The 56,050-nt window shown below is 66.5% G+C and carries 55 protein-coding genes and 1 tRNA gene (2 of these 56 only partly in view); 15 read left to right on the plus strand and 41 right to left on the minus strand.

The window, feature by feature from the left end; genetic code table 11:
• The 3 genes in view from ACEN9G_RS30220 to ACEN9G_RS30230 are tightly spaced (at most 49 nt apart) and all read right to left on the minus strand, a layout consistent with a single transcriptional unit that may run on beyond the window.
• Window positions 1–940 carry the 5' portion of an aminotransferase class V-fold PLP-dependent enzyme gene (locus ACEN9G_RS30220; RefSeq protein WP_413343030.1) on the minus strand. The gene continues 227 nt to the left of window position 1, outside the view, so only the first 940 of its 1,167 coding nucleotides appear in the window; the start codon lies at window positions 938–940; its stop codon lies off the left edge, out of view.
• Window positions 941–989: 49 nt separating this feature from the next.
• Window positions 990–2,129, minus strand: a complete 1,140-nt coding sequence (locus tag ACEN9G_RS30225; RefSeq protein ID WP_413388373.1) for a glycerate kinase — start codon at window positions 2,127–2,129, stop codon at window positions 990–992.
• 9 nt (window positions 2,130–2,138) lie between these two features.
• On the minus strand, window positions 2,139–3,476 hold the full coding sequence (locus ACEN9G_RS30230; RefSeq protein WP_413345289.1) for an MFS transporter: 1,338 nt from the start codon (window positions 3,474–3,476) through the stop codon (window positions 2,139–2,141).
• Window positions 3,477–3,685: 209 nt separating this feature from the next.
• On the opposite strand from ACEN9G_RS30230, the gene ACEN9G_RS30235 reads away from it, so the two are divergent.
• From ACEN9G_RS30235 to ACEN9G_RS30260, 6 genes are all read left to right on the plus strand, one after another.
• A complete protein-coding gene (locus ACEN9G_RS30235) occupies window positions 3,686–4,834 on the plus strand; it encodes a sugar diacid recognition domain-containing protein (RefSeq protein WP_483127452.1) in 1,149 nt (382 codons plus the stop codon).
• A gap of 151 nt (window positions 4,835–4,985) precedes the next feature.
• On the plus strand, window positions 4,986–5,342 hold the full coding sequence (locus tag ACEN9G_RS30240; protein WP_483127453.1) for a hypothetical protein: 357 nt from the start codon (window positions 4,986–4,988) through the stop codon (window positions 5,340–5,342).
• Between the two features lie 7 nt (window positions 5,343–5,349).
• Complete coding sequence (locus ACEN9G_RS30245; RefSeq protein ID WP_413344984.1) at window positions 5,350–6,153, plus strand: lipid II flippase Amj family protein; 804 nt, start codon at window positions 5,350–5,352, stop codon at window positions 6,151–6,153.
• Between the two features lie 4 nt (window positions 6,154–6,157).
• Window positions 6,158–6,733 (plus strand): hypothetical protein, encoded by a 576-nt coding sequence (locus ACEN9G_RS30250; RefSeq protein ID WP_413344986.1) that lies wholly within the window; start codon window positions 6,158–6,160, stop codon window positions 6,731–6,733.
• Between the two features lie 108 nt (window positions 6,734–6,841).
• Window positions 6,842–7,189, plus strand: a complete 348-nt coding sequence (locus ACEN9G_RS30255) for a hypothetical protein (protein ID WP_413344987.1) — start codon at window positions 6,842–6,844, stop codon at window positions 7,187–7,189.
• Window positions 7,189–7,944, plus strand: coding sequence for a hypothetical protein (locus ACEN9G_RS30260; protein WP_483127454.1), 756 nt, complete (start codon window positions 7,189–7,191; stop codon window positions 7,942–7,944). Before ACEN9G_RS30255 ends, ACEN9G_RS30260 begins: the two co-directional genes overlap by 1 nt.
• 1 nt (window position 7,945) lies before the next feature.
• Here ACEN9G_RS30260 and ACEN9G_RS30265 read toward each other — a convergent pair whose 3' ends face one another.
• Genes ACEN9G_RS30265 through ACEN9G_RS30275 form a run of 3 tightly spaced genes read right to left on the minus strand, consistent with a single transcriptional unit; the run spans window position 7,946 to window position 9,873 of the window.
• Window positions 7,946–8,353, minus strand: a complete 408-nt coding sequence (locus ACEN9G_RS30265; RefSeq protein WP_413345765.1) for a hypothetical protein — start codon at window positions 8,351–8,353, stop codon at window positions 7,946–7,948.
• A gap of 12 nt (window positions 8,354–8,365) precedes the next feature.
• Window positions 8,366–9,124, minus strand: coding sequence for a Mut7-C RNAse domain-containing protein (locus ACEN9G_RS30270; RefSeq protein ID WP_413345763.1), 759 nt, complete (start codon window positions 9,122–9,124; stop codon window positions 8,366–8,368).
• Window positions 9,088–9,873 carry a DUF72 domain-containing protein gene (locus ACEN9G_RS30275; RefSeq protein WP_483127455.1) on the minus strand — a complete coding sequence of 262 codons (786 nt, stop codon included), beginning with the start codon at window positions 9,871–9,873 and terminating at the stop codon, window positions 9,088–9,090. The genes ACEN9G_RS30270 and ACEN9G_RS30275 overlap by 37 nt, the downstream gene beginning before the upstream one ends.
• Before the next feature lie 117 nt (window positions 9,874–9,990).
• Between ACEN9G_RS30275 and trxC the strand changes: the two genes are divergently transcribed.
• Together trxC and ACEN9G_RS30285 are read left to right on the plus strand one after the other, a co-directional pair.
• Complete coding sequence (trxC, locus tag ACEN9G_RS30280) at window positions 9,991–10,434, plus strand: thioredoxin TrxC (RefSeq protein WP_413342690.1); 444 nt, start codon at window positions 9,991–9,993, stop codon at window positions 10,432–10,434.
• 46 nt (window positions 10,435–10,480) lie between these two features.
• Window positions 10,481–10,834, plus strand: coding sequence for a DUF4870 family protein (locus ACEN9G_RS30285; protein ID WP_413342687.1), 354 nt, complete (start codon window positions 10,481–10,483; stop codon window positions 10,832–10,834).
• Here ACEN9G_RS30285 and ACEN9G_RS30290 read toward each other — a convergent pair whose 3' ends face one another.
• The 4 genes from ACEN9G_RS30290 to phaC form a co-directional block, all read right to left on the minus strand.
• The gene (locus ACEN9G_RS30290; RefSeq protein ID WP_413342684.1) at window positions 10,835–11,998 is read right to left on the minus strand and encodes a cystathionine beta-lyase; all 1,164 of its coding nucleotides are present in this window, start codon (window positions 11,996–11,998) and stop codon (window positions 10,835–10,837) included. It lies immediately after the preceding gene.
• 25 nt (window positions 11,999–12,023) lie between these two features.
• Window positions 12,024–13,427 (minus strand): 30S ribosomal protein S12 methylthiotransferase RimO, encoded by a 1,404-nt coding sequence (gene rimO, locus ACEN9G_RS30295; RefSeq protein ID WP_413342681.1) that lies wholly within the window; start codon window positions 13,425–13,427, stop codon window positions 12,024–12,026.
• Window positions 13,428–13,638: 211 nt separating this feature from the next.
• On the minus strand, window positions 13,639–14,193 hold the full coding sequence (phaR, locus tag ACEN9G_RS30300; RefSeq protein ID WP_413342679.1) for a polyhydroxyalkanoate synthesis repressor PhaR: 555 nt from the start codon (window positions 14,191–14,193) through the stop codon (window positions 13,639–13,641).
• A gap of 175 nt (window positions 14,194–14,368) precedes the next feature.
• Window positions 14,369–16,123, minus strand: a complete 1,755-nt coding sequence (gene phaC / locus ACEN9G_RS30305; protein WP_413342677.1) for a class I poly(R)-hydroxyalkanoic acid synthase — start codon at window positions 16,121–16,123, stop codon at window positions 14,369–14,371.
• 50 nt (window positions 16,124–16,173) lie between these two features.
• Between phaC and ACEN9G_RS30310 the strand changes: the two genes are divergently transcribed.
• The gene (locus ACEN9G_RS30310) at window positions 16,174–16,443 is read left to right on the plus strand and encodes a hypothetical protein (protein WP_413388359.1); all 270 of its coding nucleotides are present in this window, start codon (window positions 16,174–16,176) and stop codon (window positions 16,441–16,443) included.
• Window positions 16,444–16,454: 11 nt separating this feature from the next.
• On the opposite strand, the gene pgeF is transcribed toward ACEN9G_RS30310, so the two are convergent.
• Together pgeF and ACEN9G_RS30320 are read right to left on the minus strand one after the other, a co-directional pair.
• Window positions 16,455–17,249, minus strand: coding sequence for a peptidoglycan editing factor PgeF (pgeF, locus tag ACEN9G_RS30315; RefSeq protein WP_483127456.1), 795 nt, complete (start codon window positions 17,247–17,249; stop codon window positions 16,455–16,457).
• Entirely contained in the window at window positions 17,249–18,286 is a 1,038-nt protein-coding gene (locus ACEN9G_RS30320; protein WP_413343492.1) for an RluA family pseudouridine synthase, read from the minus strand. Before ACEN9G_RS30320 ends, pgeF begins: the two co-directional genes overlap by 1 nt.
• 67 nt (window positions 18,287–18,353) lie before the next feature.
• On the opposite strand from ACEN9G_RS30320, the gene ACEN9G_RS30325 reads away from it, so the two are divergent.
• Window positions 18,354–19,193, plus strand: a complete 840-nt coding sequence (locus ACEN9G_RS30325; RefSeq protein WP_413343494.1) for an outer membrane protein assembly factor BamD — start codon at window positions 18,354–18,356, stop codon at window positions 19,191–19,193.
• A 215-nt stretch (window positions 19,194–19,408) separates the two neighbouring features.
• On the opposite strand, the gene yaaA is transcribed toward ACEN9G_RS30325, so the two are convergent.
• Window positions 19,409–20,179, minus strand: coding sequence for a peroxide stress protein YaaA (yaaA, locus tag ACEN9G_RS30330; protein WP_413343495.1), 771 nt, complete (start codon window positions 20,177–20,179; stop codon window positions 19,409–19,411).
• 38 nt (window positions 20,180–20,217) lie between these two features.
• Between yaaA and ACEN9G_RS30335 the strand changes: the two genes are divergently transcribed.
• Complete coding sequence (locus ACEN9G_RS30335; protein WP_413343497.1) at window positions 20,218–20,688, plus strand: putative toxin-antitoxin system toxin component, PIN family; 471 nt, start codon at window positions 20,218–20,220, stop codon at window positions 20,686–20,688.
• On the plus strand, window positions 20,685–21,842 hold the full coding sequence (locus tag ACEN9G_RS30340; RefSeq protein WP_413343499.1) for a pyridoxal phosphate-dependent aminotransferase: 1,158 nt from the start codon (window positions 20,685–20,687) through the stop codon (window positions 21,840–21,842). The genes ACEN9G_RS30335 and ACEN9G_RS30340 overlap by 4 nt, the downstream gene beginning before the upstream one ends.
• 7 nt (window positions 21,843–21,849) lie before the next feature.
• On the opposite strand, the gene ACEN9G_RS30345 is transcribed toward ACEN9G_RS30340, so the two are convergent.
• The 11 genes from ACEN9G_RS30345 to ACEN9G_RS30395 form a co-directional block, all read right to left on the minus strand.
• Window positions 21,850–23,073, minus strand: coding sequence for a tetratricopeptide repeat protein (locus tag ACEN9G_RS30345; RefSeq protein WP_483127457.1), 1,224 nt, complete (start codon window positions 23,071–23,073; stop codon window positions 21,850–21,852).
• A gap of 12 nt (window positions 23,074–23,085) precedes the next feature.
• Window positions 23,086–23,979 carry an ExeA family protein gene (locus ACEN9G_RS30350; RefSeq protein ID WP_483127458.1) on the minus strand — a complete coding sequence of 298 codons (894 nt, stop codon included), beginning with the start codon at window positions 23,977–23,979 and terminating at the stop codon, window positions 23,086–23,088.
• Window positions 23,980–25,806 carry a pilus (MSHA type) biogenesis protein MshL gene (gene mshL, locus ACEN9G_RS30355; protein WP_483127459.1) on the minus strand — a complete coding sequence of 609 codons (1,827 nt, stop codon included), beginning with the start codon at window positions 25,804–25,806 and terminating at the stop codon, window positions 23,980–23,982. It abuts the gene before it with no gap.
• Window positions 25,807–25,818: 12 nt separating this feature from the next.
• Complete coding sequence (locus ACEN9G_RS30360; RefSeq protein WP_483127460.1) at window positions 25,819–26,217, minus strand: hypothetical protein; 399 nt, start codon at window positions 26,215–26,217, stop codon at window positions 25,819–25,821.
• Window positions 26,202–26,909: a hypothetical protein gene (locus ACEN9G_RS30365; RefSeq protein ID WP_483127461.1), complete on the minus strand. Its 708-nt coding sequence runs from the start codon at window positions 26,907–26,909 to the stop codon at window positions 26,202–26,204. Before ACEN9G_RS30365 ends, ACEN9G_RS30360 begins: the two co-directional genes overlap by 16 nt.
• On the minus strand, window positions 26,906–27,577 hold the full coding sequence (locus ACEN9G_RS30370; protein WP_483127462.1) for a PilN domain-containing protein: 672 nt from the start codon (window positions 27,575–27,577) through the stop codon (window positions 26,906–26,908). Before ACEN9G_RS30370 ends, ACEN9G_RS30365 begins: the two co-directional genes overlap by 4 nt.
• Window positions 27,574–28,521, minus strand: coding sequence for an agglutinin biogenesis protein MshI (locus ACEN9G_RS30375; protein ID WP_413345420.1), 948 nt, complete (start codon window positions 28,519–28,521; stop codon window positions 27,574–27,576). The genes ACEN9G_RS30370 and ACEN9G_RS30375 overlap by 4 nt, the downstream gene beginning before the upstream one ends.
• A 221-nt stretch (window positions 28,522–28,742) precedes the next feature.
• On the minus strand, window positions 28,743–29,336 hold the full coding sequence (locus ACEN9G_RS30380) for a type II secretion system protein (protein ID WP_413345418.1): 594 nt from the start codon (window positions 29,334–29,336) through the stop codon (window positions 28,743–28,745).
• On the minus strand, window positions 29,308–29,793 hold the full coding sequence (locus ACEN9G_RS30385; protein WP_483127463.1) for a hypothetical protein: 486 nt from the start codon (window positions 29,791–29,793) through the stop codon (window positions 29,308–29,310). Before ACEN9G_RS30385 ends, ACEN9G_RS30380 begins: the two co-directional genes overlap by 29 nt.
• A 10-nt stretch (window positions 29,794–29,803) precedes the next feature.
• Entirely contained in the window at window positions 29,804–31,051 is a 1,248-nt protein-coding gene (locus ACEN9G_RS30390; protein ID WP_413344219.1) for a type II secretion system F family protein, read from the minus strand.
• 9 nt (window positions 31,052–31,060) lie between these two features.
• Window positions 31,061–32,767 (minus strand): GspE/PulE family protein, encoded by a 1,707-nt coding sequence (locus ACEN9G_RS30395; protein WP_160409818.1) that lies wholly within the window; start codon window positions 32,765–32,767, stop codon window positions 31,061–31,063.
• A 329-nt stretch (window positions 32,768–33,096) separates the two neighbouring features.
• Between ACEN9G_RS30395 and ACEN9G_RS30400 the strand changes: the two genes are divergently transcribed.
• Window positions 33,097–37,572 carry a PAS domain-containing protein gene (locus ACEN9G_RS30400; protein ID WP_483127464.1) on the plus strand — a complete coding sequence of 1,492 codons (4,476 nt, stop codon included), beginning with the start codon at window positions 33,097–33,099 and terminating at the stop codon, window positions 37,570–37,572.
• On the plus strand, window positions 37,569–38,501 hold the full coding sequence (locus ACEN9G_RS30405) for a diguanylate cyclase domain-containing protein (protein WP_483127465.1): 933 nt from the start codon (window positions 37,569–37,571) through the stop codon (window positions 38,499–38,501). Before ACEN9G_RS30400 ends, ACEN9G_RS30405 begins: the two co-directional genes overlap by 4 nt.
• Before the next feature lie 4 nt (window positions 38,502–38,505).
• Here ACEN9G_RS30405 and ACEN9G_RS30410 read toward each other — a convergent pair whose 3' ends face one another.
• The 10 genes from ACEN9G_RS30410 to ACEN9G_RS30455 form a co-directional block, all read right to left on the minus strand.
• Window positions 38,506–38,973 carry a MaoC family dehydratase gene (locus tag ACEN9G_RS30410; protein ID WP_413344260.1) on the minus strand — a complete coding sequence of 156 codons (468 nt, stop codon included), beginning with the start codon at window positions 38,971–38,973 and terminating at the stop codon, window positions 38,506–38,508.
• A complete protein-coding gene (locus tag ACEN9G_RS30415; RefSeq protein ID WP_413344262.1) occupies window positions 38,966–39,436 on the minus strand; it encodes a MaoC family dehydratase in 471 nt (156 codons plus the stop codon). The genes ACEN9G_RS30410 and ACEN9G_RS30415 overlap by 8 nt, the downstream gene beginning before the upstream one ends.
• A complete protein-coding gene (locus tag ACEN9G_RS30420) occupies window positions 39,433–40,593 on the minus strand; it encodes an acyl-CoA dehydrogenase family protein (RefSeq protein WP_413344263.1) in 1,161 nt (386 codons plus the stop codon). Before ACEN9G_RS30420 ends, ACEN9G_RS30415 begins: the two co-directional genes overlap by 4 nt.
• An 8-nt stretch (window positions 40,594–40,601) precedes the next feature.
• Complete coding sequence (locus ACEN9G_RS30425; protein ID WP_413344264.1) at window positions 40,602–41,792, minus strand: acyl-CoA dehydrogenase family protein; 1,191 nt, start codon at window positions 41,790–41,792, stop codon at window positions 40,602–40,604.
• Between the two features lie 141 nt (window positions 41,793–41,933).
• The gene (locus ACEN9G_RS30430; protein ID WP_483127466.1) at window positions 41,934–42,821 is read right to left on the minus strand and encodes a PEP-CTERM sorting domain-containing protein; all 888 of its coding nucleotides are present in this window, start codon (window positions 42,819–42,821) and stop codon (window positions 41,934–41,936) included.
• A gap of 189 nt (window positions 42,822–43,010) precedes the next feature.
• Window positions 43,011–45,275, minus strand: a complete 2,265-nt coding sequence (locus tag ACEN9G_RS30435; RefSeq protein WP_413343100.1) for a carboxy terminal-processing peptidase — start codon at window positions 45,273–45,275, stop codon at window positions 43,011–43,013.
• A gap of 165 nt (window positions 45,276–45,440) precedes the next feature.
• The gene (locus ACEN9G_RS30440) at window positions 45,441–46,001 is read right to left on the minus strand and encodes a hypothetical protein (protein WP_413343098.1); all 561 of its coding nucleotides are present in this window, start codon (window positions 45,999–46,001) and stop codon (window positions 45,441–45,443) included.
• Window positions 46,002–46,013: 12 nt separating this feature from the next.
• Complete coding sequence (locus tag ACEN9G_RS30445) at window positions 46,014–46,565, minus strand: thymidine kinase (protein ID WP_413343096.1); 552 nt, start codon at window positions 46,563–46,565, stop codon at window positions 46,014–46,016.
• Between the two features lie 98 nt (window positions 46,566–46,663).
• Window positions 46,664–48,880, minus strand: coding sequence for a penicillin acylase family protein (locus ACEN9G_RS30450; protein ID WP_483127467.1), 2,217 nt, complete (start codon window positions 48,878–48,880; stop codon window positions 46,664–46,666).
• 13 nt (window positions 48,881–48,893) lie between these two features.
• On the minus strand, window positions 48,894–49,688 hold the full coding sequence (locus ACEN9G_RS30455) for a hypothetical protein (protein WP_483127468.1): 795 nt from the start codon (window positions 49,686–49,688) through the stop codon (window positions 48,894–48,896).
• Between the two features lie 163 nt (window positions 49,689–49,851).
• Between ACEN9G_RS30455 and ACEN9G_RS30460 the strand changes: the two genes are divergently transcribed.
• Window positions 49,852–50,118: a hypothetical protein gene (locus tag ACEN9G_RS30460; protein ID WP_483127469.1), complete on the plus strand. Its 267-nt coding sequence runs from the start codon at window positions 49,852–49,854 to the stop codon at window positions 50,116–50,118.
• Window positions 50,119–50,429: 311 nt separating this feature from the next.
• Here ACEN9G_RS30460 and ACEN9G_RS30465 read toward each other — a convergent pair whose 3' ends face one another.
• The 7 genes from ACEN9G_RS30465 to ACEN9G_RS30495 all read right to left on the minus strand — a co-directional run.
• Window positions 50,430–51,443 carry a group II intron reverse transcriptase/maturase gene (locus tag ACEN9G_RS30465; protein WP_413346062.1) on the minus strand — a complete coding sequence of 338 codons (1,014 nt, stop codon included), beginning with the start codon at window positions 51,441–51,443 and terminating at the stop codon, window positions 50,430–50,432.
• Window positions 51,436–51,972 (minus strand): IS630 family transposase, encoded by a 537-nt coding sequence (locus ACEN9G_RS30470; protein ID WP_483127432.1) that lies wholly within the window; start codon window positions 51,970–51,972, stop codon window positions 51,436–51,438. Before ACEN9G_RS30470 ends, ACEN9G_RS30465 begins: the two co-directional genes overlap by 8 nt.
• Window positions 51,969–52,436, minus strand: a complete 468-nt coding sequence (locus ACEN9G_RS30475; RefSeq protein ID WP_413346384.1) for a helix-turn-helix domain-containing protein — start codon at window positions 52,434–52,436, stop codon at window positions 51,969–51,971. Before ACEN9G_RS30475 ends, ACEN9G_RS30470 begins: the two co-directional genes overlap by 4 nt.
• A complete protein-coding gene (locus ACEN9G_RS30480) occupies window positions 52,390–53,328 on the minus strand; it encodes a reverse transcriptase domain-containing protein (protein WP_483127470.1) in 939 nt (312 codons plus the stop codon). The genes ACEN9G_RS30475 and ACEN9G_RS30480 overlap by 47 nt, the downstream gene beginning before the upstream one ends.
• A gap of 102 nt (window positions 53,329–53,430) precedes the next feature.
• Window positions 53,431–53,515 (minus strand) — tRNA-Leu (locus tag ACEN9G_RS30485).
• A gap of 562 nt (window positions 53,516–54,077) precedes the next feature.
• Window positions 54,078–55,046 carry a glycosyltransferase family 2 protein gene (locus ACEN9G_RS30490; protein WP_413342508.1) on the minus strand — a complete coding sequence of 323 codons (969 nt, stop codon included), beginning with the start codon at window positions 55,044–55,046 and terminating at the stop codon, window positions 54,078–54,080.
• 70 nt (window positions 55,047–55,116) lie between these two features.
• Window positions 55,117–56,050 carry the 3' portion of a GGDEF domain-containing protein gene (locus ACEN9G_RS30495; protein ID WP_483127471.1) on the minus strand. Its footprint extends 206 nt past the window's final position, so only the last 934 of its 1,140 coding nucleotides appear in the window; its start codon lies beyond the right edge, outside the window — the gene reads right to left on this strand; its stop codon occupies window positions 55,117–55,119.

Below are 56,050 nucleotides of genomic sequence, written 5' to 3' on the forward strand. Positions count from 1 at the left end.
ACACGCGCACGCCCGGCAGGTCGCGCACCTGGTCCATCCAGCGCCGCGCGAGCCAGCGCAGGCGCGCTTCCTTGTTGCCGGACCCGATCGAGGCGTGGAACGCCAGCGCATCCTCGATCGCCATGACCGGCGCCGGCGGCACGGTGCCGAACGCGCCCAGCTTGTCGATGTCGGTGCGGCCGGACGTCACGTCGCCGTACAGCGGGGCGATGTCCGCGATGCGTTCGCGTGCGATGTACAGCAGGCCCGTGCCCAGCGGCGCGCCGACCCATTTGTGCAGGTTGAACGCGGCGATCTGCGTCCCCAGTTGCGGGATCGTATAGTCCAGTTGCGCGAGCGCGTGCGCGCCGTCGACGATGGGGTCGATGCCACGCTCCCGGGCCAGCGCGCCCAGGCGCGCCACCGGCATGATGCGGCCGGTACGGTGCACGATGTGCGTGATCAGCAGCACGCGGGTGCGTGGCGTGATCGCGTCCGCGTACAGTGCCGCGATCGCGTCTTCGTCTTCCACGTCGTGGGGCACGTCCACCTCGATGACGGTCAGGCCCTTGCGCGCCGCGACCATGCGGACGATGTCGTGGCTGAAGTCGTAGTCGTGGCGCGCCATCAGGATCGCGTCGCCCGGTTCGAACGGATAACCCTGGAACACGATGTTCAAGGACTCGACGGCGCTGCGGGTGATCAAGAGCTCATCGGCCGCGACGCCGGTGAAGCCGGCGAGCAGCGCCTTCACGTGCGCGAGGCGCGCGGGCCAGCGCTCGCGCAGGAAGAACGCGTTCTCGGCATCGACCTCGTCCTGGTAACGCTTGAGCGCCGCGCGCACGGGATCGGCCGGCATGCCGAAGTAGCCGTTCTCCAGGTTGAGGAAGTCGGGCGAGCGCGTGTACTGCGCGCGGATGGTGGACCAGAACGATTCGTCGTCGGGAAGGATGGCGGTCAAGACGGGCTCCTGGCGGGCGTTGTGCAACCGCCATCATAGCCCGCTCCGGTCAATGCTGCAGGCGTCCCCCCAGCGCCAGCGCCGCCGCGAGATTGCGCGCCGCGCGGCGCAGGTTGTCCGCGCCCGCGGCCAGCGCCTCGGCGACGGAACACGGCCGCGCCACCGCGGCGACCACGACCTCGATGCCGTGCGCGTGCACGGCGCCCGCATCGACGGCGAGGCTGCCGCCGATGGCGACGACGGGCTTGCCGTGGCGGCGCGCGACGTTGGCCACGCCCATCGGCGTCTTGCCGTGCACGGTCTGGCCGTCGATGCGGCCCTCTCCCGTCACCACGAGGTCCGCGTCGCGCACGGCCGCATCGAGCCCGACGGCATCGAGCACGATCTCGATTCCGGGTTTCAGCTGCCCTTCGAGGAACACGACCATCGCCGCCGCGATGCCGCCGCCGGCGCCCGCGCCCGGGCTTTGCGCGATATCCTGGCCGAGGTCGCGCCGGATCACGTCGGCGTAATGCGCAAGCGCGGCGTCGAGCTGCGCGACCATTGCCGGCGTTGCGCCCTTCTGCGGGCCGAACACGGCGGACGCGCCGCGCGGGCCGGTGAGCGGGTTGTCGACGTCGCACGCGATCCGGAATTCAGTCGCGCGCACTCGGGGATCGAGCCCGGACGCGTCGATGCGGTCGAGGCGCGCCAGTTCCGCGCCGCCCGGGCCGATGTCCTTGCCGTCGGCATCGAGCAGGCGCACGCCCAGCGCCTGCAGCATGCCGGCGCCACCGTCGTTCGTCGCGCTGCCGCCGACGCCCAGCACGATCCTGCGCGCGCCGGCATCGAGCGCCGCGCAAATGAGTTCACCCGTGCCGCGGCTCGTGGCCGTGCGCGGATCGCGCAGGTCGGGCGGCACCCCTTCCAGGCCGCTGGCCGCCGCCATCTCGATCACGGCGACGCCGCCGGCCTCGCCGTAGAACGCGTCCACCGCCTGGCCCAGCGGTCCGGTCACGCGCACGTCCACGCGCCGGCCGCCCGTCGCGTCGATCATGGCCTGCACGGTGCCTTCGCCGCCGTCGGCCACGGGCACTTTCACGTATGTCGCGTCGGGCCAGACCTCGCGCATGCCGGCCTCGATGGCGTCGGCCACCTGCAGCGCCGTCAGGCTTTCCTTGAACGAATCGGGGGCAATGACGATCTTCATGGGCTCTCCTCAGCGGTTGACCAGGCGCGCCGGCACGGTCATGACCAGCACCGCGCCGACCAGCAGCACGGTCGACAGGATATACAGGGCGACGTCCGTGCTGCCGGTGGCGTCCTTGATCCAGCCGACCAGGAACGGGCTGACGAAGCCGGCCACCTGGCCCAGCGAATTGATCAGGGCGAGGCCGCCGGCCGCGGCGGCGCTGCCCAGGAAGGCGGCGGGCAGCGGCCAGAACATCGGCAGTCCGGTCAGCGCCCCCATCGTGGCGAGCGTGAGCCCGATCATCACGAGCACGACGTTGTGCGAGAAATTCGCGGCCAGCAGCAGGCCGGCGAGCGCCATCGCCATCGGCACGGACAAATGCCAGCGGCGCTCGCGGCGGGCATCGGCCGAGCGGCCCACGATCACCATGAAGATACCCGCGAACAGATACGGCAGGGCGCTCAGCCAGCCGACCGTCGTCGGGTTGTCGAAGCCCAGTGCCTTGATGATCGACGGCAGCCAGAAGTTGATCGCGTACACGCCCATCTGGATGCTGAAATAGATCAGGCCCAGCATCCACACGTGGCCGTTGCGCAGCACGCTGGAGAACGAGTGCACCGCATGGCTGCTGGCGCGGCGGCCCTGCTCGTCGGCGTCGAGCGCCTGCTTCATCGCGGACTTTTCTTCCGGCGTCAGCCAACGGGCATGCTGCAGGCCGTCGGACAGGAAGAACAGCACGGCCACGCCGAGGATCATCGTCGGCAGCCCCTGGAGCAGGAACAGCCACTGCCAGCCGGCCAGGCCGCCCTGGCCCGTCGCGAAATGGCTCAGCATCCAGCCCGACAGCGGACCGCCGACCAGGCCGGAGACGGGAATCGCCGACATGAACAGCGCCATCACCTGGCCGCGCTTCTGCGCCGGGAACCAGTTCGTGAAGTAGAACACCATGCCCGGGAAGAACCCGGCCTCGGCGACGCCGGTGAGGAAGCGCAGCGCGTAGAACGAGACCGGGCTCGTGACGAACATCATCGCCGCCGACAGGCCGCCCCACATGATCATCATGGCGGCGATCCAGCGGCGCGCGCCGAGTTTATGCAGGACCAGGTTGCTCGGCACGCCGCTGGTGACGTAGCCGATGAAGAAGATGCCGGCGCCGAGTCCGTACACGGTCTCGCTGAGCTTCAGGGCGTCGAGCATCTCCAGCTTGGCGAAGCCGACGTTGACCCGGTCCAGGTAGTTGAACAGGTAGCAGATGAAGATGAAGGGGATCAGGCGCCAGGTCGCCTTGCGGTAACCGCGCTCGAGGATGGCGGGATCGGCAACGCCCGCCGGCTGGGCCGCGCCCGTGCTCATGCTGTTTCTCATGGTGTCTCCGTGATGTCCGCCATCGGTCGGGGCGGCAGACCGCATTATGACCAAATCGTCACTGCAAGTCCTCGGCACGCGGCACGAGACGCGCGGCTTCTTGCGCGTGCCGATTGTGCATCTTCACAAAATCGTTCACATAAACACAAGATCGGCACGCCCGGCATTGGTACTTGGCACAGTGACCGCGATCGGCTAGAGTGGCTGGCATGCTCGAACTCAGCACCCGCCTCGCCCAGGACATCGTCAGCCGCACCATGCGCATCATCCCGTTCAACGTCAACGTGATGGATGCGCGCGGCGTGATCCTGGCCAGCGGCGACGCCGCCCGGGTCGGGGAGCTGCACGATGGCGCCCTGCTCGCCTTGGCGCGGCGTGCGACGGTCGAGGTGGACGCGGCGTCGGCGCCGCACATGCACGGCGCGCGGCCAGGCATCAACCTGCCGCTCGTCGTGGATGGCCAGATGTGCGGCGCGGTCGGCCTGAGCGGCGCACCCGACGCCGTCCGGCAATTCGGCGAACTGGTGCGCCTGACGGCCGAGATGATCCTGGAACAGGCCAGCCTGGCCGGCGAACTGCAGCGCGACAGCCGCTATCGCGAGACCTTCGTGCTGAACCTGATCCGCGGAGATGCCGGCGGCCGGCCGGAACTGGAGACCTGGGCGCGGCGCCTGGGCCTGGATTTCGGGCGCGTGCAGGCGGTGTTCGTGCTCGAGCTGCGTGCCGGTGCCGTCGACGCCGAACGGACGATCAGCGAGCTCCAGCGCCTGCAACTGGCCCTGCTGGCGCGCCAGCCGGCGCTGCTGTCCGCCACGACCGGCCCATACGACATGGTGATCCTGGATGCGTTCGACCCCGCCGCCGCCCCGGTCGACACGGCGGCGCGGCGGCGCCACGCGGCCCTGGTTGCGCTGGTGCGGGAATTGTGCGCCCTGCCCTTCACGCTGACGATGGGACTGGCCGCGCGCGGCGCCGAGGCGGCGGCCGTGTCCTGGCAGAGCGCACGCACCGCCGCGCGCATCGGACGCCGGCGCGACCCGGCGCGCACGGCATGGAGCCATTACGACCTCGCGCTGCCGGTGCTGCTGTCCGGCCTGGACGCCGGCTGGCAGGCGGCGCAGCTGCGCCAGCCGGTCGCGTGCCTGGCCCGCGACCGCAGCGGCGCCACGCTGCGGCGCACGCTGGACGCCTGGTTCGCCCACAACGAAAGCGCGGCCGCCACCGCCGCCGCGCTGCACATCCACCGGAACACCCTGGATTACCGGCTGCGCCGCGTCGAGGAACTGACCGGCCTGCTTCTCGCGCGTGCGGAAGACCGTTTGCTGCTGTACGTGTCGGCCCTGCTAAGCCAGGATTAAGCCAGGAAGTCTTGCTTTATCGACAAAAAGGCGTTCATAATCCTGCGACCCCACCCAGGAGAACGCCATCCGCTCACCGCTCGTCCGCCTGCGCCTGCGCTGGTACGCCATCAGCACCGCACGCCTGTTGCTGCGCCGCTGGCAGGCCATCATGCTCGCCACCGGCGTGCTGGCGTCGGCCAACGCGTCCGCCTTCGGCAACCTCGACACCTACACCCGCCCCCTGCTGTCCCTGCTCGCCCCCGACCACGGCGCGATCTGGCGTACGGGCTATCTGCTCGCCCTGCTGCTGCCCGTGGCCGCCTGGGTCACCATGCAGCGCGACCAGGTCGCGGGTGGACCGTTCGTGGCATTCGCCGGATCCCGGACAAGGTCGCCCGCATCGTCGAACGCTTCGGCCTCGTGCGCCATCTCGACACGCGCTGCGGCGCCATGTCGCTTGCGGTGGAGACCGTGGTGCCGATGCGCGAGCGCGACGGCAGTTGTGAGGTCTCCGGATATTTCGTGAAATAGATGTGGATACCCAACTTCTCTTCATCTGCTTCCTGACGTTCGTGATCCACCTGATCGGGACCCTGGCGTACTCGGTACGGATCGCCGGCGTACGGACCAGGCGGATCGCCGTGTCGCTGGCCCTGTTCGGCATTCTCATGCTCGTGTCGCGGACGTCGAATTCGTTCCTGGGCCCGTTCCTGGCGAAGCGTGTCGAGACCCACCTGGACCCGCTCGCGGGCGGTGCGCTGCTCGCCGATTTTCGCTGGCTGCTCGTGTCCGCAAGTCTTGCGACGGTGGCTGGCGCCCTGCTGATTCCGACGTTCCAGCGTGTATTCTGCCGCGCGGTCCTGCATTTCCAGGCACATCGCTCGATCCCGAAGCTGATCCTCCACGGCTTCTTCAAGGGTGGCCTGTCGTACGTCCGCGACGTCGCCCGCATGCCCGCCGCGCGCAACATGACCGGATTCCGGTCGGGACACGGCGTGTCGGGCCGGATCACGCTGCTGAACGTCGGCGCCACCGCGCTCTGGACCGTCGGCGTGTTCGCGGCCCTGTACGCCGGCGTGCTGGACCCGTCGGTGCGCGTCACGTCCAGCACGCTCTCCTCGATCATCAACGGCGGCGCGACCATCATGATGGCCGTGTTCATCGACGCGCACATGTCGGGGATGACGGACGATGTCGTCGAAGGCAACGTCACGGAAAGCCAGTTCAGGAAAGCCATCGTCTGGCTGGTCGGCAGCCGGCTGGCGGGCACCGTTGCCGCGCAAGCGTTGCTGGTACCGGCGTCGCTGCTGATCGCGTCCGTGGCCCGCGTCATATGATGCCATGCTGACCCCTCCTCGCCAGGCCAGGCCCGACGAATCGCTTGGATTCCCATCCGCGCTGCGCGCTTCCGTACGCGCGGCCGTTGCCGTCGTCGCGCAGGACGAACTCGCGCCCCCGCACGGTGCCTTCGACGTCGACGTGGATGGCGAAACCTTGCACATTCCATATCGGCTGTACTACGACCCAGCCCGCCTGCGCCGCGCGTTGGAGGATGCGCGGGGCGTCGACCGGCGCATCGTCGCCTGCCTGGGGACGCGGCATTACGACGGTCACGTGCGCCAGGCATGCCTCGCGCAGATTCTCGACCGCGACGAACCTTGGCTCCTGCCCTATATCGTTCAGCTGGCCGGCGAGTACGTAATCGAGATCGTCGAGGACGTCGCGCGCTGGATCGGGACGCGCGACGCGTCGTCCCTCGCGTCTTTCGCACGCGCCAACCCGGCCTGGCTCGCAACCCTGGCGCGACGTGCGACGAGCTACTGGAACTGCTATCATCGGCCGGCGTTTCCGGATCGGGCCGACTATCCGGGCACCCGAGTCCTTTCACGCTTCAGATCCGATGCCACACGCCGATAATTTGCAGTTGCGACGCGCAACCCGCGCCGCCCAGGGCTGGCGCCGCGCGCCCGTCGGCGCCACCGAGATCGCGTACACGCTGGCACGCCCGGTGGTATCCTTGGCGCCATGACTACCGATTCCGATATTGAACTGTCCGGCCCGTTCCAGGCCAAGGACGCCAATGGCCGTACCCTCGACGTCAAGTCGATCCGCATTTTCGACGAGGGCTACGGGATCATCGATGTGTACGTGAAATTCAAGGACCGTCTCGAGCCCGGCGCCTACAAGGACGCCGTCCTCGTACGCGCCATCATCGACCGGCTGCGTGCCGTCGGCTACAAGGGGCCGGACTTCGGCCACAGCGATCCGGGCCTGCAGGAGAGCCGTCTCATCGTGCTCGAGGCACCCGAGGAATTCGCGCCGTTCGCGAAAAGCAAGGGGTGGAAGAACCTGGCCGAAGACTTCGACAGCTGATGGCACGGCGCCCCGGACTGCTCGCGGGGGCGCTTGCCGTCGGCCTCTCATGCGCGGCGTCCGCGTACGCCGACCCGGCGTACGAAGGCTGGCTGCTGCGCATGGGCGACTACGAAACGCTCGCCAACGTCTGGCGGGCGGATACGGACAGCGGCGACGGCGCGCAACAGGAACGCCTGGCCGAACTGTTCCTCGGTCCGCATGCGCGGGCCGCGAAGGCGCGGCCGTTCGAGGGCATCCACAATCTCTATTGGGCGGCCCTGCGTGGGCGCCGCGGCGCCGTGCTGCGGCTCGCGGATGCGCTGGACAAGGGCGCCTTCGGTCTGCGCAAGCGGCCCGACGCCGCCCGCTGCTGGGCGCAGCTGCCCGCTACGTTCGACGCCCGCCTCGCGTGCGTCCGCCTTACCGAATTCCGCGACCCGAAAGCACGGCTCGGATGCGGCGACCTCCCCATCGCCAGGGCAGATGGCCGCCCGCTCGACGGCGCGGACGCGGCACGGATCTGCGTCGCCACCGGCACACCCACCCTGCTCGAACCGGGTCCTCCGCCCGGCCCGGAGACCGTCAGGCGCATCCGCGCCTACGCGCGCCACGGCATCACGCTATCGGTCACGGGCGACGTGTACGACCCGGCGTTCGAAGCGTACCGCGACCGGTTCAACCGCACCACGGTCGCCGCGCTCGAGGCCAGGCATGGGCGCGGCTATCTCGAGCGGCTGGGGCACGAGGTCGACGCCCGCGCGTCGTCACAATAAGTCAGGGCGCCCCGAACAAATCGTGCGCATCGAGGATCGCGTACGTGATCTCGGGATGGCGTTCCAGCACCCTGCGCACGGCCGCCGGCACGGACTGGCGCACCTTTTTGCACAGGCCCGGCCGGTCTTCCAGCACGATGAGGATGCCGCGCAACGTGCGCACCTCGTTCGGGCCGGGCGCGATCTTCAGTTCGACGCCGAGGTTGGCGCGGATGCGCTCCTGCAGCCGTTTGAGTTCGTCGTAGCTGGCGACGGCGCCGATGCGCTCGAGCAGTTTTTGCTCTTCCGTGCGCGTGAGGCGCAACGGGCGCAGGTCCGCCTCCGGATCGGCGAGCAGGATCTCGCGCTCGCAGACGCAGGCGCCAGGGGGGCATTCGGTGCGGATGGGTATCGGTACTTGTTGCAACATGGGGTCACGCTGTCAACGGATGGCTCGTCCGGGAAAGTAGTGTATCTCATTTAATACGCCCGCCATGCGCTGCCAGTGCGAGCCCTTCCAGAACACGCCGTGGCAGCAGTCGCATGTGCTGAACTCGTCCTGCGTGGCCGCCACGCGCGGCGGCAGCCGGTCCCTCACCTCCGCCTTCGCGATGGGCCGCAACGGCGCATTGCACGACAGGCACAGCGTGAACGGGCGCATACGCTCGGCCAGGCCGAAGCGCTCGACCACTTCACGCAACTGCGCTTCCCCCTTCAACGCCCGCACGTAGCAGCCGTACGCGATGCCGCGGCGCTTCAGCAGTTCGCGGTCGCGCGTCAGCACGGCGCGTCCGTCATCGAGCGCGATCGCTTCGACTTCGGCGTCGTTCAACGTATTGCGGTAGACGGTGTCGAACCCCGCCATTCTCAACAGCCGCGCGAGACCGCCGAGATGCGCATCCGCGACGAAGCGCACGCGGCCCGGCGGACGCTGGTCCAGCCGCGCCACGTCGGCCACATCGAAGGCAGTGAAGCGCGGATAGACGGCGATGCGGTCGCCCTCTTCCAGGATGTCGTCGAGTCCCCGCGGCTCGCCGTTCAGGAGCACCAGCTCCACCTCCGTGTGCGGCACGCCGAGCGCCTCGATCATGTGCTTGGCCGTGGCGGCACGCGCGCACGGCGCCGCGAAGGAGTGTCCGCGCCGCGCGCGCGCGAGGAAGTCGTTCAGTTCGCCGTAGAAGCGGAACGTCGCGCTGACCATGATTCGTCCACGCCGCGCAGCACCTCCAGTGCGTTCGGCACCGAATGGCCCTCGGCCGTGTTATCGAAGATGCACCAGAGGTCCGCGCCGGGCTGCGCCATCGCGACGATGCGCTGCTCGACCTCGCGCAGGAATTCGGGCGGATAGGACGAGTAGTAGATGCGCGGCGTGCCGTGCAGGCGGATGTAGGTCGACGCCGTCGTCGGCGCGTGCGGGCCGGGCTGGCCGGCGGGCGGATCGGCCATCACGCGCGTGACGCCGTGCTCGCGCAGCAGCGCGGTCGCCATGTCGCCGAACCACGTCGGATGGCGTCCCTCGATCGCCAGCATGCAGGGGAAGCGAGCGCGCAGGCGCGGCAGGAAGCCGGCGACGGTCTCCGGATCGAACACGCCGCTGGGCGGCAGCTGGACGAGGACGCAGCCCAGTTTCGGCCCCAGTTCGCCGGCTTCGCGGACGAAACGGTCGAGCAGCTCGTCCGCGTCGCGCAGCTTCGCCTCGTGCGTGATCGCCTTCGGCAGCTTGACGGAGAAACGAAAGACGTCGGGCACGCTGGCGGCCCAGCGGGCGTACGTCCGCGGCTGGTGCGGCCGGTAGAACGACGAGTTGATCTCGACCGCGGGGAACACGGCCGCGTAGCGCTCGAGGTGGCTTCCTTCGACCGGGAAGTCGGCCGCCACGTCCTTGTTGAGGCCCCAGCCGGCGCAGCCGATCAGGGGCCGATTGACTGCCGTGGATTGCAATTCGCTCATCTGGACCCATGTTGGAGGGCATCCGCCCGGCATCCGATTCTATGTCGAACGGCATGGTCGACGGCGCACGCGCCACCGGGCATACAATATCAATCGCAATCAGGAGGAAACACCACCATGGCCGAGTCCCTGCACATCGTCTGTCCGCACTGCGACGCCGTCAACCGCGTCGCCGGCGCGCGCCTGGCCGACCAGCCCGTCTGCGGCAAATGCGCGAAGGCGCTGTTCACCGGCCAGCCCACGGACGTGTCGTCCGCCCGCTTCGACAAGCACGTCGGGCGCAACGACATTCCGGTGCTCGTCGATTTCTGGGCCGCGTGGTGCGGCCCGTGCCGCATGATGGCGCCCGCGTATGCGCAGGCCGCCGGCCGGCTGGAGCCGCACGTGCGGCTGCTGAAGGTCGATACGGAAGCGTCGCAGGATCTCGCGGCGCGCTACAACATCCGCAGCATCCCGACGATCGCCTTGTTCCAGGGCGGGCGCGAGATCGCGCGCCAGGCCGGGGCGATGGATGCGAACCGCCTCGTCGCGTGGGTGCAGCAGACCGCGCGCGCCGCCTGAGCGGCCGATCGGTTATCGTAATGGCAATCTAGAACCAGGAGAAGTCATGGCCCAGGAACTCGTCTACGAACGCGGCCTCGAGGATGCCAAGCAGTTCGCCCGCATCCTGTACGTCGCCCATGCGCTCACGTTTTTCTTTTCGCTCGGCACGCTGTCGATCCTGGTGCTGATCGTCAACTACATCCGGCGGCCGGACACGGCCGGGACGATGGTCTACAGCCACCACACGTGGATGATCCGGTCGTTCTGGTTTTACGCGCTGTGGATGGTCCTGGGCGCGTTGTTGTGGTTTACCGTCGTCTTCCCCTTCGTTATCTGGGGGATTGCGTGGGTGTGGATGGCGTACCGGATCATCCGCGGGTTCCTCGACCTGAACAACAACCGCGCGATGCCAGTGTGATCAGAGCCGGCCGAGGGCCTGCTCGATGTCTGCGATGAGGTCGTCGGTGCCTTCGAGGCCGATGTTGAAGCGCACGAGCGTGCCCGTGTCGGGCCAGTCGCGCCGCATGCCCTGCATCCGGTACGGCACGGCGAGACTGTGCGTTCCGCCCCAGCTGTACCCGATGCCGAACAATGCCAGCGCGTCGACGAAGCGGTCCACCTGCTCGCCCGCATAGCGTGCATCGAAGACGACGGAGAACAGGCCGCCCGCGCCCGTGAAATCGCGCTTCCACACGTCGTGGCCGGGGCAATCCTCGAATGCCGGGTGCAGCACCTTCGCGATTTCGGGACGGCCTTTCAACCACGCCGCCACCTTGCGCGCGGACGCATCGTGCGCGTCGAAGCGCAGCTTCATCGTTTCCAGGCCGCGCAGCACCAGGTAGGCATCGTCGCCGCCCACGCCCATGCCGAGGCGCATATGCGACGTCGAGATACGGTCGTTGATGGCCGTGTCGCGCGTGATCACGGCGCCCATCAGCACGTCCGAGCCGCCCGACTGGTATTTGGTGAGCGCCTGCATGACGATATCGGCGCCGACGTCGAAGCCGCGCAGCGCGAGGCCCGCGGCCCATGTGTTGTCCAGCGCGACCAGGATGCCCTTGTCGTGCGCCGCCGCGCAGATCGCGGGCAGGTCCGGCACTTCCATCGACACGGAGCCCGGCGCCTCGGTCCAGATCAGCTTCGTGTTCGGCTGGATCAGGTCCGCGATGCCCGCGCCCACGAGCGGATCGTAGAAGCGCGCGGAGACACCGAAGTCGTTCGCGAGCCAGCGTCCCAGCTCGCGCGTTGGGTTGTAGACGTTATCGGGCAGCAGGACGTCGTCGCCCGACTTCAGCAGCGCCAGCAGGATCATCGAGATCGCGGCGAGACCGGACGGCGCCAGCAGGGCGTAGCCGCCGCCTTCGATGGCGGCCAGGCGCGCTTCCAGCGTGAACGTCGTCGGCGTGCCGTGCAGGCCGTAGGTATAGGCCTGCTTGCTGCGCCAGTCGCCCGAGCGCAGGCTGGCCACGTCCTTGAACAGGACCGTGGACGCGTGATGGATCGGCGTCGGGTACGCGGCGAAGCCGGCCGGCGGGCGGTAGTCGCTGTGCGTGAGCGTGGTCTGGATGGACTTCTTCGTCACGTCGCCGCCTCCCTGTCAGCGGCTGTCAGGCCACGGTCGCCCACAGGTCGTGCGCATCCGCCTTCGTCACGACCACCTCGATGAACTCGCCCACGGCCGGCTTGGCCTTGCCCGGCGTGAGGGCGCGCTTGATGTGGACGACGCCGTCGATTTCCGGCGCATCCGCTGCCGAGCGGCCGACCGCTTCGCGCGGGCCCACTTCGTCGACGAGGACGCGGATCGTCTTGCCGACCTTCGCCTGCAGGCGCTGCGCCGAGATCTCTTCCTGCAGCAGCATCACGCGGGCGCGGCGCTCTTCCTTGACTTCGTCCGGCACCGGGTTCGCGATCTCGTTCGCCGTCGCGCCTTCGACCGGCGAGTACGCAAAGCAGCCCAGGCGGTCGATCTGCGCTTCCTTCAGGAAGTCCAGCAGGTATTCGAATTCCGCGTCCGTCTCGCCCGGGAAGCCGGCGATGAACGTCGAGCGGATCGTGAGGTCGGGGTTCATCTTGCGCCATGCCTGGATACGGTCGAGGTTCTTCTCGCCGCTGGCCGGGCGCTTCATGCGCTTCAGGACGTCCGGATGCGCGTGCTGCAGCGGGATGTCGAGGTAAGGCACGACGTTCTCGCCCATGAACGGGATCACCTGGTCCACGTGCGGGTACGGGTACACGTAGTGCAGGCGCACCCACGCGCCGTACTGCTGCGCCATCTGGCCCAGGGCTTCCGTCAGCTGCGTCATGTGCGTCTTGACCGGGCGGCCGTTCCAGAAGCCGGTGCGGAACTTGACGTCCACGCCGTATGCGCTCGTGTCCTGCGAGATCACCAGCAGTTCCTTGACGCCCGCCTTGAACAGGTTCTCCGCTTCCTGCAGCACATCGTGGATCGGACGCGACACGAGGTCGCCGCGCATCGACGGGATGATGCAGAAGCTGCAGCGGTGGTTGCAGCCTTCGGAAATCTTCAGGTAAGCGTAGTGCTTGGGCGTGAGCTTGACGCCGTGGTCCGGCACGAGGTCGATGAACGGGTCGTGCGGCTTGGGCAGGTGCATGTGCACGGACTCCATCACTTCGGCGACCGCGTGCGGACCGGTCACCGCGAGCACCTTCGGGTGCACCTTGGTGATGATGTCGCTGCCCGATGCATCCTTCTTGGCGCCGAGGCAGCCCGTGACGATCACTTTACCGTTTTCGGCCAGCGCCTCGCCGATCGCATCGAGCGATTCCTGCACGGCCGCGTCGATGAAGCCGCAGGTGTTGACGATCACGAGATCGGCGCCGGCATACGACTTGGCGGTCTCGTAACCCTCCGCGCGCAGCTGCGTGAGGATCTGTTCGGAGTCGACGAGCGCCTTCGGGCAGCCGAGCGAGACGAAACCGACCTTCGGCGGCACGGCGGTGCCGGCAGCGTCGGAGGTGGCGGGAAGAGGGTTACGGCGGAGTTCTTGCATTGTCGGATTGCGGCAAAAATTCAGGGCAATCCGCGATTGTACAGGAAGCGGGGGCGGAGGGAAATCGACGAGCATGTCGTATACAGAGAATGTCTTTGCAGCCCGCGCCCTCTGTACGCCGCCCCTGCGAAGGCAGGAGCCTAATTTTTCATGCGTTGCCGCAATGCGGGCAACATTGGATCCCCGCCTCCGCGGGGACGACGTGCAAACGTTACTTCTTCTCCGGCGGCACCCCGAACGGGAACGCGCCGAACATCGCCTTGCTCTGGCTCTGCATCTGCTCCTGCATCTGCAGGAACAGGTTCTTGCTCTGGTCGATGTAGTTGTTCATCATGCCCTGCATCATCGGACCCTGGATGTTCATGAACTGGGTCCACATCTCGGTGCTGAACGGCTTGCCTTCCATCGCGCCCGCGGCCGAGCCGACGAATTTGTTCTGGATGTCGGTGAACGCCTGCACGTTCTTTTCCAGATACGAGCCCATCATGCCCTGCATCGCGTGGCCATAGTAGCGGATGATCTGGGACAGCACGCCGCTGGAGAACATCGGCACGCCGTGCGCTTCCTCTTCGAGAATGATCTGCAGGAGGATGCTGCGGGTCAGGTCTTCGTTCGTCTTGGCATCCACGACCGTGAACTCGTCGGAATCGAGGACGAGTTGCTTCACGTCGGACAAGGTGATGTAAGAACTGGTCTGGGTGTCGTACAGCCGGCGGTTCGGATACTTCTTGATCAGGCGTTCAGTGCTTTTTTTGACACTACTCATCTCATTTCCATGTACAGCGCCGAAGCGCATTTATTATGCAGCGACCGCGGGGATCTGCCGCGGCGTCTCCGATTCCAAGAGGATATCCGCTAAAAATACCACGTTGCGAACGCAGGTGCAGCAATTATTCGCTGAGCAACTGAATGATTTCTTTCGCAATGTGTTAGCGGTCCCTTCAATCGGCCCTGGCCTTGACGTACCGGCCCGGCGCCGGCTCGATCGCCGGATACTGCGCATTGCCCGGCTGTGCGGGCGGCGCGACCTCCTTGCCGCCGTGTTCGACGAGGAACTTCGCCCATTCCGGCCACCAGCTGCCCTTCTTCTCGACGGCGCCGGCCATCCAGTCGGCCGCCGTCTTCGGCCGCGTCTTGCCGCCCTCGTTGACCCAGTAGCTGCGCTTGTTCTTCGACGCGGGATTGATCACACCTGCAATGTGGCCCGACGCGCCCAGCACGTAACGGTTGTTCTTCGGCTTTTTCGGGTTCAGCAGCCCCATCGACGCGAACGCCGCCTCCCAGGGCACGATGTGGTCTTCCTTCGACCCGTACAGGAAGGTCGGGCAATCGATGGTGCCCAGGTCGACCTTGACGCCCGCCACCGTCAGCGCACCCGGCACCTTCAGCTTGTCCTCGAGGTAGGTATTGCGCAGGTACCAGCAATACATCGGACCCGGCAGGTTCGTGCTGTCCGCATTCCAGTACAGCAGGTCGAACGCGGGCGGCGTCTTGCCTTTCAGGTAGTTTTGCTGGACATAGTTCCACACGAGATCGTTCGGACGCAGCGCGGAGAACGTCGTCGCCAGGTCGCGTCCCGGCATCAGGCCGCCGCGGGAAAGCTGCTGTTCGCGCAGCTTGACCTGGGTTTCGTCGACGAACACGTCGAGCACGCCCGTGTCCGAGAAATCGAGCAGCGTCGTGAACAGCGACAGGCTGGCGGCCGGCTTCCTGCCGCGGGCGGCCAGCACGGCCAGCGCCGTCGCGGCGATCGTGCCGCCCACGCAGAAGCCGAACACGTTCACCTTGTCCTGGCCCGTGATGGCGCGGGTGGCGTCCAGCGCGCGGATCGCGCCCTGCTCCACGTAATCGTCCCACGTCGTGCCGGCCAGGCTCTGGTCCGGATTACGCCAGGACAGCATGAACACCGTATTGCCCTGCTCCACCAGGTAGCGGACGAGGGAATTCTCCGGCTGCAGGTCGAGGATGTAGTATTTGTTGATGCACGGCGGCACCATCAGCAGCGGCACCTCGTGCACGGTCGGCGTCGTCGGCGTGTACTGGATCAGCTGGAACAAGTGATTCTCGAACACGACCGTGCCCGGCGTGATGCCGACGTTGCGGCCCACCTCGAATGCGGACTCGTCCGATTGGGAGATACGGCCCTTCTGCAGGTCGGCCAGCATGTTCTGCAGACCCTTCGTGAGACTCTCGCCCTTGGTCTCGATGATTTTCTGCTGGGCTTCCGGATTCGTCGCGAGGAAGTTCGCGGGCGACATCGCATCGACGATCTGCTGCACGGCGAAGCGGATCTTCTGCTTGTCGCGCGGCGGCGCTTCGACGGCCTCGGCCAGGGCCATGATGAATTCGGAATTCAGCAGGTAGGACGCGACGCTGTACGCGGACATCGCGTTCGCCGTCCACTCGGGCGCGGAAAAGCGGCGGTCGCTGAACGACGGCAGCTTGCCGGTGACAAACTCCTGCCACAGCTTCATCGCCTTTTGCAGGTAATCGTCGCGCAGCGCTTCCAGCTTGCCCTGCGACAGCCCGGCGCCGATATCGCCCAGCATCTTGGCCACCGGTGCGAACGCTGCCGAGCCGTCGGCACCGTCGGGGAGTTTCATCCAGGACTGCCAGGCGGAGGGATCGGTGAATTGCGCGAACGGCGCCATCCAGGGTGCGGCAAGCATCTGCGGGGTAGCATCAGGCGTATTCATAAGGCGTCCATTGTGTAGAATCGTTTTATCGACAGCAACCGGAGCATCGCATGTGGATCGTAGCCATAGGATGGATGTACGTCGTAACCCTGATGGCGGCGACGGAGCCGACTGTGGTTGGCGGCATTATGACTTTTTTCGGCTATGGCGTGTTGCCATTCTCAATCGTTTTTTACCTTGCGGGATCAAGACGGCGGCGCGCCCGCGCGGCACAGGCGGCGTTGCGGACGGCTGACGGGACACCGGTCGTGCCCGCGGCAGGCCATGCGGCCGGCGCCGATGGCGCTGCGGCCGGGCACGGCCACGATGGAGGCCGCTGAACGGCCCGCCCTTATTTCAACCAGATGAGGCTGGCCTGCCGGCCAGTCACGCCGTCGCGGCGATACGAATAAAACCAGTCGGTCTCGGTCGCCGTGCAGCGGTCGCCGCCATGGACGCGCGTGATCCCGTCGCGGGCCAGCATGCGACGCGCCAACAAATACATGTCCGCCAGATACTTGCCCGGACGCCCCGCATACGGCCGGAAAGCATCGTCCACCTGCCCCGGCAACGCGGCCTCGAAGGCGGCCAGCACGTCGGCGCCCACTTCGAACGCATCCCGGCCGATCGCCGGCCCGAGCCAGGCCGTGATCTCGCCCGCGCCGGCCGCGCGCATGGCCGCGACCGTCTGACCAAGCACGCCACCGGCCAGCCCACGCCAGCCCGCATGCGCGGCGCCCGCGACCTTGCCGCCCAGGTCCGCGAACAGCACGGGCAGGCAGTCGGCCGTGAGGATGGCGCAGACGACGCCCGGCACCGTCGCGATGCTCGCGTCGCCCGTCAGCACGGGACCGCCCGGCTGGACGGTCGCCGCATCGACGACGTCGGGGCCGTGCACCTGCGCGATCCACGCGGGCGGGCCCGGCAGGCGCGCGCGCAGACGCATCCGGTTGGCCTGCACGGCCTCCGGATCGTCGTTCACGTGCCGGCCCAGGTTCAGGCCGCCACCGTCCCGCCCATCGCCGTACGGGCCCATGCTGACGCCACCGCGCCGCGTCGTGGCCAAGGCACCGAACGCGTCAGGCAGATCGGGCCACTCGGTCGCGGGGTGGATCAGATCGGCGTCCTTCAGATCGGATTCCACCATCAGATCGCTTCCGGTTCTTCGATCCCGGCCTGTTCCAGAAGTTCCGCGAAATCGTCGGCCAGCGGCACGACCCATTCCATGTGCTCGCCGGTGGCCGGGTGCGTGAGACCCAGGCGGCGCGCCTGCAGCGCCTGGCGGTGGAAGAACGAACGCAGGTGCTGCTTGCCGTACACGGTGTCGCCGACAAGGCTGTAGCCCAGCGACTGCATGTGCACGCGGATCTGGTGCGTGCGGCCCGTCTCCAGGCGGCATTGCACGAGGCTGACCGGGCGGCGGTCGAGCTCGCCCGTCTCCAGCAGTTCGTAGTGCGTGATGGCCGGCTTCGCCGACGGGCTGTTCGACACGGCCATCTTGACCCGGTCCTTCGCGTCGCGGCTGATGGGGGAGTCGATGGTGCCGTAGGCGCGCGGCGTGCCCCACACGAGCGCGAAATATTCGCGTTTCACCGTGCGCGCCTGCAGCTGGCGCACGAGGTCCGTCTGCGCCTCCAGCGTCTTGCCGACGACCATCAGGCCGCTCGTGTCCTTGTCGAGGCGGTGCACGATACCGGCACGCGGCACGGACACCAGTTGCGGGCAGTGATGCAGCAGCCCGTTCAGCAGGGTGCCCGACCAGTTGCCCGAGCCCGGATGCACGACGAGGCCGGCAGGCTTGTTGATGACGATGATGGCGTCGTCCTCGTGGACGATGTTCAGCGCCATCGGTTCCGGCGTGTAGGCCGTGTCCTCGGGCGCCGGCTGCGGCACGACGGTGACCGTCTCGTCGCCATAGGCCGTGCTCTTGCCCTTCGCCGGCTTGCCGTCGACGGTGATGTGGCCTTCGTCGAACCATTGCTGCAGGCGGCTGCGCGAGAACTGGGGCACCAACCCGGCCACGACCTTGTCCAACCGCTGGCCGCAGTGTTCGGGGACCAGCTCCAGGGTGATCGGGGCGTAATCAGGGCCACCGGTGCCGGCATCGAGCTCGGCGTCGAGGTCCTCATCCAGGTCGGGGTCGAAAAGGTTTTCCGCCGAATTCGGCGCAGCAGTTAATATCACGTCAGTCCCATCGGCTATAATCAGCCGTTCGTTGAATCTCGGTAAAACTTTCTTGCACTAAGAGCTTATGCAAAAAAAATTGTCTGTAATAGTCGTGACTAGCGTTCTGCTAAGTTTGTCAGCTTGCGGTTTGTTACCGGAAAGATCCGACGAAAACAAGAACGTGTCAGCATCGAAATTATACGCTGACGCGCAGGAGGAAATGGCGGGCGGCCACTACGAAGCCGCGATCAAGCTGTTCGAACGCCTCGAATCCAACTATCCGTTCGGCACCTACGCCGCCCAGGCGCAGATGGAAATCGCCTATGCGCACTACAAGGCGCAGGACCAGGCCGAGGCGCTGGCCGCCGTCGAACGCTTCATCAAGCTGCACCCGAACCACCCGCAGGTCGACTACATGTACTACCTGCGCGGCCTGATCAATTTCAACGACCAGATCGGCTTCCTCAGCTTCATCTACGCCCAGGACCCGACCGAGCGCGACCCGAAGGCGACGCGCGAAGCGTTTGCCGCGTTCAAGGAACTCGTCGACAAGTTCCCGAACAGCAAATACGCGCCGGATTCGGTCGCCCGCATGAACTACCTGATCAATGCGATGGCGCAGTACGAAGTGCACGTGGCGAACTACTACTACCGCCGCGGCGCCTACCTGGCCGCGCTGAACCGCGCCCAGGGCGCCGTGACCCAGTTCAGCGAAGCCCCGGCGCGCGAGGAAGCACTGTTCATCATGATTCGCGCCTACGACAAGCTGGGCATGTTCGACCTGCGCGACGACACGCAGCGCATCTTCACCATGAACTACCCGAACAGCCGCTTCATGGGCGGCAAGGGTTCGGGCGACGCGCCGTGGTGGAAGTTCTGGGCCAAGGCCGGCCCGAAACCGGCGCCGAAAGACGCCGTGCAGTAACAACAGTGCCCGCGGAAGCGGGCTTTTTTTCGCGCCCCCGGCCCAAAATTCGGGGTCAGAGCACATTTCCGATCAATGTCCGGCGACCAGTTGCTCTGGCAACGCTCTGCGCGCGTGCACGCCCTCCATGGACGTTCGCGCGCGGCGCCACGCGCAGAACTTGCTTCGCGGACCTTGCGCAATAAAGTGCTCTGACCCCGAATTTTTCGAAGTCGTCAGCCTTCGATGCGCCGGCGGAACACCCAGGATTTGTCCGTCGACACGGCCTCGTCGTACGCATACCCGTCCACGTCGAAGTCCTTCAGGCGCTCGACGTCCGTGATGCCCTGCTCGGCCGCATGGCGCGCCATCATCCCGCGCGCCCGCTTGGCGAAGAACGAGATGATCTTGTACTTGCCGTTCTTCCAGTCTTCGAACACGGGCGTGACCACGGGCACGTCCAGCAGCTTCGGCTTGACGGACTTGAAGTATTCTTCGGACGCGAGGTTCACGAGGACCGGCGCGCCCGCCTCCTTCAGGTCCGCGTTCAGCGCGGCCGTCACCCGGTCGCCCCAGAAGGCATACAAATCCTTGCCGCGCGGGTTCGCGAGGCGCGTGCCCATCTCCAGGCGGTACGGATGCATGGCGTCCAGCGGTCGCAGCACGCCGTACAGGCCCGACAGGATGCGCACGCGGTCGCGCACATAACCGAGCGCCTGCTTGCCGAGCGTGCGCGCAGCCAGGCCCGTATAGACGTCGCCGTCGAACGACATGATGGCCTGGCGCGCGGCGGCGTGGTCCGGGTGCCAGTCGGCGTAACGGGTCACGTTCAGCACCGACAGCTGGTCCGAGATCGCCATCAGCGCGCCGATCTCGGCCGGCGATTTCGGCTTGAGAACGCGGATCAATTCGGCGGCATCGTCGATGAAGCGGGGCGTCGAGCGCTCCTGCGTGGTGGGTGGCGATTCGAGGTCGAGGGACTTGGCGGGCGAGAGAACGATCAGCATTTAGTTATGAAACACGTACAGCGGGTAAAATTGCTGACATGATACCTGCTTCAGCGAAACCCATCGTCATCGACACCAACGTCTGCCTCGACCTGTTCGTTTTCCGCGACCCGCGCTGGGCGCCCCTGCTTGCCGCGCTCGAATCCGGCAAGGTGCGCGCCGTCACCCGCGCCGATTGCCGCGACGAATACCGGATCGTGCTGCATTATTCGCACCTGCCGCTCGACGACAGCACCCGGCCGCAGGCGGAGGCCGCCTTCGACGCCCTGATCGAGGTCGTGGCGCCGACATCGCGCGCGCTGCGCCTGCCCGTCTGCACGGACCGCGACGACCAGAAATTCCTCGAGATCGCGCGCGACGCCGATGCCGCCGTCCTCGTCACGAAGGACAAGGCGTTGTTGAAACTGGCCCGCCGCGCCGCGCGCGAGAACCTCTTCCGCATCATGACGCCCGACGCCTGGATCAAGACCGAGGCCCCGGCAGCCCCATCCAACCTGTACGCACCATGACCACACCCGTCCTGCAATCGCGCCTGCCGGCCGTCGGCACCACCGTGTTCACCCTGATGTCCGCGCTCGCGGGCGAGCACGGCGCCGTCAACCTGGGCCAGGGCTTCCCCGACTTCGACTGCGATCCGCGCCTGCTGGACGCGGTCGATGCCGCCATGCGCGCGGGTCACAACCAGTACGCGCCGATGACCGGCCTGCCCGTGCTGCGCGACGCCGTCGCCGCCAAGCTGGCCGCACTGTACGGCCACGCCTACGATGCCAGCGCCGAGATCACGGTCACGGCCGGCGCCACGCAAGGCATCATCACGGCGATCCTGTGCGCCGTGCATCCGGGCGACGAAGTCATCGTCATCGAGCCCTGCTACGACAGCTACCAGCCGTCGATCACCCTGGCCGGCGGCGTGCCGGTGCCCGTCGCGATGCGCGTGGACGCGGGCGGCTACAGCGTGCCGTGGGACGCCGTCGCGGCGGCCGTCACGCCCAGGACCCGGATGATCGTCGTGAACACGCCGCACAACCCCACGGGCACGATCCTGCGCCGGGCCGACCTCGATTCGCTGGCTGCCATTGTCGAAGGGACCGATATCCTGATCCTGTCGGACGAGGTGTACGAGCATATGGTCTACGACGGCCAGCCGCACGCGTCGGTGAGCCGCCATCCCATGCTGGCGGAGCGCGCGTTCGTCGTGTCGAGCTTCGGCAAGACATACCACGTGACGGGCTGGAAGGTGGGCTACGTGGCCGCGCCGGCGCCGTTGATGGCGGAATTCCGCAAGGTCCACCAGTACAACGTCTTCAGCGTGAACACGCCGATGCAGGCCGGCCTGGCCGCCTTCATGCGCGACCCGGCGCCGTGGCGCGACCTGCCCGCGTTCTACCAGCGCAAGCGCGACCTGTTCCGCGCGGGGCTGGCGCACACGCGGTTCACGCTGCTGCCGGCGGACGGCACGTATTTCCAGTGCGTGCGCTACGACGGGATTTCGGACCTGGGCGAATCGGAATTCGCGCAGTGGCTCACGCGCGAGATCAAGGTGGCCGCGATTCCGGTGTCGGCCTTTTACAGCAAGCCGACGGAGTCCGGCATCGTGCGGTTCTGCTTTGCGAAAAAGGACGAGACGCTGAACGGCGCCCTGGAGCGGTTGGCGACAGTGTGACGCGGGCTCAGTGCGAGAGCTGCTGGATGCGGCGCTCCACGAACCCCTGCAATTCCTGCGACAACCCGCCGCCGGCGCGCGCCCGCTGGAACGCGTCGAGCGCCTCGCCGTTGCGTTTCTCGGCCTGCAGCGAGATGCCGAGGCCCATCCACCACACACCGTTCGACGGCACCGCGCGCACGGCCTGGTGATACTGCTCGGCCGCCTCGCGGTGACGCTGCTGGCGGGCCAGCGCGGCCGCCAGGAAGGCGTGGTAGTCGGCGTCGTTGCCCGCGTACGGCAAGGTGCGCATCAGGGTGTCGATGCCGTTGCCGCCACGCTCGATCTGCAAGCGCGCCAGCAGCATCGCCATCGCGGGCTGGCGCGGGTCCAGGGTGAGGCCCAGCTGCAGCTGGCGCATCGCCTCGTCGTTGCGGTTCGCCTCGATCAGCAGGCCGACCAGGGTCTGGCGCGCCGCTTCGTGCGTCGGTTCGTATTTCAGCGCCTGCTCGAGCGCCGCGACGGTCTCGATCATGCGGCCTTCCTGCAGGCTCGCCAGTGCGCGCCGGTATTCGCCTTCCGCGCGCTGGGCGCCCGTCTCCTGGCGGCCCTGGGCGTTGCGTTTGCCCTTCGGCGGCGCGTCGTCGTGCGCGGCCGCGCGCGCGGCGGCCACCATCGCGGCGGACGTCTTCTTCGGGGATTTGCCCCGTGCGGCCAGCGCCTGCGCCATGGCGCGGCGCGCCGCGCGCGCTTCCGCGCTGTCCGGTTCCATCGGCGCCACGTCCTGCGCGCGCACGAACGGCGTCTGCGCCGCCCTCTCCGCCTTGCGCGCCGCAGCGTTTTCTTCCGCGAGGCGCTTGCGTTCCGCACGGCGCTCCGCCCGCGTCATGTGCTTCGTTGCCGGCGCGTCTACGGTCTTTTCCACGGCGGGCGGCGTCGCCGCCGGCGCGGCGGGCGCCTGCACCGGCACGGCCACGACCGGAGAAGCCTGCACGGGACCCGTGACCACCGGCGCCACGCGGACGGCAGCGACGGGCGCCGGCGCGGCCGGTGCCCCCGTGCGGTGCAGTTGGGACAAGGCCAGCCAGCCGAGTGCGCTCGCGGCGAGCGCACCGCCGACGGCAGCCGCGATCGCGCGCCGGTTCGGCCGGTACGGCTCGCGCGCCACCGGCTTCACCTGGCCCGGCAGTTCGCCGTCCTTGGGCGTGCCGCGCGCATCCAGGTCTTGCAGCATCTTGTTAATCAGGCTCATTCCGGCTCCCCGTCAATGGCTCAGCGCCCAGGCCAGGCCCGCGCCCGCGGCGGCCAGCGCGGCGGCGGATGCGGCCCAGGGCCACATGCGGCGCCTGCGCGTCGCGAGCGTGTCGCGTGCGGCCAGGTTCACGTGCGCGCGCGCGACCTGCTGGCGTCCCTGGCCGTAGCACAGCATCATGGCCTTGTGCGCGAGGATGTTGACGAGGCGCGGCACGCCGCCGCTGGCGGCGTACAGGCGGGCCACCGCACCGCGCGAGAACAGGCGCGCCCCATCATACCCGGCGACGCGCAGGCGGTGCGCCACATAGTAATCGAGGTCGTCGCGGCTCAAGGGACCGAGATGATAGTGGAACGTGATGCGCTGGGCGAGCTGGCGGATCGATTGCAGCTCCAGCTTGCGGTTCAGCTCCGGCTGGCCGAACAGGACGATCTGCAGCAGCTTGCGCTTTTCCGTCTCCAGGTTCGTCAGCAGGCGTAGCGCCTCCAGCGTCTCGACGGGCATCGCCTGCGCCTCGTCGAGGCACAGCAGCACGCGCTTGTCCCCGCCCGCCAGCTGCAGCAGCCGGTGCGTGATGGCTTTCAGGACTTGGTGCTGGTCGGCGTCCTTGTCGTAGCCGACTTCCAGCTCGTCCGCGAGCGCCAGCATCAGCGTACGCGGTTCGAGGTACGGATTCGGGATGTACGCCGTGACGAATTCCGGGCCCAGCGTCGCCATGAACTTGCGGCACAACAGGGTCTTGCCGGTGCCGACTTCGCCCGTGATCTTGATGAAGCCCTCGCCGCCGCGCGCCGCGACGAGCAGCGTGTTCAGGGCTTCCTGCGAATGCGGGGCGCCAAAGAAGAAGCTGGTGTCCGGCGTGATCCCGAACGGCAGTTCGCGCAGGCCGAAGTGGGCCGTGTACATTCAGCGGCTCCCCCGGGTGCGCGGGTCGAGCTGCTCGATGCGGCGGTTCGTGTCGAGCAGGTCGTCGTTCCAGTTGTTGATGCCTTCGACGATGGTCGGCTTGATCAGCACGACCAGTTCGCGCTTCTGGTTCACGCGCTTCTTCGCGCCGAACAGCGCCGACAGCACCGGCACCCTGCCGGTCCCCGGCAGCTGCGAATCGTCCGCGGTCGACGACTGGCGCATCAAGCCGCCGATGGCGACGACCTGGCCGTTCTGGCCGCGCACGATGCTGTCCAGTTCCGACGTCGCCGATGCCGCGAGCGGCAGGTTCAGGCTGCCGGCCGTGCCCAGGTTGACGGACTTGTTGATCGTCGAGACCTGGCTCACGGACGGGTGCACGTGCAGCAGGATGTTGCCCTTCTCGTCGATCTGCGGCGTGACGTCGAGGACGACGCCGGAGAAGAACGGCTGCAGCGTGACGCTCGGGGACACCGTGTTGCCGGTCGTCGTGGAGTTCGTGGTCGTCTGCACGCCGGTGACGTAGAACTCGTCGGTACCGATCTTCAGCACGGCCTTCTGGTTGTTGACGGCCGCCACGCGGGGGCTCGACAGCACGTGCACGGTGCCCTGCGTTTCGAGGAACGAGATCAGCGCCGCGAAGTTCGCGGTCTGCACGGCCAGGCCGAACATCGAGCCGGCCGCACCCGCCGCATTCGACAGCGAGAAGCCGCTGCTGGCCGACAGGCCGGTGCTCGGATCCGTGATCACGGCCGGCTGGCCGCCGCCGAACGGCAGCGGTGTGAGCGTGGCGCCCGGCGCGATCGTGCCGCCCGAGACGCGGTTGTCGTGGCCGCTCTTGATCGACGCGAACGACGCCCAGTTGACGCCGCTCTGGTAGCTGTCGTTCAGCTCCACTTCGAGGATCTTCGCTTCCAGGATCACCTGGCGGTCGACGGCGAGCTGCGTGGCCTTCAAATAAGCGTCGACGTTACGCAGCTCGTCCGGCATCGCGCGGATCACGAGCACGCCCGACTGCGGGCTGACGACGACGCTGCGGCCGCCCTCCTTCGATCCCACGATGGCCTCGATGGCCAGTTTCAGGTCGCCCCAGAAATCGTTGGCGGACGTCGTGGCGACGTCCGTGCTGTCCATCTGCCCGCCGTTCTGGCCGTTCGGGTTGTTGCCGTTGTTGTTCTGGTTGTTGCCGTTGTTGCCGTTCTGGTTCTGGCCCTGGTTACTGCCGTTGTTGCCGTAGCCGTTGCCGTTCTGGTTGTTGACCGCGTTCGAAACCGACGTCGACGTCACGCGCGTGCTCGACATGCCTGAGCGCTTGCCGACCAGGTAATTCACGTGGAACATCTTGGTCTGCATCGTCAGCGGCTTGATCGAGATGCGCGTGCCGTCGATCCGGTAGTCGTAGCCGTACATCTCGCGGATCGCGTCGAGCGTCTCCGGCAAGGTCACGTCCTTCAGGTTCGCCGTGATGGTGCCGGCGACATCCGGATGCACGAGGATGTTGTAGCGCGTGCCCGCGACGATCGAGCGGAAGAACTGCTGCGCCGGCACGTTGTTGAAGGAGACGTTGAAACGCTCTTCCAGCGCGGGCCGCGCCTTCGGCAGTTGCGTCGCCAGCGCGGCGGCCGGCGGCAGCAGCGCGTCGGCGACGGCCGCGTCGACCGTCGGCGCGGCGGCCGGGCGCTTGCTCGCGCCGCTCGCCACCTCGCCCTTGATGTTGTCGTAGGTCGTCACGCTGGGCGTCGTCTGGCAGCCGCCCAGCGCGATGAGTGCCAACAGCGCGGCGGCGGCCGCCGCCATGGAACGCATCGGAATACGCTTGTCGTTCATCCTCATCCTCTGTCAGCGCCGCACGGTGACCGTGGCGGCGTGGTCGCCCTTGATGCCGCCTTCGGCTTCGGCGTACAGGCGCAGCACCTGGCGTTCGCCGCCGCGCACCAGTTCCACCTCGTTCTCGCGGATGCGCACGACCTTCGCGCCGCGGAAGCTCTCGCCCTGGCGCACCGTCTCGCCATCGATGACGGCCACGTGGCGCCCGCCCGCCGCGCGCCCGATCAGGATCGATTGCAGCTGCGGGCCGCTGCTCATGGCCTGCGGACCCAGCGCGACCGGCGTCGCCGCCGCGGGCGGTTTCGTCGGGTCCTGCAGCGGCTGCGCGTGGGCGCCGCCCGCCAGCAGCAGCGCAAGGAATGCGGCGCGCAGGGCCGGCTTCATCGTCGTCGGAATCACAGCTTCATCCATTTCGGGTCCAGGCTCAGGGTGTACAGCGTCAGGGTCAGGCGCACGTTCGGGTACGCTTCCGCATCCAGCTGCGCCTTGCCCCAGAACAGCTGGGTGGGCAGCGTCTCCAGCGCCTGCATGTAGTCGACCATGTCGAGATAGCTGCCGCGCACCGTCAGTTCGACGCCGTGCCGGTACAGCAGGTCGGGCGATTTGACGACAGGCGGCGGCGCGGGGGCGGCCGACGCCGCTGCCGGCACGGCCGCCGGTGCCGGCGCCGCGCCGTCGGTCAGCGTCGACACGGGCAGCGTCTTCAGCGACACGAGCTTCAGGCGCCCGTTCGCGCGCAGGATCGCCTCCAGCAGCGGCGCGATGCGTTCCGGCGGCACGAGGCCTTTCTGCATCGTGCGCAGCTCGTCGCTCGTGCGCGCCGTCTCGGCCCGCAATTCGCCCAGATGCTTGCGCAGCGCCTCGTTCGGATCGTTGCCGTACGCGCGCGCCTTGCCCTCGATGTCGGCCGCGATGCCGCCGATGGTGATGGTCTGCTGCTGCAGCGTCGAGCGCAGCGCCGCTTCCTTGCGCGACATCGGCGCGAACACGAACGTATTCGCGAGGAACACGAGCACGACGACGGCGGCGCCGAATGCCATGATGCGTTCGCGCGGCTGCAGCGCTTCCACGCGCGCCGCGAACTGGAGCCAGCGGCGCTTCATGGCTGGCCTCCGGGGACCGGCGTCGAGGCCGCACCGGCGGCCGCCGACTGCAGGCTGAATTCGACGTACGGCGCGGGCGCATCGGACTCCTTGCCGTCGGCATCGCGCACCTTGACGGTGGCGGCCTGGCCGATCTGCATGCTGCCCACCGGCTTGCCCTGCAGGACGCGTTCATTGCGCAGTCGCGCGAGGTAGCCCGGCACGAGGGCGGGGTCGAGCGCGCGCCCGCGCACGCCGATCTCCGTGCCGGCGCCGGTGATGGTCACGCCCGTCAGCCACAGGCCGTCGACGCTTTGCCGCGCCAGCGCGCGGAAGTATTCGGCATAGCCTTCGGTATTGCCCAGGTCACCGCGCTGGATGACGTCGGCCACGCGCCGCAGCGCATCGTGCTCGGCCTGGGCCGCGGCCACCTCCGCTTCGAGGCGGCCGTCCTTCGTGCGCGGTGCGAATTCGGCGGTGGCGGCTTCCAGGCGCTTCTGCGCGGCCTGCACCTGCTCCTCGCCGCGCGCGACCCTCGCTTCCAACTGCGCGACGCGCACCTTGGCGTACACGCCCGTGCCGACGACGAGCAGCACCAGCACGCCGAGCGCACCGGCCATCGCGTTGACGGAGAAGATCTTCTTCTGCGGCTGGAACGCGGGATTGAACAGGTTGATCTGCTGGCTCATGCCGCGCCCTCCTCCACGCGCAGCGCGGCGCCGATAGGCACGAAGAAGCGCTGCTGGCGCCCCGGGTCGGCCAGGTCCGGCACGCGTTCGAGGTCGAGCACGTCGGCCAGGTCGAGCGTCTCGACCCGCGTGTAAAGGTTGCCCGACAGGTATTCGTCGAGGCCCGTGGCGCCGATCGGCGCGAGCACGAGCTTGGCCACGCTGATGAACGAGAACTGGCGCTCGAAGTTGTCGAGGGAGCGCTGCAGTTCGAGCGTGATCTTGTCGAAGGCCTGGTGCTTGCGGTCGTGGTCGTCGTCGAGCAGCAGGGCCAGCGTGACATCGATACGGCGCGACAGATACAGCTCGCCGCGCCACGACACGGTCAGCAGGCCGCCGTCCTCGCCGAACGACAGCAGCGCGATGCCGCGGCCGTCCTGCTCCAGCAGCGCGGACACGTTACGCTGTGCCATTTCGGGAATGTCGATCGCGCGCAGTTTCACCTTGGCCGCGTTGAACATCTTCTGGCGCGCGGCCACGATGCTGTTGCGCGCCGCGATCGCGAACACGCTCTGCTGCGGGCGCACGACGGCATTCGGGTCGAGCGGGACGTCGAGGACGTCGAACGTGGCGTCGTCGATGGGGAAATCGAGGATGTCCTTGAGGCGCCAGCGCATGGCGCTTTTCAGCTCCTCGCGCGGCACGTTCGGCGATTCGACCGACATGAACTGGTAGTCGCCCCCGGCCAGCACCGTCGTGCAGCGGTAGCTCGCGCTGTGCATCTCCTTCGCGGCCTTGTCGAGGCTGTCCGCAGACGGGGCGCCGGGAAAGAAGACGGCATGCGTCACGGCCGGCTTCGCGCCATCGTCCGCGCCACGGCGCACGCTGGCCGCCGCGATCCCGTCGCGCTGCGGCACCATGGCCAGCCAGGCTGCATTGTTCTGTGCTTTACTGAAAAAACCCATGCGTGGCGATGGTTATCCGTGACTTGGTCGAGATAAGTGCGATAGAGGCTTGATTATATTCAAGCGGTAGGAAATTCCGATACCAAATTTTTACTCTGGGAGAATATATTTGGTTTTCCGTGCGGAACTACTAATGGGGTGTGGTCTATACGCTGCAATCGGCTCGTAAACGACAATCGGGACCGTGCATTGCGGTCCCGATTGATCAAGCGTAAAAACGCTTAGTTGCAGTTGGCTGCCGTGCCGTTCACTTTGATCGTCGGTGCGCCGCCCGCCGTCGTCGCCTCGGTGTACTGGACGTAGCAGTTCGCCTCGTTGGTCGTGCCCGCAAGGCTCTGCGGTACGAGCTTGATCGAAGCACCCGAAGCATTCGTACCCGTCGTAGCCGCCGTCGCGATGACCTTATAGTCGACACCGTCCTTCATGCCGGCCGCCTCCGCGAGATTGCTGTCCGCCACCGGATAGCCGGTCGTGGTGTTGATGTTCATCGTCACGCCTTCGACCGTAAGTTGCTTGCTCGACGTGACAGTCGGATCGACCATGAACTTGCCATGCGCCATTGCCGCCGTCGCGCTGAGTGCACCTTTCGCAGCATTCAGGCTGGCCACGCGGGCATCGCTACCCAGGTTGGCAAACTTCGGCAGTGCCGTCGCAGCCAGAATGCCCAGAATAACGATCACGACGATCAATTCGATCAAGGTGAAGCCGCCCTGCGCATTGTTCTTGATACTTACTTTCATGCTCTCTCCGATGTAGGTGCGGCGTTCCCGGCCGCATGGGTTTTGATTAACGACCGCCTTGCGTATCGATTTCATTCAATGCAAGGCTCATCATTTGTTTCCCTGCGTCAGCAGGTGTATGAGTGAATTCTACCTTGAACGCGGGCAATTTCGATTTGCCCGAAGCAAATCTTTCTCGTTCCGAGGTGAGATAAACAAGGGTTTTGTCGCGTGGGTCAAACACCCACCCGTTTCGTGCCACACTACCCTGCCCGGATAGTGCGAATTCGCCAAGATAATCCGCCGGCGGACGGGCCAGCAGGCGCATCGGATTCTGTCCGGCCAGCGCCGCGAGCCTGTCGGGATGGCGGGCCGCCTCGACCTGCAGCGCCGTGCGCAGCGCGGCCACGGTCTGGCGCGCCGCCGCGTCCTCGGCCGCGCGGCGGTACCCGTCCAGGCGGTGCAGCAGCACCGTGGAAAGCGCCGCCGTGATGGCGGCGACGATCGCGAATTCGTACAGGGTGAAACCGCGGGTTGTCTTCACACGAATCATGGATGCCTCGTCAATGATGCAGGGCGGCCTTGCCCAGGTCCCAGATCGGCAGGAAGATGCCGAGCGCCAGCACGAGCACCATCGCACCGAGGAAGGTGATCAGGATCGGCTCGATCTGGCTGGACAGCGTCTTGAGTTCGTAGTCGACCTCGCGTTCGTACATCTGCGCGATCTCGTCCATCAGGTCGTCGAGCGAGCCGGATTCCTCGCCCACGGCGATCATCTGCAGCACGATCGGCGTGAACACCTGGGCGTTGGTCGCGGTGCGCAGGATGCTTTCGCCCCGCTCGACGCCGTCGCGCATCTGGTCCAGGCGCATGGTCAGGTAGGCATTGTCGGCCGTCTGCGCGACGACCGACAGGGCTTGCACGATCGGCACGCCGCTGCGGATCGACAGCGCGAAGCTGCGCGCGAAGCGGGCCATCGTGGCCTTGTGGATGATCTTGCCGGCGATGGGGAAGCGCAGCTTCCAGCGGTCCCACGCCAGGCGGCCGGACACGGTCCGCGTCCACGTCCGCACACCGAAGAAGGCTGCCACGGCGGCGCCGAGCATCACGGGCCAGTACTCGACGGTGAAGCGCGACGTCGTGATCAGGATGCGCGTCATCAGCGGCAGCTCGGCGTGGAAGCTCTTGAAGACCTTTTCGAACTGCGGGATCACGAACACGTTCACCACGACCATCGCCGCGATCATCGCGATGATGACGAACGTGGGATAGCGCATCGCCGTCTTCACGCGGTCGCGCATGTCGCGGTCGAATTCCAGGTGGTCGAACAGGCGCAGGAAGACTTCTTCCAGGCGGCCCGTCATCTCGCCCACGCGCACCATCGACAGGTAGAACGGCGTGAAGCATTCCGTGTGGCGGCGCATCGCGGTCGACAGTTCGCGGCCCGCGTCCAGCGACTCGCGCAGGTCCTGGATCACGCGCGCGAAGCTTTTATTGGTCGCCGATTCCTGCAACCCGGCCAGGCCGCGCATGATCGGCACGCCCGACTTCAGCAGCGTGTAGATCTGGCGGCTGAACAGCTGCACGTCGATCGACGTGACCTTCTTGCGCGTCAGGCGCTCCCACAGGCTGTCGTTCGCGCCGGCGGCGTTGCCCGGCGTGGTCGCCTTGCGGGTGGTCGGGGTGATGTCGAGCGGCGTGACGCCGGTGCCGAACAGCTGGTCGGCGACGGCGCTGCTGTCGGCGCCTTCCAGCACCCCCTGCATCAATTCGCCGCGCGCGTTGCGGCCCTTGTAGGCGAAGAACGGCATGAATGTCTATCAGTCTTCCATCTGGTTGCTGATCCGCATGGCTTCCGCCACCGTCGTGCGGCCCTGGATCGCGAGGCGCACACCGCTGCGGCGCAAGGTCTCGCCGCGCATCTCGGCATGCGCCACCTTCAGGAAGTGCGACGGGTCCGGGTGGTTGGCGGCTTCGTTGACGGCGCGCGTCATCTCCAGCAGTTCATACACGCCCGTGCGGCCGCGGTAGCCCGTGCCGTTGCAGTGCGAGCAGCCGCGCCCGTGGAAGAACGGCACCGTTTCGGCGCGGTCACCCAGTTCGGCGCGCAGCCAGGCGCGTTCCGGCGCCGGCAGCTGGTACGGCTCGGAGCAGCTTTCGCAGATCACGCGCACGAGACGCTGCGCCAGCACGGCCTGCAGCGAGCCGCTCACCATGTAGCGCGGCACGCCCATGTCCATCAGGCGCAGCGGGGTCGATGCCGCATCGTTCGTGTGCAACGTGGACAGCACGAGGTGGCCCGTCATGGCGGCACGCAGGCCGATCTGCGCCGTCTCCTGATCGCGCATCTCGCCGACGAGCACGATGTCCGGGTCCTGGCGCAGCGCGGAACGGAGCACGCGCGCGAAATTCAGCTCGATCTTGTCGTTGACCTGCACCTGGTTGATGCCGGACAGCCGGTATTCGATCGGGTCCTCGACCGTGATGAGCTTTTTCTCGACGGAGTTCAGCTCGGCCAGGGCGCTGTACAGCGTGGTCGTCTTGCCGGAACCCGTCGGTCCCGTCACGAGCACGAGGCCGTTCGGCCGCTGGACGATGGCGCGGAAGCGTTCCACCAGCGCGGCCGGCATGCCGATCGCATCCAGGCGCAAGTTCATGCCCACCTGGCTCAGCAGACGCATGACGACGGATTCGCCATACTGCGTGGGCATCGTCGAGATACGGACGTCGATGCGCTGGCCGCGCACCTTGACGGCGAAGCGGCCGTCTTGCGGCAGGCGTTTTTCCGAGATGTCCAGGTCCGCCATCAGCTTCAGGCGCAGCGCCAGCGGCGTCGCGATCTTGATGTCGGCTTCCGTCTGCAGGTGCAGCACGCCGTCGATGCGGAAGCGGATCTGCAGGCGGCCGTCCTGCGGTTCGATGTGGATGTCGGACGCGCGCACCTGGGCCGCGTCGTCGAACACCGACTGCAGCAGTTTCACCACCGGCGCTTCTTCGAGGCCGGAGTTGGCGGACAGCGCGTTGAAGTCGACGGAGGTCGTGTCGCCCAGGTCCTGTTCGAGCTCGCGCGCCAGGCCCGTGATCTCGCCCGTGCGGCGGTAGATGCGGTCGATCGCCTGCAGCACTTCGGTCTCGTTGACGACCGCCAGCTCGACGCCCTTCTTGAGGAGTCTCGCGATCTCGTCGTAGGCAAACAGGTCGGTCGGGTCGGAGACGCCGACGAGCATCGTCTCGCCGCGGTCTTCCAGCACGAGCGCGCGGAAGCGGCGCGCCTGCGTTTCCGGCAGCAGGCGCACGACGTCCTGGTTGATGTTGTAGAACTTGAGGTTGAGGTAAGGGATGCCCAGCTGGCGTGCCAGCGCGCCCGAGATCTGCTCTTCCGTGACGAAACCGCTCTCGACGAACACACGGCCGAGCTTGCGGCCCGTGCGTTTCTGGTCGGCAAGCGCCTGGTTCAGCTGGTCTTCCGACAACAGCTTTTGTTGCACCAGGATTTCGCCAAGTCGGACTTTTTCGGGCCGGGCCATACCACCTCTTCGATCAATGTAGGACTAGTCCTTCATTGTATTCCAGAGGAACGAAAAATTAACATGGAGAATGACTTTACGTAAGGCAAAACGTCTCGTCCGCGCGACTCCATGTCACTCCTGCATGCCATGCAAGAAACAAATGTTGCCAAGATTCGGGGTCAGGTCCACTTTTTCCCCGACGCGCGGCGTTAAATCTGCGATAAAACAGGCACTTGCGGCTGCGGCACCTGCCCAAAATGTGCTCTGACCCCGAATTTACACGAGGTGGCTGCTGGGCTACCATGCTGGCAAGGCGCCTGGGCTGCGCATTATCCGCGGAGCTTGCTGTGCAGCTGTTACAACGTCGTTCTCTCCCTTCCATACGCGCCAAGCTCGTGACGCTCGTCCTGGCGTGCGCCCTGCCGATCCTGATCGGCTACATCGTGTTCGCCAGGGACGCCGACCAGCGCGAACGGGTCCACGTCGCCGAGGATGCGGAGATGATCGCGCGCGCGCTGGCCGCGGCCGTCGACCGCGACCTCGCCAACGGCGAAACGGCGGCGCGCACCCTGGCCAACCAGGCGAATCTCGCCAGAGGCGACCTGGCCGCGTTCCACACGGCCGCGCGCCGGCTGCTGCGCCCCGAATTCCCCGCCTATGCGGTCGCGGTCAGCGCGCCGGACGGCAAAGTCCTCCTCGACACGCGCCACGCCGTCGGCAGCATACTCCCGCCGCGCGGCAACGAGGCCGACATCCGCGCCGTCTTCGCCAAAGGCGACGCCGTCACGTCCGGCCTGCACCGGGGCGACGCCACGCAGCCCTGGGTGATCTCGATCACCGTGCCGGTCTGGCGCGAGGGCAAGGTTGCGTATGCGGTGACGGTCGAACTGCGCCCACGCCGCCTGCAGGAACTGCTCGCGAACCAGAACCTGCCGGCGCGCTGGAGCGCGATCGTGTTCGACAACAACCGCAGGCTGGTCGCCTACCGCGGCCACATACCGCACGGGATCGGCGACAGGATGCATCCGGATCTGATCAAGGCGGTGGCCAAGAGGCCGGTCGGCATCGTCGAGCTGACGGCGCATGGTCCGCAGGCGATGTACTCGGCCTATGCGCGCACGCTGGGCCACGACTGGGCCGTGGCGATCGGTTTCCCGCGCCACGCCGCGCGCGAGATCCTCGGCCCCGATCCCGCCACGACGCTCGCGTGGATCGCCGTCATGCTGGCCGTCAGCCTGGGCCTGGCCTGGCGCATCGGCGACGCGATCGCGCGCTCGGTGCGCGCCCTGACCGAGCCGGCAGCGGCCCTCGGCCGCGGCGAGGCGCTCGTGATCCCGCCGCTGGCGATCCGCGAGGCGGCGACCGTCGCGCGCGCGCTCGGCAAGGTCGAAGGCGAGCTGCAACAATACCGCGCCGGCCTGGAATCGCTCGTGGCCGAGCGCACCGACGAACTGCAGCGTTCCTCCGCCATGCTGGCGACCGTGTACGCGACGGCACCGGTCGGGCTCGCGTTCCTCGACCGCAGCCTGCAGGTCGTGATGATCAACGACTACCTGGCGGCCGTGAACGCGCTCCCGGCCAGCGCCCACATCGGCCACACCCTGCCCGACCTGCTGGGCGAACGGGGCGTCCACATCGAACGGCCCTACCGCCACGTGCTGACGACGGGGCGGCCGCTGATCGACGTCGAGGACAGCGGGGAATCGCCCGCGGAGCCGGGCATCATGCGCCACTGGATCTGCAGCTACTACCCGGTGTACGGGCGGGATCGGGACCTGGTCGGCATCAACGCCGTCGTCCTCGACATCACGGAGCGCAAGCGCCAGGAACAGCGCAACCGCGACAACGAGGTGATGTTCCGCGCGCTGTTCGAAGGCTCGGGCGACGCCCACGTGCTGATCGCCCACGGGGCCGGCTTCATCAGCGCCAACCAGGCGGCGATCGACCTGTTCGGCTGCGCGGGCGCGGACGAATTCCTCGCGATGGCGCCGGCCAGCAGCTCGCCCGAATGCCAGCCGAACGGCCGCCGCTCGGACGAGCTGTGGCACGAGGCGATGCGGCGCACGCTCGACACGGGCGGCAACCGCTTCGAGTGGATCTACCGCCGCCGCGACGGCTCGCTGTTCCACGCCGACGTGCTGCTGAACAGCGTCGACATCGGCGGCCGCGGCATCGTGCAGGGCACCATCCGCGACATCACCGCGCGCGTGGAGACGGCCGCCGCCCTCCGGGCCGCCAGCCGCCGCCTGGAAGAAAGCGAACGCATGATCCGCACCGTGACGGACCACCTGCCCGCGCTCGTCGGCTACTGGGACGCGGACCTGCGCTGCCGCTTCGCCAACAAGCCTTATCTCGACTGGCTGGAGCGCGACGCCGCCGACGTCATCGGCCACACGATGGTCGAACTCGTGGACGAAGACCAAGTCCGCGAAGTGATGCCGCACATGGAGGCCGTGCTGCGCGGCGAGCGGCAGTTCTTCGAGCGCAGGCTGCACCGCAAGGGCTCCGGCAAGGTGATCCAGGCATGGGGCAGCTACATCCCCGACTTCGACGCCGACGGCCGCGTACAGGGCTTCTACATGCTGCACGCGGACATCACGGAACTGAAACGTACCCAGTCGCGCCTGGAGGAAGCGCTGCGCGCGGCCGAAGCGGCCAGCAGCGCCAAGGGCGAGTTCCTCGCCAACATGAGCCACGAGATCCGCACGCCGATGAACGCCGTCATCGGTCTCGCGCGCCTGCTCGAGGAGGCCGACCTGGGCCGGCGCGAGCGGGGCTACGTGGCGCGCATGCAGATGGCCGCGAAATCGCTGCTGTCGATGCTGAACGACGTCCTCGATTATTCGAAGGTCGAAGCGGGCCAGCTCGTGCTCGAACAGACGCCGTTCGCGCTGGACGACGTCCTCGCCAGCGTCGCCGCGATGTCCGCCACGAGCGCGTGGAACAAGGGCATCGAACCCGTGTTCGCGGTCCACCCCGACGTGCCGGCGCGCCTCGTGGGCGACCCGATGCGCCTCGGCCAGGTGCTGCTCAACCTCGTCAGCAACGCGATCAAGTTCACGGAACGGGGAGAAGTCGTGCTCACCATCGAACCGGCCGGCCCGGATGCGCTGGCGTTCACCGTGCGCGACACCGGCATCGGCATCCCGCCCGAGCAGCAGCAGCGCATGTTCGAGGCCTTCTCGCAGGCCGACACGTCCACGAGCCGCAAGTACGGCGGCACGGGCCTGGGTCTCGCCATCAGCCGCCGCCTCGTGCGCCTGATGGGCGGCGACCTGCGCGTGGACAGCGTGCCCGGGCGGGGCGCCACGTTCCGCTTCAGCGCGCCGTTCCGCGTCGCCGGCGACGCCGCGCCCGCACAGCCCGGGATGCCGCCGCTGCGCGTCCTCGTCGCCGACGACAACGCGAGCAGCCGCGCCGCGCTGGCCGCCCTGCTCGCGGGCCGCGGCTGGCACGTCGAGACGGCCGCCAGCGGCGCGGACACGCTCGCGCTGCTGCGCACCGCCGGCCCGTTCGACGTCGCGTTCATCGACAGCGTCCTGGCGGACCTGGACGGCGCGTCCGTCATCGCCTTCGCGCGCGCCGACCAGGCGATTGCCCTGCCCCGCTGCGCGCTGCTCGCGGCCGATCCGGAACGGGAACGCCTCGACGCCGTGGCGGCCGACCTGCGCATCGACGCCGTGCTCGCGAAGCCGTTCACGCCGGGCGCGGTGGCCGACGCGCTGGCGGAACTGCACAGCGGCGCGCCCGCGCCGCCGAGCAGACGCCCGACGCCGCTGGCCGGGCGCCTGGCCGGCATGCGCGTGCTCGTCGTCGAGGACAACCTGCTCAACCAGGAAGTGGCGAACTACGTGCTCGTGCACGCGGGCGCCAGCGTCGATTTCGCCGCCAACGGCCGCGTTGCCGTCAGCATGCTCGCCGAACATTCGGCCAACTGCGCGGCGCACTACGACGCGGTGTTGATGGACCTGCAGATGCCCGTGATGGACGGCTTCGAGGCGACCCACGCGATCCGCGCGATGGGGCTCGACCGGCTGCCGATCATCGCGATGACGGCCAACGCACTGGACGAGGACCGCCGCCGCGCGCTGGCCGCGGGCATGAACGATTACCTCGCCAAGCCGATCGACGTGGACGAACTGGTGAACATGCTGGTCCGCGTCACGGGCCGGCCGGCAGCGTCACCGTCCGAAGCGGCGCAGTCGGCGCTCGCCGCCGGGCTGGCCGTGCCGGCTTACCTGCCCGGCATCGACCTCAAGGCGACGCTGCCCCGCTTCGGCGGCAATTTCGCCAACTTCGCCGCGTTGTTCAGGCGCTTCGAAAGCTCGCAGGGCGGCGCCGTGGCCGACATCCGCGCCCTGCTCGACGCCGGCGACCGCGCCAGGGCGGGCCAGGCCGCGCACCGCCTGCGCGGCGTGGCCGCCAACCTGGGCGCGACGGACGTGGCGAGCCAGGCGCTGGAGCTGGAACAGGCGCTGCGCAGCGAGGACGAGGCGGCGCTCGCGCTGCGCCTCGCCCGTCTCGGCGCCGCGCTGTCCATCGTGCTGGAGGCGGCACGCGACCTTCCCGCACCGGAGGCCAGGCCCGCGCCGGCCGCGGTGCCGGAAGATAGCGCTATCCTGCAGCGCGAGTTGGCGCAGCTCCTCGATTTGCTCCACAATAACAACATGAAAGCGATCGCGCAGTTCGAGACGCTGCGCCCCGCCCTCGCCCGCCTCGAACCATGCCAGGTGGCCCCGCTGGCGGATGCCGTGGCGACCCTGCGCTTCGAAGAGGCCGCGCAGCTGGTGCGGACGCTACTGGATACGAAGGAAGATGCATGAGCTGGACCGACATGGCCGTCAACGGCCGCATCCTGGTGGTCGACGATGCAATGGAAAACATCCAGATCCTGCACGGCGCCCTGCAGGACGAGCACGAGGTGTTGTTCGCGATGGACGGTCCGCGCGCGCTCGAGATCGCCCGTACCCAGCAGCCCGACCTGATCCTGCTGGACGCCGTCATGCCCGGCATGGACGGGTATGCCGTCTGCAAGGAATTGCTGGCGGCGCCCGAGACGAGCGACATCCCCGTGATCTTCGTGACGGCGCTGAAGTCGCCCGAGGACGAGACGCGCGCACTGGGCGCCGGCGCGGCCGACTTCATCAGCAAGCCGGTGAACGCCGCCGTCGTGCGCGCCCGCGTGCGCACGCAACTGACCGTCAAGCGCCAGCGCGACGCCCTGCGCGCGCTGATCCTCACGGACGCCCTGACCGGCGTCGCGAACCGCCGCGCCTTCGACGAGCGCCTCGATGCCGAATGGCGCCGCTGCGGCCGCGCGGGCCTGCCGGTGGCGCTGATCCTCGTCGACATCGACCATTTCAAACTGTACAACGACCACTACGGCCACCAGGCCGGCGACGCGACGCTCGTGCAGTTCGCGACCGCGATGCGGCGCGCCGCCGCGCGCACGCAGGACCTCGTGGCGCGCTACGGCGGCGAGGAATTCGCGATCCTGCTGCCGCAGCTGGACGGCCGTGGCGCCACCGGCGTGGCGCACCGCCTGATGACGGAGCTGGAGCAGATGGCGATCCCGCACGCCGCATCGCCCACGGCCTCCCGCCTGACCGCCAGCATGGGCATCGCCTGCATGGTGCCGGGCGAGCACAGTATCCCGGCCGACCTGATCCAGGTGGCCGACGCCCTGCTGTACCAGGCCAAGGCCGAGGGCCGTAACCGCTACCGGCTGGGCGGCGCCGACTGCGTCGCCTAGTTTTTCACGCGTAGCGCCGCACGAGGAATTCGGCCACGCACACGGGCTTCGTGCCGCCCTCGCGTTCGACCGTGACGTCGAGCGTCAGCTGGCTCGATCCATGTTCATCGTCCAATGCCGCCAGCACGATCGCCGCGCGCACGCGGCTGCCGGCCGGCACCGGCGCGGGAAACCGCACCTTGTTCAAGCCGTAGTTCACGACCAGCTTCGCGTCGGCCATGACGAGCACGTCGGACAGCATCGACGGCAGCAGCGACAGGGTGAGAAAGCCGTGCGCCACGGTCCCGCCGAACGGCGATTCGCGTGCCGCGCGTGCGGGATCGATGTGGATCCACTGGTGGTCGTCGGTGGCGTCGGCGAACGTGGCGATGCGGTCCTGGCCGATCTCGAACCAGCGCGACCGGCCCAGCTCCGTGCCGACGAGGCCGCGCAGCGCGTCCAGCCCCGTCACTTCGTGCAGGGCGCTAGCCATGGCGAGCCTCCGCGCCGGGCCGGCGCCCGAACATGCCCATGCCTTCGACCGTGCACACGGTCTCGCCATGCTGGTTGATCGCGACCCACGTGGACCAGACGACGCCGCGGTCGGGCTTCGACGCGGACGCCTTCACCCGCGTGGTCCGGTAATGCACGTTCAGCGTGTCCCCCGCGCGCACCGGCGCGAGCCAGCGCACGCCGTCCAGGCCGGGCGAGCCCATGCTGGCCGAGCGGTTCAGCAGCCCGTCGACGACCATGCGCATCATCATGCCGCACGTGTGCCAGCCGCTGGCGATCACGCCGCCGAAGATCGACTCCGCCGCCGCGCCGCGATCGAGGTGGAACGGCTGCGGATCGAACTCCCGCGCGAACGCGACGATCTCGTCTTCCGTGACGGTGCGCGTGCCCAGGTCGATGTCCTGGCCGGGTTCGAAATCCTCGAAGTACCAGTACGCCTTCATGCCGCCTCCTCGTCATCGTAAAAGCCCGGCTGCGCGATGAAGCGGGCCAGGTGATGGTCGCAATCGCCCAGCGTCAGCTCGATCGTCGACAGGCGCTTGAAATAATGCGACGCCGGCAACTCGTCCGTCACGCCCATCCCGCCGTGCAGCTGGATCGCCTGCTGGCCCACGAAGCGGGCGGCCTGGCCCACGCGGTACTTGGCGGCCGCGACCGCGCGGCGGCGTTCGGCGGCATTGCCCGTGCGCGCATCATCGGCAAGGCGCACGGCGGCCAGCAGCGCCATCGAACGGGCCTGCTCCAGATGCACGTACATGTCGGCCATGCGGTGCTGCAAGGCCTGGAACTTACCGATCGGCACGCCGAACTGCTGGCGCGTCTTGAGGTAGTCGAGCGTCGCGCCGAACAGCGCATCCATCGCACCCAACGCTTCCGCGCACAGCAGGCCGGCGCCATGGTCGGCCGCCGCTTCCAGGATGGTCCAGCCTGCGCCCACGGTGCCGATCACGGCATCCGCGCCGACCGTCACGTCGCTCAGCAGCACGTCGGCCGCACGCTGGCCGTCCAGCATGCGCACGTCGCGCATGACCACGCCCGCCGCGTCCGCCGGTACCGCGAACAGCGTGATGCCGTCCTCGTCGCGCTGCGCGCCGGCCGTCCTGGCCGACACGATCAGCACGCCCGCCTGCGCGCCGTGCAGCACGACCTTCTTTTCGCCGTTCAGGCGCCAGCCGGCGCCATCCGGGGCGGCACGCGTTGCGATATCGCGCAGGTCGTGGCGCGACTGGCGCTCGCCCAGCGCACAAGCCAGCTTCAGGTCGCCCGCGGCCACGCGTTCGAGCAGCGCTTCATGCGCACGCCCGCGACGCAGGAACTCGGCGCCAAACATCGTCGCGAAATACGGTTCGACCACGAGGCCGCGGCCGAGTTCCTGCATCACGACGAACATGTCGACGGCATCGCCATCGAAGCCGCCCTGCGCTTCCGGCAGCGGCAGTGCCGTGAGGCCGAGCTCGGCGAGCGTGGCCCAGGCGGCATCCGATACGCCGGCCGGCGACCCGACGATGGCGCGGCGCGCCTCGAACGTGTAGTCGCGCGCGATCCAGCGCTTGAGCGCATCCGCCAGTTGCAGCTGCTCTTCCTTGAAGTTGAAGTCCATGTCTTTCCTCACAGGCCCAGGATCATCTGGGAGATGATGTTGCGTTGGATCTCGTTCGAGCCGCCGTAGATCGACGTCTTGCGGAAATTGAAGTAATGCGGCAGCAGCGGCGCGGCGAAGTCGTCGTCGATGGCGCTGTGCGCCTGCTCGCCTTCCAGGTAGGCCGGGTCGAACGGCAGCGCCAGCGGGCCGGCCGCCTCGACCATCAGTTCCGACAGCCGCTGCTGGATCTCGGTGCCGCGCACCTTCAGCACGGACGCTTCCGGCCCCGGCGCCCTGTCGGCTTGCGCCAGCACGCGCAACACCGTCATCTCGAGGGCCATCAGCTCGATCTCGAGGTCCGCCACTTTCGCCGCGAACAGCGGATCGCGCAGCAGCGGCGCGCCGTCCTTCCGCTCGCGCCGGGCGAGCGCCTTGAGCCGGGCCAGCTCGCGCTTGGACCGGCCCACGGCCGCGATCCCCGTGCGCTCGTGGCCCAGCAGATATTTCGCATACGTCCAGCCGCGGTTTTCCTGGCCGACGAGGTTCGCCACGGGCACGCGCACGTTGTCGAAGAAGACCTCGTTCACCTCGTGGTCCTCGTCGAGCATGACGATGGGGCGCACGGTGACGCCGGGCGCATGCATGTCGACCAGCAGGAACGAGATGCCCTCCTGCTTGCGCACGGCCGGGTCGGTACGCACGAGGCAGAAGATCATGTCGGCGTGCTGGGCCAGCGTCGTCCACGTCTTCTGGCCGTTGACGATGTAGTGATCCCCGTCGCGCACCGCCGTCGTCTTCAGCGACGCGAGGTCGGACCCGGCGCCCGGCTCGGAATAGCCCTGGCACCACCAGTCCTCGCACGCCAGGATGCGCGGCAGGTAATACGCTTTCTGTTCCTCGCTGCCGAACGCCATGATGACGGGCGCGACCATGTTCACCCCGAACGGCAGCACGGGCGGCGTACCGGCGCGGGCGCATTCCTCCTCGAAGATGTGGCGCTGCACGGGCGTCCATCCCGGGCCGCCGTACTCGCGCGGCCAGCCGGGCGCGGCCCAGCCCCGGCGCGCGAGGATGCGGTGCCAGCGCACGTAGTCGTCCTTGTGCAGGCGCAGGTGGTTGGCCACCTTGTGGCGCAGGTCGGCCGGCAGTTCGGCCTCGAGGAAGGCACGCACCTGGTCGCGGAAGGCCAGGTCGTCGCCGGTATAGGTCAGGTCCATGTTGTCTCCTTTGTTATGCCGGCCAAAAAAGCACGACCGTTCAAAAGATTGTACCCGAAATCATCCGGCAAGAAGCGCGCGGCCCAAATGCAAACGCCCCCGCGCGGGCGGGGGCGTTCGTGCTGCCGCGTAGCCTGGCGATCAGCGCTTGCGGCGACGGACGATGCCCATCGCGCCCAGCATGCCCGCCATCATCAGGGCGATCGACGACGGTTCCGGCACGGCCGCCGCGGGCGCGGCCGGCAGGCCCACGCCGACATCGTCACTGATGCCGCCGATGCCGCCGATGCCGCCGCCGTTGCCGGCGCTGCCGCCGGCATGGCTGTTCTGCGCCGGGATCGGCAGCTGGACGATGGCGCCGCCCTCCTGGCCGCCGGCCGCCGGCGTGATCACCGTCGCGCCGTTCCCATTGTTGTAATTGCCGGACGGGGCGCCGTCGACGCCGTTGCCCGCATTCGTCGAGCCGCCGCCCTTGGTGGAACCACCGCCGGCCACCGCCGTGCCGCCGCCGGACGCGCCGCCGCTATTGGATGCGCTGCCGCCGCCGGACGCATTGCCGCCGCCCGGCGCGCCGCCCCCAATCGCGCCGTTGCCGAAGCCGCCGCCGAAGCCGCCACCGTTGCCCACCGTCACGCTGCCCGATTGGCCGACCGTGACGACCTTGCCGTCGCTCGTGGACACCACCGCCATGCCGTTACCCAGCATCGCCGCCAGCCTCGCATTGCTCGTGCTCAGCAGATACGTGCCTTCGATGCCCTGCGAATACGTCAATTTGACCGGGGCACCGCTCTGGCCGACGTTGGCGCTGGCCTTCTGGTACAGGGTTTCGGCCAGGTTGCCGCTGCCGTAGGCGGCGCCGCCAACCAGGCTTGTGCCGTTCGCCAGCACGCCCGAACTGACCACGTCCGCGCCGTTCCCGCCGGTCCATCCGGACAGGAAGCCCGATTGGTTCCCCGAGACCACTTCTGCCTGGGCTCCGCATGCGCTCCCGACCAGCAGAGCCGCCGCGATGAGGTAACGAGTTGTCATATTGAACTCCTTGCTCAGTTCATAAAGTTATTGTTAAATTAACTGCTGAGTGACTGTAGCACACCTGTAAAAAATCCAATTTTCAATTGAACGGCATAAAAAAAGGCGAGACTCCCAGGGGAGCCTCGCCTTCGGCCATCCGGTAAGGATGAGCGCTTAACCGGCGGCTATTTCACATTTAACAACCAATCAGTTCCCAGGTTGTTTCAACATCGACATGTATGGCATCGCACGCGACGCCATGCGGGTGTCGGCCTTCAACATGCCGGCCTCGTCGGCCAGGATGTGGGCGGCCTCCTGCAGATACACGTCCTTGGCGTTCTTGGCGGCCTTCTCGGCGGCCAGTTCCGCCGTCAGGCTGCGCTCGTCGCCCTGCAGCCCGTCGTCGGCGCTCGCCGCGCCTTTCAGCACGACATTCGTCTTCTTCGGGCTGGTCGGCGTCGGCACCTTGCCGCGCTGCTCCTTGCTGCCCGGACCGGACACCGGCTCGTCCGGATTGTCCTTGCCGGCCAGGCGCGATTCGCGCAGGCGGGCCTTCGCTTCCTGGTTCTCGCGCTCCTTGCGGCGCACGGTCTCGTTCAGCGAGATGAGGTTGTCCTTGCGGACCTTCAGCGCTTCGGCGATGTCCTGCTCGATGTCCAGGAAGTCGCGGTCCTTCGCGACGCGGGAATCATGCTTCTTCTGCAGCGGGTTGAACAGCTCCTTCAGGTCGCCGGACGGCATGTACGTCGCCGGCTTGATCTGGACCCACGGCAGCGCGTTGTCGTAGGACGCTTCGCCGAAGTTGTCGTCATCGGACGTGACCGGGAACTTGATGTCCGGGGTGACGCCGCGCAGCTGCGTGGTGCCGCCGTTGATGCGGAAGAACTGGGCGATTGTCATCTTGAGCTCGCCGTACTTCATCTTGTCGTTCTGCGAGAAACGGTCGAGGTTGATCAGCGTCTGCACGGTGCCCTTGCCGAAGCTCGGCTCGCCGATGATGATGCCGCGACCGTAATCCTGGATCGCGGCGGCGAAGATTTCCGACGCCGATGCCGAACCACGGTTGATCAGCACGCCCATCGGGCCGTCCCAGGCCAGGCCGGCATCCGTGTCGCTTTCGACTTCGACGCGGCCTTCGGCGCTGCGCTGCTGCACGACCGGGCCCTTGTCGATGAACAGGCCCGTCAGCTCGACGGCCTCGATCAGCGAACCGCCGCCGTTGTTGCGCAGGTCGATCAGCACATTGTCGACCTTCTCTTTCTTCAGTTCGCCGAGGATGCGCTTGACGTCGCGCGTGGCGCTCTTGAAGTCCTTGTCGCCCTTGCGGCGCGCCTCGAAGTCCTGGTAGAAGGTCGGCAGCTGGATCACGCCGATGCGGCGCTTCACGCCGTTATCCGTGACCTCGATGATCTTCTTCTTGGCCGACTGCTCTTCCATGCTGATCTTCTGGCGCACGAGGGAGATGGTCGTGTGCTTGCCGTCCTGGCCGGCGTCGGCCGGCAGCACGTCCAGGCGGACCGTCGAGTTGCGTTCGCCGCGCACGAGCTGCACGACGTCGTCGATGCGCCAGCCCATCACGTCCGTGAACGGGCCATTGCCCTGCGCGACACCGACGATGCGGTCGCCCACCTTCAGCTTGCCGGATTTGTCGGCCGGGCCGCCCGGGACGACCTCGCGGATCACGGTGTAGTCCTCGCGCGACTGCAGCACGGCGCCGATGCCGTCCAGCGACAGGCGCATGGCGATGTCGAAGTTCTCGGCCGAGCGCGGACCCAGGTAGTTCGTGTGCGGCTCGATGGCCATCGCGTACGCGTTCATGAACATCTGGAACACGTCTTCGTTGTTCAGCTTCTTGAGGCGGTTCTGGTAGCCCTCGTAGCGCTTGTCCAGCGTCTCGCGGATCGCCTTCTCGTCCTTGCCGGCGAGCTTCAGGCGCAGCCAGTCGTTCTTGACGCGCTTGCGCCACAGGTCCTTCGCCTCGTCCTCGTTCTTGGCCCACGGCGCCTTCTCGCGGTCGATCTGCAGCGATTCGTCCGTGCTGAAATCGAACTTGCCCTTCAACAGCTCGCGCGCATACGTCATGCGGTCGAAGAAGCGCTGCTGGTAGACGTTGTAGATCTGGAAAGGGACCGTCAGGTCTTCATTGTTGATCGCATCGTCCAGCTTGGCGCGCACGGGCGCGAAGCTGTCGATGTCGGCCTGGGTGAAGTAGAGTTTCTCGCTGTCGAGCGCCTTGAAGTAAGCGTCGAAGATCTTCGCGGACATCGCGTCGTCCAGCGGCGTCGCCTTGTAGTGGTAGCGCGCGAGCACGCGCGATGCCCACAGGGCGGCCTGGGTCTGGGCGGGGGCCGGCTTGATCTGGACGATGGGGGCCGTGTCGGTCTTGACCGCGGCAACCTTCTCGGGCTGCGCCGTGACCACGTGGGCCGACATGGCAAACGCCAGCGCGACCGTCAACAACTGCTTCTTCATTCTTGGTTCTCCGGACGGGAATATTCATGCGACTGCATGGCGGGAGGGCCGGCAGTCGCGCCGACGCAGCGGCGGATGCAACCCATTTTACAGGATAGCGCGGCGGCGCAGAGCCGGCTTGTTCGCGTCTTCAGCCGAGCTTAAGTCTTCTTGGCGCCCGCCGGCCTACGCTTTTACAAATCGAAACAAACTGGTTTGAAACCAACAGTAAGCCAGGCCGCCCGCCGCGATGATCAACAGATAAGGCCAACTGCGCGCGCTCAGCTTCCAGTCGACGGGCGATGGCCAGAACGACAGGAACTGCGGTGCCAGCAGGAGGGTCAGCGCCAGGTCGGCCGGGCCGAAGTGCCACGGGGCGCGGGTGCGCCACCAGGCCACGGTGACGGGTACGAGCAGCACGAGGAAAGGCGCCAGCGCCGCCGGCGCGGCGTTGTACCAGCGCAGGTTGGCGAACGAGACGGACCCGAGCTCCCACACGCGCCCGTTGCGGCGCGGGATGATGGTAAAACCGACGGGCTCTGCGCCCAGCAGCAGCCCGACCGAGAAATGCGCCAGCTCGTGGCAGAACGTGCCGACCGCGCTGAACAGGAAGAAGGCCGGGTGCGCCCGCGTCACCATCCAGATCAGGAACGCGAGCGCGAGGGACGGCACGAGATAGAGCAGCATCTCGCCCAGGCCGCAGGCCCAGGCGGGCAGATGGGGGGCGCAGCCCGCAAGCCAGGACATGGCCGCGGCGCGTCAGCCCAGGTAGAAACAGCGGGCGCAGGCCTGGCGGTAGCTCTCGTTGCCGCCGATGCTGACCTGCTCGCCTTCGCGGATGCGGCGTCCTTCCGGATCGACCCGGATGTTCATCGTCGCCTTTTTCCCGCACGTGCAGATGTTCTTGATTTCCTCGATATCGTCGGCCAGCGCCAGCAGGTGCGCGGAGCCGGGGAACGGCTCGCCGCGGAAATCGCTGCGCAGGCCATAGCAGATGACGGGCACGCCGCGCACCTGCGCCAGCTGGTGCAGCTGCACGACCTGCTCCTTCGTCAGGAACTGGGCTTCGTCGACCAGCACGCAGGACACGGCCGGCGCCTTGTCCAGGAAATTCGTGGTCTTGTCGAACACGTCGGTCTGGCGCTGCGGCCCCAGGCGCGAGGTGATCTGGCCGATGCCGTAGCGGTCGTCGATGGCGGCCGTGTACAGCTGGACCTTCTGGCCCTGCTCCTCATAGTTGTGCGCCACCTGCAGCAACGACGTCGACTTGCCCGCGTTCATTGCCGAATACCTGAAATAGAGTTTTGCCACTGCCCTGTCCTGCCCTGGAAAGCCGTTGTACGATCCGAGGATTATAACAATCCCGCCGGCAATCCGGCATGCCGCGGCGCCAGCGCAGCGGGCCGCCGTCACTCGCCCGGATGGTATTTGCGCTCGAGCTGTTTTTCGATATCTTCCTTGTAGTACAGCACGTCCTTGAATTCGCCGCGGCTGTACATCGCGGCCTGGTCCGCGAAATGGGGAGACGCCGGATCCCCGCTCTCGCCGCCGGCCAGGATGCTCTTCGCGCGCAGGCGCGGGCCGAACTCGACCGCGGCAACGAAACTGTTGCCGCGGTCGCCGTAGATGCGCTTCGTGGTCTGCTGCGCCGTCATGCCGAACGACGCGAGCGAGCCCCAGTTGGCGGACGTGAATCCGACGGGCAAGCTCGGCCTGTTGTCGTCGTACTGCTGGTCGACGGCGCCGGACAGGCGCTGGAAGCGGTTGATCTCGCCCCACGGCGTCTTCCAGCTGCCGAAATCGGCCTGCAGCCTGTCGCTCGCGCGCCCCAATGCATCCAGGCGTTCCTGCGGCGTCAGCCGCGTCTGCACGAATTCGATCACGGGGACATGCTGCGCCTTCGCGCGGGTCGATGCCTGCGCGACCATGGCCTGGCCCCAGTACACGGCAAGCGACGTCGGCACGGACGCCGTCGAAAAGCGCAGATCCCAGCCGCGCAGCAGCGCCACCTGGTCGGCCAGCTTCGCCTTCCGCGGATCGCTGTCCGGCAACGCATCCCAATCCTTGGCGACGGCCGGGACGAGCGGTTCGAACGCCGTCAGGTAGCTGTCATACGCCTTCGCGATGAGCCCGTCGAGCGTGAAGTCGCGCGCATCGTGCAGCACGCGCTCGGCGTGCACGCCGCGCGGATTCTGCGGCAGCGACCACATGTAGGCCGGATATTTCGAGCAATCCGGGCTGCTCGCGCCGAAGCCCGTGCACGGCCAGTTGTTCGTGTTGGAGATATAGCCGCTCGCCGGATTGAACACCGTGATCGTCTCGCCGACGTCGTGCAGGCCCTTCCACTCCGTGGCCGGGTCGCTGCCGTCGACGGGCTTCGTCCAGTCGAAGCGCGGATCGCGGCGCGGGATGAAATTGCCGTGGAAGTAGGCGATATTGCCGTCGGCATCCGCGTAGACCGTGTTGTTCGACGAATTCGTGCGCAGGTCCATCACCTTGCGGAACGCCGCGTAGTCGCGCGCCTTCGTGCGGCCGTACGACTGCATCAGCGCGTGCATCGGGTCGTCCATCATGCGCACCGCGACCCACTTGCCGTCCTGCGCGCGGATCACGGGACCGTGGTGCGTGAAGTACGCCGTGACGGTGCGCGTCGTCATGCCGTTCGCGGTTTTATAGGGCAGCTCGATGGTCTTCGCGCGCACCGCGCGTTCGCCGGCGCCGTACTTGTAGACGAACCGGCCGTCGCGCCGCTCCACCGTTTCCAGGTACTCGTCGATGACGTCGCCGCCGCCCGACGTGTGCATCCAGCCCACGCGGTCGTTGAACCCCTGGTAGATGAAGAACTGGCCCCATGTGACGGCACCGTACGCGTTCAGGCCCTCCCCGCTCGCCATGTGGATCTCGGGCCGGAAATAGAACGACGTGTGCGGATTGATCATCAGCAGCGCGTGGCCGCCGGCCGTCAGGCGCGGCGCGATGGCGAAGCCGTTGGAGCCGCGCGGCTCCGGATCGAAGCCCTTGTCGGCGAGCGCCACGGCGGGCGCCGGTGCCGTCCCGTAGAACGCCTGCAATGCCTTCAGGTCGATGGTCTCGATGTCGCCGCCGATGCTGCCCTCGCTGAACGCGAGCGCCATCCACGGCTCGAAACGCGTGATCAGTTTCGGCTTCACCTGCGGATGCGTGGCGAGGTACCAGTTCAAGCCATCCGCGTACGCATCCATCAGCTTCCTGAGCCATGCCGGACTCTCCGCATACTTCGCCTTCAGCTCGGCCGGGTCGACGTACAGCTTCATGCGCAGGTCGCGCCAGATCTCCTTCTCGCCCTCGACCTCGGCCAGCCGCCCCAGCGCGTTGATGTAATTGAGCTCGACGCGGTTGAAATCGTCCTCGGCCTGCGCGTACAGCGTGCCGAACACGGCATCCGCATCGGTCTTGCCGAAGACGTGCGGGATGCCCCATTTGTCGCGCAGGATCGTCACGCGCCGTGCCTGGGCCCGCATGCGCGCGCGCTCGGAGGATGCGGCAGCGGCATGCGGCTGCGTGGCGACATGCGCGGCCACGGGCTGGACGAGCGCGAACAGCGCGGCGCAGGCGATAGCGACCAGGGTCGCGCGGGACGACGTCATGGGAACGCCTCGATCAGGCGCCGCCGAGCGCGGCGAGCTTCTGGCGCAGCACTTCGTTTTCCGTCATCAAGGTGGCGACGCGGTCCTTCAATTCCCCGACCTGGGCCCGCAAGGCCTTCACCTGGTCTTCCGGCGAATCCGGCACGACTTCCTTCTTCGGCTTGGCGCCCGCCTTCTGTTCGCGCACATGGCGCGCGGCCTGCTGCAGCTCCTTGCGCCCGCCGGCGACGGCGGCGACCTGCGCTTCCGGCGGCAGCGACGCGACGCTGGCGGCGGCGCTGACGGAAATCGTCCCGCTGCGCACGGCGTCGACCAGCTCCGGCGCCGCCGTCTTGCGGATGCGCTCGATCTGGCTCAGCGTGTTGGCCGACACGCGCGCGGCCTTGGCCACATCCTCGCGCGTGCTCCAGGGCGGGTCGACCGGATCGTCGGCAGGTTCCGGCGCCGGCTGGTCCGGCGGCGCCTCGGCGGCACGCTGGGCGGCGCGCGCGGCGACGATTTCCTTCTTGCGCAGCGCGAGCATGCCGCGCTGGAAGTCGGACACGCTGCGGCGCGCGAGGTTATTGTCGATCACCCACAGCATGACGTCTTCCAGCGAGTCGAACTTGTCGTTGTTGACCGTCCGGAACGGAATGCCGTGCTTCGTGCAGATGTCGTAGCGGTTATGCCCGTCGATCAGGACGTCGCGCCACAGCACGAGCGCGTCGCGGCAGCCGTCGGCCAGCAGGCTGCGTTCGAGTGCGGCGTATTCGACGGGAGTGAGGGGATCGATGAAAGAGCGGAGTTCCTCGTTGATCGTGATATTCAAAATGTATCCTTGCATGTTTCCTGCCGCGGCGATGGCGGCCGCGGGCGTATCGCCCCGCATGCTACACCATGCGCCGCCGGCCGGCACGCGTCATGCATGTTGAATGGCAGCATCGGCCGGATCGGCGCACAATGATACGGACTCAGCCTTCAGGGAGCGAACGATGAATCGACGCCATGACCGCATCTCCGCCATGTTCATCGAGGCCGTGCTGGACGCCAGCCGGCACCATGGCACCGCCCGCGCCGCCCGCCTCCTGCACGAGGACGGCGTGGCGTTCGACGTCGCGTTGCGCGTGCTGACGCGGCCAAGGGGGCGACGGCTGGCGCCGCGTCCGCCGCATGTGCTGGTGGCGGCGGCGGCGGCCGTCGTGCGGCCGTTCGGGGCGGCGCATCCTCACCGTCGAGAAAGTTTACAAACCAACGGTTGAGGTTTGCACCATGCTCAATAACTATCTGTTGATATTGACCGCGCTCTGGTCAGGCAGATTCAAGGCAAGACGATCATTGCGGAATGCCTCGCATTTTGCGGGACGATCGCAGTCGGGAAAAGAAGTGGCGGCTAGCTGCCAAATGCGCAGAGGCACCTGGTGCCCGGAGCCGGGATCGAACCGGCACGCCATCGCTGGCACGGGAGTTGGGTCGCTTGGCGATGCCTATTTTTTTATAGGACGCTCACCAAGCTCCCACCAAACCGGACGTGCAACTTTCATAGCATCCGGCTTTCCAGCAAATTTTACCATCATTGCGGAATATATGAGAGGTCGGACAGGCCGATTCCGTCATATTTTCCGGCGTGTACATCGTCGTGGCATTTCCTGCACAGCGGGATCTGCTTCCGATTGATGGCGCTCATAATACGGTTGAACCCATTAGTGATGCTCTTGTTGCCTTTGCGTAAAGCGCGGACGTGGTGCATTTCCACGCTACTCTCGGAGCCGCATACTGCACAAGGGTGATTCAAATGGGTACGGGTTAATCGATACACCTTGGCCAGAATTACATCAATATCTTCCAGCCCGACGAAGGCCGCTCCTTCGCGCTTCCAAACAGGCGGGCGCCAGAATGTTACCTCTTTCGTTTCCCCGTTCGCTAGCATATATGCTACTCTCGGAAATACACCAACCTTTCGGATCGTTGCCGGAACCCTTCGTCGATGCTTGTGACTCAGGGTCATCAAGCATGAGTACTGGAGCAGATACATGACCCTTCGCAATTGCGCAGCGTTGTCGCATATAGCGTAGTAATTGTAAATGCCTCGCCAGACGCTGTTAAAGCGCATCACAATTTCGTGATCTTCAAGAGCAACAAAAGCTTTCTTGGAGCAGGGAAAGAAGGTCTTGCCTCTGACCGTTTTACAATATCCAGCCTTTTGCAACCTTTCGACTAGCTTTTGTGTTGGGACGTCAACTCTGGGTTGCCAACCCGTTGTCCTTCTGACGGCGGCTCTTTGGCCCTCGGGTCTAACCTTGGTCCTTCGAACGCCGTCCCCAACTAAGATTCGGAAGCTGAGGAACTCCGACTTTCCGTTCTTAGCATGGGAGATAAGTGTTTTCTCCGGTGACAACTCAAGTTTTAGAACATCTCTCAGGAATAGTGTCGCCTCGTCCTTTATAGACTGAGCAAACTCCTTGTCTCCCACGATCCCGATTACCCAGTCATCTGCATACCGGGTATAAAACACCCTACAGAAGTCCGGATCATTGACCATGACTGTGGGAATTGCGGACGCAAGACGTTCTAAGTAGTCATGCAAAATTTATCGTGAACTTGCTGCCGAAGCCACTCATCAAGGATTGAATCTCGTCGAGCAAATCTGCGCCGTTCCTGGCAACGAAGCGGCGCCAGAAATGCTTGGCATGCTTCCACAAGATCTCGATCCGATTGAGCTCCGGGCTATAGGGAGGCAAGTAGTACAGATACAGCCCGTGTTTGGCCCACTGGCGTCGCTTCTTCTCCATCAGGTCGCCCTTGTGAATACCGGCATTGTCGATCAAGACGATGCGTGGAACCGCGTAAGGCTGGAGCGCAATCCGATCGAAGAATGCGATCACATCGTCGCGTGTCGTCGGCCGTTGCTGAGTGCTCCAGGTCAGTTGGCCGTCGTGACGCAAGGCTCCAAGCACATTCACGCGCTGTCGGTGCGCGAGCGGTTCGACGGCCCGGGTCTCGCCGATCCTGCCCCAGCCGTACTGCACGGGAGGATTTGGACTGAAGCCTGATTCGTCGAAGTACAGCAGCTCGCAGCGTTGTTCATGGTCGAGCTTGGCCAGTGCGTTGATCACTTTTCTGGCGTGCTCGAACGCCACCTGATTTCGCTTTTTTTTAGAGCGTACCGATAGCGCTTGTACGTGAAATTCATCTCCTTGAGATACCGTTTGGCTGTGCTTTCGCTGATCGACGCATGGTCTCGGCATTGCTCGATCTGGCGCAGCAGTGCAACCACGCTTCCGCCCTCGGAATGCGCCAACTCGCCAAGAGCCTGCTGCTGCTGAGGCGTCCACTTCCTTGGTCGACCGGTATGACGCCCCTCGTACAATCCGGCCAGGCCAAGCTTGTTCCAGCGTTGCCTCCACTGCTCGACGCTGTTCAGGTGCACCCCGAACTCATCCGCCGTTTTCTGCAGCGTTAATCCCTGACTCAACCGCAAAATTCCCTGTGCGCGCATCCGTGTCCGCGGATGCGGGTGGAACACGCCCATCTCACGCAGCGTGCGCCGCTCGTCTTCGGACAACTCCAAGTGCTTCATCGCCCAACCCCTGCTGCGTGATCAATTTAGCTTTGACAGCAAAAATTGGGCGACTACTTAGTTCCTTGATTTCTTCAGATTCCCTTCCTACTCCTTGCTTGAGTAGTCTGTCTCGACGGCTACTAAGCTTCCGCCAAGCTGGATTGGCTTTTCTCTTCTTGCCCTTGTTGTGAATACCCTGTTGTCTTTCAACCCACAAGTCAAACTCGTGCAAGTAGATATTTGCGAGGATAGGGCTGATGATGCCGCCCTGCGGAGTGCCAAGCTTATATTTGGTCAGTTGACCATTTTCCTCTCGCACTCCTGCTCGCAGGAATTTCCAAATGAGGTTAATGAACTTTTCGTCCCTGATCCGCTTTCGCAGCAGGTTAATCAGAACATTATGGTCGATGTTATCGAAGAACCCATTGATATCACCTTCCACCAGCCATTTGACGCCCTGCCAACTAGTGAACTCCCTGATCGACGTGTGACAGCTTCTTCGCGGTCTAAATCCGTGACTGTGCTCAGAGAACGTTGGAGATTCAGCATTGTCGTAGATAGATTCGAGGATTTCTCTAACCATCTCTTGGACGATCTTGTCCCTTGGCGAGGGGATGCCGAGTGGCCGTAACTTTCCATCGGCTTTCGGGATAAACTTTCGCCGCACTGGGCGAGGCTCGTACGATTCATCACGCACGGATGCGCAAATATCTTGTAGTGCCTCAAGGGAAATTTCGTCTAAGGTGACGTTGTCTTCACCCGCGGTCATGTTTCCAGGAGCGGATTTGATTCGCTCGCAAGCAAGCACCGCCAGCTGTGGTGAGCTCACTAGCCTAAAGATGTTGTCGTTGACCCAGTTAGGGTCGCGGTTCAACCTTCTTAGAGTCTCTAGTCTCTCTATGATCTTCATAGGTCATCCGACCCAACCATTGTTTGACTATCAACATTGCCTGTGACCCTTCTGAGCTTCTTCCCCTTACGGGGTCGAGCCCCCTCCCTATTAGGGGAGTAATGGTGCCTCGGACCGGGGTCGAACCGGTACGCCGTGAAGCGCAGCATTTTAAGTGCTGTGTGTCTACCAATTTCACCACCGAGGCGTCACTCTACTATGATCACTCCGTGACCATATCGCTTACGCGATTTAGGCCATCCCCGCGTTAACGATCGAACGCTGCGCCGGACTTAGGTACCCATTTCGTCATTTAGTCCCCTCGTCGGGGCTGTGCCACGACGGAAAACTATGGTGACCCTTAAAATCTTGATCAACATCATCGTGGAATGGGGCCTCGGTGTCCTTTCCCCATCGATACGGTAGACCGCACTCTGACTAGGATTCGAGCAGTTTAGCTCTTACCATATCCGTTCTACCTGCCACGCCGGGAAAGCGGACACTTTTCCCTTTGTGACTTTTCACGTCATGCTACAGTCCCTTACGAGGTTTCCCTCTCAGGTAAGACGCTGGTTTAGTCACTCTGCTTTCAGTGACATTGCATGCCTGCAACTACGTTCCATCGCCCTCTACGGGCGCACTTTTAAGTCCCGGGTGTCTACCAGTTTCACCATCCGGGCAGCGCGCCAAATTCTAGCACAGCCAGACCCGATCAGGGTCGAAATTGCAATATTGACCGCGATGGCGCGGGTGTCATTCCGGCTTGAAGGTCAGGTCGGCGTGCCCCGGGTCATCCCGGTGACGACCCGGCGCAAGCGCATGAGCCGCGCGCGCGACACCCCGAGCCGGAACGTCAAGGCCAGCACCGCCGCGCGCGGCCGGCCGGAGTGGCGGAACGCCAGCCACAGGCAGGACGCGGCGCGCCGGTCGTCGAGGACGAACAATCCATAGGCCGCCCACCACATCTTGTCGGCCCACAGCGCGCGCTGTTGCCGCGTCAGGCGGCCCGAGCGCAACCATTTCTGGCGGATCAGGAAATTCGAGTGGTGATACCAGGCGCTCGGCTGGGCAAACACGGTACGCACGACGGACGTGGCCACGATACGGTAGTGCGCCACGACCTCGGGCTGGAAAGCGAAGGCATAACGGTCCGCCAGCCGCAGCCACATGTCGTAGTCTTCGTAATTCAGGCGTTCGTCGTAGCCGCCGACGGCCTCCAGTGCGTCGCGCCGGATCAGCGTCGCCATGGCGGGGATGAAATTGCCGTTGGCCAGCCTGCTGAAGATCCGTCCCTGCGGCGGGTCGGTGACGCCATGCGCCTCGATGAAGGGTTTGGGGAGCAATTTCCCCGCTTCGTCCATCTGCCCGGCATCGGCATAGATGACGGCCGTGTCGGCGTCGAGCGATTGCGCCAGCGCCACCTGCGATTCCAGCTTGTGCGGCAGCCATGTGTCGTCGGTGGCGGTCATGCTGATGTACGTACCTTGCGCCAGCGCCAGCGCTTCGTTCAGCGAGGCGCAGATACCGCGGTTGACCTCGTGGCGGATGAAACGGGCCGCCGGATAATGCTCGGCCAGCCAGTTCGCGATGACCTGCGGCGAATGATCGCGCGAGCAGTCGTCGATCACGATCAATTCGAAGTCCTGGAACGTCTGGGCGCGAATGTTCTCCAGGCAGTCCAGCACGAAACGCTCGTGGTTATAGCAGAGGGCGATGACGGTGACGGTAGGGGTGTGCATGGATTGCCAATGCTCTAAATATAAGAACGATTGCCAGATAGTAGCCCAGCTGTAGGAAAATTCCTACTCGCTAACTGCCTGGCGTTGCGTACTTACATCGCTCGCCGTCCACGAGCCGTGCATCCGCGACCCGGTTCCGCCCGCCCCGCTTGGCCGCATACAGCGCCGCATCCGCCCGCTGCAACAGGCTTGCCAGCGACTCCCCGTCATCGAGACTGCCCACCCCCAGGCTGACCGTGTAGCGCACGGTCACGCCCCCTGGTCCGGCCACGGCGGCCTGTTCGAGCGTGCGCCGCAATTCGTCGGCGAGCGACATGGCCGCGTCCGCATCGGAATCCGGCAGCAGGACGCCGAATTCCTCCCCGCCCAGCCGGGCGCAGGTGTCGCCGCGCAGCACGGCGCCCGTCCGCGCGACGAGGTCGGCCAGCACAAGGTCGCCGACGGCATGGCCGTGGGTATCGTTGATGGACTTGAAATGGTCGACGTCGAAGATCAGCACCGACAGCGTCCTGCCCGCGCGCACGGCATCCGCGTGGGCGCGCCCGGCGCGGCCAAAGAAGGCGCGGCGCGACCAGGCGCCCGTCAGGTGGTCGTGTTCCGCCGCATACCGGGCCTGGCCGATCAGGCCGGCGTTCGCCATCATCACGGCGCCCAGGGTCAGCCCCGGCAGCGCCAGCGTGCCGAGGGCAAAGCAGACCAGGTTGACCGGCGAAGCGTCGAACAGCGCGACCTGGGCGTCATGGTGGGTCGCGTACATCAGCGCGCGCACCGCGTGGGCCGCCGCCAGGGTCAGCGCGGCGCCGAACGCGAACCGGATCGGATAACCGGCCCGGCCGGGCTGCGCCCAGGGCCGCAGCCCCCAGGCCATGGCGACGTACACGATGCCGTGAAACAGGGACGACAGCGCGACGCGCACCGCCATCGCATCCACGACGTAGTGGAATGCGCCCAGCGCCGCGGTCGACGCGGCCACCAGCACGGCCAGCGCACCGTACGGCGCCGGG

This window comes from Massilia sp. Masssp94 (genome assembly GCF_059491305.1).

Coding starts and splice junctions, on each gene's coding strand:
- ACEN9G_RS30225 (WP_413388373.1), bottom strand. CDS start 2,129: ATGAAGATCGTCATTGCCCCCGATTCGTTCAAGGAAAGCCTGACGGCG.
- ACEN9G_RS30230 (WP_413345289.1), bottom strand. CDS start 3,476: ATGAGAAACAGCATGAGCACGGGCGCGGCCCAGCCGGCGGGCGTTGCC.
- ACEN9G_RS30235 (WP_483127452.1), top strand. CDS start 3,686: ATGCTCGAACTCAGCACCCGCCTCGCCCAGGACATCGTCAGCCGCACC.
- ACEN9G_RS30240 (WP_483127453.1), top strand. CDS start 4,986: ATGCTCGCCACCGGCGTGCTGGCGTCGGCCAACGCGTCCGCCTTCGGC.
- ACEN9G_RS30250 (WP_413344986.1), top strand. CDS start 6,158: ATGCTGACCCCTCCTCGCCAGGCCAGGCCCGACGAATCGCTTGGATTC.
- ACEN9G_RS30255 (WP_413344987.1), top strand. CDS start 6,842: ATGACTACCGATTCCGATATTGAACTGTCCGGCCCGTTCCAGGCCAAG.
- ACEN9G_RS30260 (WP_483127454.1), top strand. CDS start 7,189: ATGGCACGGCGCCCCGGACTGCTCGCGGGGGCGCTTGCCGTCGGCCTC.
- ACEN9G_RS30265 (WP_413345765.1), bottom strand. CDS start 8,353: ATGTTGCAACAAGTACCGATACCCATCCGCACCGAATGCCCCCCTGGC.
- ACEN9G_RS30270 (WP_413345763.1), bottom strand. CDS start 9,124: ATGGTCAGCGCGACGTTCCGCTTCTACGGCGAACTGAACGACTTCCTC.
- ACEN9G_RS30275 (WP_483127455.1), bottom strand. CDS start 9,873: ATGAGCGAATTGCAATCCACGGCAGTCAATCGGCCCCTGATCGGCTGC.
- trxC (WP_413342690.1), top strand. CDS start 9,991: ATGGCCGAGTCCCTGCACATCGTCTGTCCGCACTGCGACGCCGTCAAC.
- ACEN9G_RS30285 (WP_413342687.1), top strand. CDS start 10,481: ATGGCCCAGGAACTCGTCTACGAACGCGGCCTCGAGGATGCCAAGCAG.
- rimO (WP_413342681.1), bottom strand. CDS start 13,427: ATGCAAGAACTCCGCCGTAACCCTCTTCCCGCCACCTCCGACGCTGCC.
- phaR (WP_413342679.1), bottom strand. CDS start 14,193: ATGAGTAGTGTCAAAAAAAGCACTGAACGCCTGATCAAGAAGTATCCG.
- phaC (WP_413342677.1), bottom strand. CDS start 16,123: ATGAATACGCCTGATGCTACCCCGCAGATGCTTGCCGCACCCTGGATG.
- ACEN9G_RS30310 (WP_413388359.1), top strand. CDS start 16,174: ATGTGGATCGTAGCCATAGGATGGATGTACGTCGTAACCCTGATGGCG.
- pgeF (WP_483127456.1), bottom strand. CDS start 17,249: ATGGTGGAATCCGATCTGAAGGACGCCGATCTGATCCACCCCGCGACC.
- ACEN9G_RS30325 (WP_413343494.1), top strand. CDS start 18,354: ATGCAAAAAAAATTGTCTGTAATAGTCGTGACTAGCGTTCTGCTAAGT.
- yaaA (WP_413343495.1), bottom strand. CDS start 20,179: ATGCTGATCGTTCTCTCGCCCGCCAAGTCCCTCGACCTCGAATCGCCA.
- ACEN9G_RS30335 (WP_413343497.1), top strand. CDS start 20,218: ATGATACCTGCTTCAGCGAAACCCATCGTCATCGACACCAACGTCTGC.
- ACEN9G_RS30340 (WP_413343499.1), top strand. CDS start 20,685: ATGACCACACCCGTCCTGCAATCGCGCCTGCCGGCCGTCGGCACCACC.
- ACEN9G_RS30345 (WP_483127457.1), bottom strand. CDS start 23,073: ATGAGCCTGATTAACAAGATGCTGCAAGACCTGGATGCGCGCGGCACG.
- ACEN9G_RS30350 (WP_483127458.1), bottom strand. CDS start 23,979: ATGTACACGGCCCACTTCGGCCTGCGCGAACTGCCGTTCGGGATCACG.
- mshL (WP_483127459.1), bottom strand. CDS start 25,806: ATGAACGACAAGCGTATTCCGATGCGTTCCATGGCGGCGGCCGCCGCC.
- ACEN9G_RS30360 (WP_483127460.1), bottom strand. CDS start 26,217: ATGGATGAAGCTGTGATTCCGACGACGATGAAGCCGGCCCTGCGCGCC.
- ACEN9G_RS30365 (WP_483127461.1), bottom strand. CDS start 26,909: ATGAAGCGCCGCTGGCTCCAGTTCGCGGCGCGCGTGGAAGCGCTGCAG.
- ACEN9G_RS30370 (WP_483127462.1), bottom strand. CDS start 27,577: ATGAGCCAGCAGATCAACCTGTTCAATCCCGCGTTCCAGCCGCAGAAG.
- ACEN9G_RS30375 (WP_413345420.1), bottom strand. CDS start 28,521: ATGGGTTTTTTCAGTAAAGCACAGAACAATGCAGCCTGGCTGGCCATG.
- ACEN9G_RS30380 (WP_413345418.1), bottom strand. CDS start 29,336: ATGAAATCGATACGCAAGGCGGTCGTTAATCAAAACCCATGCGGCCGG.
- ACEN9G_RS30385 (WP_483127463.1), bottom strand. CDS start 29,793: ATGATTCGTGTGAAGACAACCCGCGGTTTCACCCTGTACGAATTCGCG.
- ACEN9G_RS30390 (WP_413344219.1), bottom strand. CDS start 31,051: ATGCCGTTCTTCGCCTACAAGGGCCGCAACGCGCGCGGCGAATTGATG.
- ACEN9G_RS30395 (WP_160409818.1), bottom strand. CDS start 32,767: ATGGCCCGGCCCGAAAAAGTCCGACTTGGCGAAATCCTGGTGCAACAA.
- ACEN9G_RS30405 (WP_483127465.1), top strand. CDS start 37,569: ATGAGCTGGACCGACATGGCCGTCAACGGCCGCATCCTGGTGGTCGAC.
- ACEN9G_RS30410 (WP_413344260.1), bottom strand. CDS start 38,973: ATGGCTAGCGCCCTGCACGAAGTGACGGGGCTGGACGCGCTGCGCGGC.
- ACEN9G_RS30415 (WP_413344262.1), bottom strand. CDS start 39,436: ATGAAGGCGTACTGGTACTTCGAGGATTTCGAACCCGGCCAGGACATC.
- ACEN9G_RS30420 (WP_413344263.1), bottom strand. CDS start 40,593: ATGGACTTCAACTTCAAGGAAGAGCAGCTGCAACTGGCGGATGCGCTC.
- ACEN9G_RS30425 (WP_413344264.1), bottom strand. CDS start 41,792: ATGGACCTGACCTATACCGGCGACGACCTGGCCTTCCGCGACCAGGTG.
- ACEN9G_RS30430 (WP_483127466.1), bottom strand. CDS start 42,821: ATGACAACTCGTTACCTCATCGCGGCGGCTCTGCTGGTCGGGAGCGCA.
- ACEN9G_RS30435 (WP_413343100.1), bottom strand. CDS start 45,275: ATGAAGAAGCAGTTGTTGACGGTCGCGCTGGCGTTTGCCATGTCGGCC.
- ACEN9G_RS30440 (WP_413343098.1), bottom strand. CDS start 46,001: ATGTCCTGGCTTGCGGGCTGCGCCCCCCATCTGCCCGCCTGGGCCTGC.
- ACEN9G_RS30450 (WP_483127467.1), bottom strand. CDS start 48,880: ATGACGTCGTCCCGCGCGACCCTGGTCGCTATCGCCTGCGCCGCGCTG.
- ACEN9G_RS30460 (WP_483127469.1), top strand. CDS start 49,852: ATGAATCGACGCCATGACCGCATCTCCGCCATGTTCATCGAGGCCGTG.
- ACEN9G_RS30475 (WP_413346384.1), bottom strand. CDS start 52,436: ATGAAGCACTTGGAGTTGTCCGAAGACGAGCGGCGCACGCTGCGTGAG.
- ACEN9G_RS30480 (WP_483127470.1), bottom strand. CDS start 53,328: ATGAAGATCATAGAGAGACTAGAGACTCTAAGAAGGTTGAACCGCGAC.
- ACEN9G_RS30490 (WP_413342508.1), bottom strand. CDS start 55,046: ATGCACACCCCTACCGTCACCGTCATCGCCCTCTGCTATAACCACGAG.